Annotated in this window: 51 protein-coding genes and 3 pseudogenes (1 of these 54 cut by a window edge); 28 read left to right on the top strand and 26 right to left on the bottom strand. The window is 57.6% G+C overall.

All coding sequences use genetic code 11. The annotated features are described in order from the left end of the window. Positions 1-416, top strand: the 3' portion of a protein-coding gene (locus RGAI101_RS19920) for an O-antigen ligase family protein (protein ID WP_198133748.1). 1,039 nt of this gene lie to the left of the window's left edge; the window shows 416 of its 1,455 coding nt (coding positions 1,040-1,455); its start codon lies off the left edge, out of view; it ends in the stop codon at positions 414-416. On the opposite strand, the gene RGAI101_RS19915 is transcribed toward RGAI101_RS19920, so the two are convergent. Beyond that, on the bottom strand, positions 334-2,535 hold the full coding sequence (locus RGAI101_RS19915; protein WP_008229968.1) for a right-handed parallel beta-helix repeat-containing protein: 2,202 nt from the start codon (positions 2,533-2,535) through the stop codon (positions 334-336). The two genes, RGAI101_RS19920 and RGAI101_RS19915, sit on opposite strands and share 83 nt — an antisense overlap. A gap of 260 nt (positions 2,536-2,795) precedes the next feature. Here RGAI101_RS19915 and RGAI101_RS19910 point away from each other — a divergent pair, with 260 nt between their 5' ends. Beyond that, positions 2,796-4,631, top strand: coding sequence for a type I secretion system permease/ATPase (locus RGAI101_RS19910; RefSeq protein ID WP_157044763.1), 1,836 nt, complete (start codon positions 2,796-2,798; stop codon positions 4,629-4,631). A 121-nt stretch (positions 4,632-4,752) separates the two neighbouring features. Then, the gene (locus RGAI101_RS19905) at positions 4,753-5,670 is read left to right on the top strand and encodes a 3-hydroxyacyl-CoA dehydrogenase NAD-binding domain-containing protein (protein WP_008229907.1); all 918 of its coding nucleotides are present in this window, start codon (positions 4,753-4,755) and stop codon (positions 5,668-5,670) included. Between the two features lie 31 nt (positions 5,671-5,701). Here RGAI101_RS19905 and RGAI101_RS19900 read toward each other — a convergent pair whose 3' ends face one another. The 8 genes from RGAI101_RS19900 to RGAI101_RS19865 form a co-directional block, all read right to left on the bottom strand. Then, positions 5,702-6,154, bottom strand: a complete 453-nt coding sequence (locus RGAI101_RS19900) for a CoxG family protein (RefSeq protein WP_008229989.1) — start codon at positions 6,152-6,154, stop codon at positions 5,702-5,704. 119 nt (positions 6,155-6,273) lie between these two features. After that, on the bottom strand, positions 6,274-7,134 hold the full coding sequence (locus tag RGAI101_RS19895; protein ID WP_008229982.1) for an XdhC family protein: 861 nt from the start codon (positions 7,132-7,134) through the stop codon (positions 6,274-6,276). Continuing rightward, positions 7,131-8,318 carry a vWA domain-containing protein gene (locus RGAI101_RS19890; protein WP_008230011.1) on the bottom strand — a complete coding sequence of 396 codons (1,188 nt, stop codon included), beginning with the start codon at positions 8,316-8,318 and terminating at the stop codon, positions 7,131-7,133. The genes RGAI101_RS19895 and RGAI101_RS19890 overlap by 4 nt, the downstream gene beginning before the upstream one ends. After that, on the bottom strand, positions 8,315-9,193 hold the full coding sequence (locus tag RGAI101_RS19885; protein WP_008229894.1) for an AAA family ATPase: 879 nt from the start codon (positions 9,191-9,193) through the stop codon (positions 8,315-8,317). Before RGAI101_RS19885 ends, RGAI101_RS19890 begins: the two co-directional genes overlap by 4 nt. Positions 9,194-9,232: 39 nt before the next feature. Continuing rightward, positions 9,233-11,647 carry an aerobic carbon-monoxide dehydrogenase large subunit gene (locus tag RGAI101_RS19880; protein WP_008229887.1) on the bottom strand — a complete coding sequence of 805 codons (2,415 nt, stop codon included), beginning with the start codon at positions 11,645-11,647 and terminating at the stop codon, positions 9,233-9,235. Continuing rightward, positions 11,644-12,135: a (2Fe-2S)-binding protein gene (locus tag RGAI101_RS19875; RefSeq protein ID WP_037230354.1), complete on the bottom strand. Its 492-nt coding sequence runs from the start codon at positions 12,133-12,135 to the stop codon at positions 11,644-11,646. The genes RGAI101_RS19880 and RGAI101_RS19875 overlap by 4 nt, the downstream gene beginning before the upstream one ends. An 11-nt stretch (positions 12,136-12,146) precedes the next feature. After that, positions 12,147-13,001 (bottom strand): FAD binding domain-containing protein, encoded by an 855-nt coding sequence (locus RGAI101_RS19870; protein ID WP_008229976.1) that lies wholly within the window; start codon positions 12,999-13,001, stop codon positions 12,147-12,149. 166 nt (positions 13,002-13,167) lie between these two features. Continuing rightward, positions 13,168-14,295 (bottom strand): MHYT domain-containing protein, encoded by a 1,128-nt coding sequence (locus tag RGAI101_RS19865; protein WP_008230045.1) that lies wholly within the window; start codon positions 14,293-14,295, stop codon positions 13,168-13,170. A 198-nt stretch (positions 14,296-14,493) separates the two neighbouring features. Between RGAI101_RS19865 and RGAI101_RS19860 the strand changes: the two genes are divergently transcribed. The 3 genes from RGAI101_RS19860 (at position 14,494) to RGAI101_RS19850 (ending at position 20,448) form a co-directional block, all read left to right on the top strand. Beyond that, positions 14,494-15,078, top strand: coding sequence for a hypothetical protein (locus RGAI101_RS19860; protein WP_008229958.1), 585 nt, complete (start codon positions 14,494-14,496; stop codon positions 15,076-15,078). Between the two features lie 148 nt (positions 15,079-15,226). Beyond that, positions 15,227-15,787: an HdeD family acid-resistance protein gene (locus RGAI101_RS19855; RefSeq protein ID WP_008230148.1), complete on the top strand. Its 561-nt coding sequence runs from the start codon at positions 15,227-15,229 to the stop codon at positions 15,785-15,787. 194 nt (positions 15,788-15,981) lie between these two features. After that, on the top strand, positions 15,982-20,448 hold the full coding sequence (locus RGAI101_RS19850) for a chemotaxis protein CheB (protein ID WP_008230095.1): 4,467 nt from the start codon (positions 15,982-15,984) through the stop codon (positions 20,446-20,448). A gap of 65 nt (positions 20,449-20,513) precedes the next feature. Here the strand turns inward: RGAI101_RS19850 and RGAI101_RS19845 are convergent, their stop codons facing one another. Genes RGAI101_RS19845 through RGAI101_RS19835 form a run of 3 tightly spaced genes read right to left on the bottom strand, consistent with a single transcriptional unit; the run spans position 20,514 to position 25,052 of the window. Then, positions 20,514-21,770: an APC family permease gene (locus RGAI101_RS19845; protein ID WP_008230049.1), complete on the bottom strand. Its 1,257-nt coding sequence runs from the start codon at positions 21,768-21,770 to the stop codon at positions 20,514-20,516. After that, the gene (locus RGAI101_RS19840; RefSeq protein ID WP_008229898.1) at positions 21,760-22,557 is read right to left on the bottom strand and encodes a hypothetical protein; all 798 of its coding nucleotides are present in this window, start codon (positions 22,555-22,557) and stop codon (positions 21,760-21,762) included. The genes RGAI101_RS19845 and RGAI101_RS19840 overlap by 11 nt, the downstream gene beginning before the upstream one ends. Next, on the bottom strand, positions 22,554-25,052 hold the full coding sequence (locus RGAI101_RS19835; RefSeq protein WP_198133747.1) for a Lon protease family protein: 2,499 nt from the start codon (positions 25,050-25,052) through the stop codon (positions 22,554-22,556). The genes RGAI101_RS19840 and RGAI101_RS19835 overlap by 4 nt, the downstream gene beginning before the upstream one ends. A 281-nt stretch (positions 25,053-25,333) precedes the next feature. On the opposite strand from RGAI101_RS19835, the gene trxC reads away from it, so the two are divergent. The 5 genes from trxC to RGAI101_RS19810 all read left to right on the top strand — a co-directional run bounded on the left by trxC (position 25,334) and on the right by RGAI101_RS19810 (position 28,490). After that, positions 25,334-25,768: a thioredoxin TrxC gene (gene trxC / locus RGAI101_RS19830; protein WP_050763277.1), complete on the top strand. Its 435-nt coding sequence runs from the start codon at positions 25,334-25,336 to the stop codon at positions 25,766-25,768. 118 nt (positions 25,769-25,886) lie between these two features. Next, a complete protein-coding gene (locus tag RGAI101_RS19825) occupies positions 25,887-26,120 on the top strand; it encodes a hypothetical protein (RefSeq protein WP_037230351.1) in 234 nt (77 codons plus the stop codon). A 42-nt stretch (positions 26,121-26,162) separates the two neighbouring features. Further along, positions 26,163-26,993, top strand: a complete 831-nt coding sequence (locus RGAI101_RS19820; RefSeq protein ID WP_008230096.1) for a DUF6544 family protein — start codon at positions 26,163-26,165, stop codon at positions 26,991-26,993. A gap of 143 nt (positions 26,994-27,136) precedes the next feature. Continuing rightward, positions 27,137-28,021: an MBL fold metallo-hydrolase gene (locus RGAI101_RS19815; RefSeq protein ID WP_037230468.1), complete on the top strand. Its 885-nt coding sequence runs from the start codon at positions 27,137-27,139 to the stop codon at positions 28,019-28,021. Positions 28,022-28,058: 37 nt separating this feature from the next. Further along, complete coding sequence (locus RGAI101_RS19810) at positions 28,059-28,490, top strand: TIGR01244 family sulfur transferase (protein ID WP_008229889.1); 432 nt, start codon at positions 28,059-28,061, stop codon at positions 28,488-28,490. A gap of 95 nt (positions 28,491-28,585) precedes the next feature. On the opposite strand, the gene RGAI101_RS19805 is transcribed toward RGAI101_RS19810, so the two are convergent. Beyond that, on the bottom strand, positions 28,586-29,431 hold the full coding sequence (locus RGAI101_RS19805) for a universal stress protein (protein ID WP_037230349.1): 846 nt from the start codon (positions 29,429-29,431) through the stop codon (positions 28,586-28,588). Between the two features lie 257 nt (positions 29,432-29,688). Here RGAI101_RS19805 and RGAI101_RS19800 point away from each other — a divergent pair, with 257 nt between their 5' ends. Further along, positions 29,689-29,988 carry a chaperone modulator CbpM gene (locus RGAI101_RS19800; protein WP_008229935.1) on the top strand — a complete coding sequence of 100 codons (300 nt, stop codon included), beginning with the start codon at positions 29,689-29,691 and terminating at the stop codon, positions 29,986-29,988. 27 nt (positions 29,989-30,015) lie between these two features. Here the strand turns inward: RGAI101_RS19800 and RGAI101_RS19795 are convergent, their stop codons facing one another. The 3 genes from RGAI101_RS19795 to RGAI101_RS19785 all read right to left on the bottom strand — a co-directional run bounded on the left by RGAI101_RS19795 (position 30,016) and on the right by RGAI101_RS19785 (position 33,310). Beyond that, on the bottom strand, positions 30,016-30,921 hold the full coding sequence (locus RGAI101_RS19795) for a carbamate kinase (RefSeq protein ID WP_008229966.1): 906 nt from the start codon (positions 30,919-30,921) through the stop codon (positions 30,016-30,018). 115 nt (positions 30,922-31,036) lie between these two features. Further along, positions 31,037-32,260 (bottom strand): arginine deiminase, encoded by a 1,224-nt coding sequence (locus RGAI101_RS19790; protein WP_008229953.1) that lies wholly within the window; start codon positions 32,258-32,260, stop codon positions 31,037-31,039. Between the two features lie 210 nt (positions 32,261-32,470). Continuing rightward, positions 32,471-33,310 carry a universal stress protein gene (locus RGAI101_RS19785; RefSeq protein WP_037230347.1) on the bottom strand — a complete coding sequence of 280 codons (840 nt, stop codon included), beginning with the start codon at positions 33,308-33,310 and terminating at the stop codon, positions 32,471-32,473. A gap of 143 nt (positions 33,311-33,453) precedes the next feature. Here RGAI101_RS19785 and RGAI101_RS19780 point away from each other — a divergent pair, with 143 nt between their 5' ends. Both RGAI101_RS19780 and RGAI101_RS19775 read left to right on the top strand, forming a co-directional pair. Further along, on the top strand, positions 33,454-34,635 hold the full coding sequence (locus RGAI101_RS19780; RefSeq protein WP_008230043.1) for a hypothetical protein: 1,182 nt from the start codon (positions 33,454-33,456) through the stop codon (positions 34,633-34,635). A 20-nt stretch (positions 34,636-34,655) separates the two neighbouring features. After that, on the top strand, positions 34,656-35,087 hold the full coding sequence (locus RGAI101_RS19775) for a DUF2267 domain-containing protein (protein WP_037230344.1): 432 nt from the start codon (positions 34,656-34,658) through the stop codon (positions 35,085-35,087). Positions 35,088-35,176: 89 nt separating this feature from the next. On the opposite strand, the gene RGAI101_RS19770 is transcribed toward RGAI101_RS19775, so the two are convergent. Beyond that, positions 35,177-35,851 carry a helix-turn-helix domain-containing protein gene (locus tag RGAI101_RS19770; RefSeq protein ID WP_008229936.1) on the bottom strand — a complete coding sequence of 225 codons (675 nt, stop codon included), beginning with the start codon at positions 35,849-35,851 and terminating at the stop codon, positions 35,177-35,179. 173 nt (positions 35,852-36,024) lie between these two features. On the opposite strand from RGAI101_RS19770, the gene RGAI101_RS19765 reads away from it, so the two are divergent. Then, complete coding sequence (locus RGAI101_RS19765) at positions 36,025-36,831, top strand: response regulator (RefSeq protein ID WP_050763276.1); 807 nt, start codon at positions 36,025-36,027, stop codon at positions 36,829-36,831. Here the strand turns inward: RGAI101_RS19765 and RGAI101_RS19760 are convergent. Then, positions 36,774-38,324: a PAS domain S-box protein gene (locus RGAI101_RS19760; RefSeq protein WP_008230083.1), complete on the bottom strand. Its 1,551-nt coding sequence runs from the start codon at positions 38,322-38,324 to the stop codon at positions 36,774-36,776. The two genes, RGAI101_RS19765 and RGAI101_RS19760, sit on opposite strands and share 58 nt — an antisense overlap. A gap of 265 nt (positions 38,325-38,589) precedes the next feature. Next, positions 38,590-39,732: a site-2 protease family protein gene (locus tag RGAI101_RS19755; protein WP_008229964.1), complete on the bottom strand. Its 1,143-nt coding sequence runs from the start codon at positions 39,730-39,732 to the stop codon at positions 38,590-38,592. Positions 39,733-39,893: 161 nt separating this feature from the next. Between RGAI101_RS19755 and RGAI101_RS19750 the strand changes: the two genes are divergently transcribed. Together RGAI101_RS19750 and RGAI101_RS21370 are read left to right on the top strand one after the other, a co-directional pair. Beyond that, positions 39,894-40,931, top strand: a complete 1,038-nt coding sequence (locus RGAI101_RS19750) for a sodium:calcium antiporter (RefSeq protein WP_008230136.1) — start codon at positions 39,894-39,896, stop codon at positions 40,929-40,931. 157 nt (positions 40,932-41,088) lie between these two features. Further along, positions 41,089-41,442: a phasin family protein gene (locus RGAI101_RS21370; RefSeq protein WP_008229896.1), complete on the top strand. Its 354-nt coding sequence runs from the start codon at positions 41,089-41,091 to the stop codon at positions 41,440-41,442. Positions 41,443-41,507: 65 nt separating this feature from the next. Here RGAI101_RS21370 and RGAI101_RS19740 read toward each other — a convergent pair whose 3' ends face one another. Genes RGAI101_RS19740 through RGAI101_RS19730 form a run of 3 tightly spaced genes read right to left on the bottom strand, consistent with a single transcriptional unit; the run spans position 41,508 to position 45,800 of the window. Next, entirely contained in the window at positions 41,508-42,719 is a 1,212-nt protein-coding gene (locus RGAI101_RS19740) for an efflux RND transporter periplasmic adaptor subunit (protein ID WP_008230110.1), read from the bottom strand. Positions 42,720-42,723: 4 nt separating this feature from the next. After that, entirely contained in the window at positions 42,724-45,087 is a 2,364-nt protein-coding gene (locus RGAI101_RS19735; RefSeq protein ID WP_008229981.1) for an ABC transporter permease, read from the bottom strand. Positions 45,088-45,092: 5 nt separating this feature from the next. Further along, positions 45,093-45,800, bottom strand: a complete 708-nt coding sequence (locus RGAI101_RS19730; protein ID WP_008229974.1) for an ABC transporter ATP-binding protein — start codon at positions 45,798-45,800, stop codon at positions 45,093-45,095. A gap of 209 nt (positions 45,801-46,009) precedes the next feature. On the opposite strand from RGAI101_RS19730, the gene RGAI101_RS19725 reads away from it, so the two are divergent. From RGAI101_RS19725 to RGAI101_RS19700, 6 genes are all read left to right on the top strand, one after another. Beyond that, complete coding sequence (locus RGAI101_RS19725) at positions 46,010-46,678, top strand: Crp/Fnr family transcriptional regulator (protein ID WP_037230340.1); 669 nt, start codon at positions 46,010-46,012, stop codon at positions 46,676-46,678. A gap of 83 nt (positions 46,679-46,761) precedes the next feature. Continuing rightward, entirely contained in the window at positions 46,762-46,977 is a 216-nt protein-coding gene (locus tag RGAI101_RS19720; protein ID WP_008229991.1) for a YgaP family membrane protein, read from the top strand. Further along, positions 46,977-47,408 carry a YeeE/YedE family protein gene (locus RGAI101_RS19715; protein WP_037230337.1) on the top strand — a complete coding sequence of 144 codons (432 nt, stop codon included), beginning with the start codon at positions 46,977-46,979 and terminating at the stop codon, positions 47,406-47,408. Before RGAI101_RS19720 ends, RGAI101_RS19715 begins: the two co-directional genes overlap by 1 nt. 3 nt (positions 47,409-47,411) lie before the next feature. Further along, the gene (locus tag RGAI101_RS19710; RefSeq protein WP_008230005.1) at positions 47,412-47,858 is read left to right on the top strand and encodes a YeeE/YedE family protein; all 447 of its coding nucleotides are present in this window, start codon (positions 47,412-47,414) and stop codon (positions 47,856-47,858) included. A gap of 93 nt (positions 47,859-47,951) precedes the next feature. Continuing rightward, positions 47,952-48,275 (top strand): TraR/DksA family transcriptional regulator, encoded by a 324-nt coding sequence (locus tag RGAI101_RS19705; RefSeq protein ID WP_008229959.1) that lies wholly within the window; start codon positions 47,952-47,954, stop codon positions 48,273-48,275. Between the two features lie 128 nt (positions 48,276-48,403). Further along, the gene (locus tag RGAI101_RS19700) at positions 48,404-49,414 is read left to right on the top strand and encodes an IS30 family transposase (RefSeq protein ID WP_008228879.1); all 1,011 of its coding nucleotides are present in this window, start codon (positions 48,404-48,406) and stop codon (positions 49,412-49,414) included. A gap of 163 nt (positions 49,415-49,577) precedes the next feature. Here RGAI101_RS19700 and RGAI101_RS22655 read toward each other — a convergent pair whose 3' ends face one another. After that, positions 49,578-49,829, bottom strand: a complete 252-nt coding sequence (locus RGAI101_RS22655) for a helix-turn-helix domain-containing protein (protein ID WP_083792098.1) — start codon at positions 49,827-49,829, stop codon at positions 49,578-49,580. Positions 49,830-49,902: 73 nt separating this feature from the next. On the opposite strand from RGAI101_RS22655, the gene RGAI101_RS19695 reads away from it, so the two are divergent. From RGAI101_RS19695 to istB, 3 genes and pseudogenes are all read left to right on the top strand, one after another. Next, complete coding sequence (locus RGAI101_RS19695; RefSeq protein WP_037230335.1) at positions 49,903-50,172, top strand: hypothetical protein; 270 nt, start codon at positions 49,903-49,905, stop codon at positions 50,170-50,172. A 103-nt stretch (positions 50,173-50,275) separates the two neighbouring features. Further along, a complete protein-coding gene (istA, locus tag RGAI101_RS19690) occupies positions 50,276-51,775 on the top strand; it encodes an IS21 family transposase (protein ID WP_157044708.1) in 1,500 nt (499 codons plus the stop codon). Continuing rightward, positions 51,772-52,527 (top strand): annotated as a pseudogene (istB, locus tag RGAI101_RS19685) (IS21-like element helper ATPase IstB). The gene istA and the pseudogene istB overlap by 4 nt, the downstream one beginning before the upstream one ends. Before the next feature lie 455 nt (positions 52,528-52,982). Here the strand turns inward: istB and RGAI101_RS21715 are convergent. Next, a pseudogene (locus tag RGAI101_RS21715) lies at positions 52,983-53,771 on the bottom strand (IS256 family transposase); the annotation flags it as partial. Between the two features lie 87 nt (positions 53,772-53,858). Next, positions 53,859-54,047 carry an MbcA/ParS/Xre antitoxin family protein gene (locus tag RGAI101_RS21710; RefSeq protein ID WP_008229957.1) on the bottom strand — a complete coding sequence of 63 codons (189 nt, stop codon included), beginning with the start codon at positions 54,045-54,047 and terminating at the stop codon, positions 53,859-53,861. Positions 54,048-54,967: 920 nt separating this feature from the next. Between RGAI101_RS21710 and RGAI101_RS19665 the strand changes: the two genes are divergently transcribed. Then, positions 54,968-55,552 (top strand): DNA-binding protein, encoded by a 585-nt coding sequence (locus RGAI101_RS19665; protein WP_037230329.1) that lies wholly within the window; start codon positions 54,968-54,970, stop codon positions 55,550-55,552. Between the two features lie 202 nt (positions 55,553-55,754). After that, positions 55,755-55,874 (top strand): annotated as a pseudogene (locus tag RGAI101_RS22510) (IS481 family transposase); the annotation flags it as partial. Here RGAI101_RS22510 and RGAI101_RS19660 read toward each other — a convergent pair. Beyond that, positions 55,831-57,252, bottom strand: a complete 1,422-nt coding sequence (locus RGAI101_RS19660; RefSeq protein ID WP_008230067.1) for a site-specific integrase — start codon at positions 57,250-57,252, stop codon at positions 55,831-55,833. The pseudogene RGAI101_RS22510 and the gene RGAI101_RS19660 sit on opposite strands and share 44 nt — an antisense overlap. Between the last annotated feature and the right edge of the window lie 55 nt (positions 57,253-57,307).

Genomic DNA, 57,307 nt, shown 5'->3' with positions numbered 1-57,307 from the left:
TGCGTTACGGCATTCCAGGGTTTGCGTTTCTCGCTGTCGGCTATCTGTTGGCGCTTTGGCGGATCGGGCGGCGGTCGTTGGACGGGGATGCAGGTCTGTGGCACCTGCGCCGGGCATGGATGTTCTGCTTTCTAGGGCTGACCTTCACGCTCACGACGGTGCATATCTGGGGGGCTGTATATGCGCTGGTCTTCTTCTTTTTTGGGGCCGGCATGTGGCTGGTCACGGCAGAGGCCGCGCAAGAGATGACTGTCAGACGTAGCGCTGGTCCATGGACCCGCAGTGACGTGCCGCCTCCTGTTTTCTCAAGGTTTCTCGATTGCGACGCAACCCTCAAAACCCGAGGGTGTCAGGTGCCGGCATACGCGCGTCACCTTCAGCAGATCCATCCGGAACCTCGCCAGCCCCGTAGTTGAATTCAATGCCTTTGCCCCATTCCAGCCCCTCGGTTGCAGGGATTACAGAAGGTTGCAAATCGACCTGACGGGACAAAAACTCCAACTGAAGCGGATCAAGGGGGGGCAATTCCGGCCCTGCGGCCAAGTCAAACGCGACGATTGCACCGTCAAAATTTCCCCTCTGCCCCCACGGATTGCCAAAGATCAAATCCCATCCTTCGGACACAGGCAATGTGCCCGGAAACCGCGCAATTGCAGTTTGAACGCCGTCAATATTCAGGTCAAGAATACCATCCTTCAGCGTGACCGATACATCGTGGGGCAGATCGTCATTTACCCATACCCCGCGCGAGGTCACAACTGCACTATTCCCCGCCTGATCATATAGCTGAAACCGGATGGCCCCGCCGATGGTCACTACGGCCTGAAACACCATGTGCGCGCGAAACAGATCGCCCGCGCCTGTGCCTTGGACGCTGAAGTTCAACGCCATCGCATCACTGCCGCGCAACCCCTCAAGTGCGGCACGGTCTACCGTTGCGACCGCGTTGTGTCCTGTCAGGACCAAGCCATCGTCTTGCACCGCATCCATCACGTCCAAACCATGCGATCGCCCGAAGCCATGCGCAAAAAAATCGCCCTCGTCACCGCTGTCAAACGAAAGCAGCTTGCCACCCCGTATCTCAACGATGGTTTGCGCGACGTAGGTTAAACCACTGGGGTGCATGACGCTTAGGGTGACCTCATGCGAACCGGCCTGGGCAAAAGGACGAATGGCGCGCAGGCCTTGTGCCGTGGTGCCGTCTGAAAAATGCCACGTGTAAATCGCATCACCGACCCCGGCATCGTGCAACATCTGCGCGGTCAGACTGGCATCGAAAACCTTTGTATTCAGGCTCTCCCCTTGCCCGACCTGAAACAGCGGGCCGATTTCACCAAATGCAAACCCCGAATTCATTTCTGTCGTCCCCCTATCCACCAGTGTACCGGCGAGGGGAATAAAGTGATGCCCGTTCGACCCTCTGTCCATCGAGGAGCTTGCAAACAGATCGTCGTAATGACCGGGCATCGTGGGGACCAGGTTCTGGATCATCGTGTTGTCCTGCACCTGCCAATCGGTCTGCCCGTTTTCCCCGTTGATCTGGTTGGTCAAGTTACCCTTGATCGAAACGTTTCTGGACGCTGATGCGACAGTGATCGCAGGCACCCAAAGCGCGGTTTTATTCTGCCCCTCATTCTGCGGATCGGGAACGGCGATCAAACTGTTGCGCCCTACGGTCAGCCCATCGGTTTCACCCACCGTGATGCCATGCAAGTGTCCGTTATAAATGCTGTTCTCTTCTATCGTGACATTTCGATAATACATCGCATCGGTCGCATCTTGGGAATCCACGGCTTCGTTGCGCATGAATATCGACTGGGTAAAGGACCCTTGGCCCATGTCCAGCCGGTTGTGCCTGATCAAAATCTCGGCACTGGGACTGTCCGTGCCGTTGGTCCAGAACTGTATCATGTCCCGATGGTCCTGCGATCCATAAGCGGCGCTGAAATCATGCAGGTGATTTTCTTCGATCAGAACGCCGGTCACTTCGGCAAAGTTCAACCCGTCACTGCGGACATGATGAATGTCATTGGCCCGAACGATGACCCCGTGCGACTGGCTGAAAATCGCGCCGCGCCCCCAATGATGGAAATCATTTGCTTCGATGGTAACCTGCCGGCTGTCGCGCACAGAAAGCCCGTAGCCGTGGCCGAAACCGTCGTCCGATGCGACACCTTCCAGCACCCGATCGCCGGAAAAGACGGAATTTCTGATTTCGATACCGCGACTGTCGTTGATCTCGAACGGGCGGATGTGATCCGGTTGACCGGCCTGATATGCATAGTCGAACCTTACACTGTCCAAGGTGATATTTTGCCCGCCATGGATATCCATCCAGTCAAAAATCGCGGGATCGTCGGGGTTGGCCGAGGTGAGGGTCAAAGGCGGATCGAAGCGGTTGGGAAACCCGGTCTTACCGTTCATCGTCAAGGCACCGTAGTGTCCAGGCACCAGCAAGATAGTCTCGCCTCCACGCACCTGGTTTAGGGTGTCATAAAGGTCGTCGCGGCTTGTCACCGATATGGTTACGCCCATGGGTCATTCCCGTCTTCGCAGTATTGATATCGCTGCGGTCGGTCTGACCTGTGACTGTTCGGTTCTCTGGGCCGAAACCGGGCAGGTGTGTGGTTCTTACCTATAAATTGAAGGATTTTGACGCTTTCGGTCCCTGCCAAGCCAGTGCCGCACGCAAATGCCTTCCGGGAATATGCAAAACTTTAGGTACAAACCCTGTGATTATCCCGAGAGAGGTGACGATTGGAAAGAATTCGACGCTACCCTGATGCAAATTCAGTATGCAGTTTCGTACTGGTGATGCCCATAAACGGAGCCGCGTCAGCATGGCCGATCATGTCCTGTCTAATACATACCTTGATGCGCTGAAGGATCAGCGGACAGGCTTTGCCATGGTTTTCATCCTGAGCGGGCTGGTCAATGTCCTGATGTTGACCGGATCAGTTTACATGTTGCAGGTCTATGACCGCGTGCTTTCCAGTGGCTCGATGGTGACCTTGGCTGGCCTTTTTACAATCGTCGTTATTCTCTATCTCTTTTTGGGTCTGTTTGATTTTCTGCGGCAGCGGCTTTTGTCGCGTATCGCGATCCGCCTTGATGTAGCCCTTGGCAAGCCCAGCTATAAATCCTGGGTTCAGTCCGGCCTGCCCCCGCAGTCAGCCAGCCCGGAACCGCTACGGCAGCTCAGCATGTTACGACAGTTTTTATCCGGCCCGACAGCTGTCAGTCTGTTCGACCTGCCCTTTGTCCCGATATTTCTCGCGGCGCTTTTTCTGGTTCATCCGTGGCTTGGCATGATGGTGTTGGCGGGCGCGTGCGTGGCGGGGATCGCCGCAATTTTGGGGCGGGTTTTGACACGCAAATGGCAAGAACAGGCCGCCATCCAGAACAACACATTGCAGGAATTCTCCCGGCATAGCCGCCAAAGTGCCGAGGTGCTGACCGCGATGCACATGCATGACAACTTGGGGAACCATTGGAAAACCATGCACGAAACACGGCTGGCGTTGCATCAGAACGCGAGCAACCCATCCGAGGTGATATCCGCTTTCAGCAAGACATTCCGCCTTTTGCTCCAGTCGGCAATTCTGTCCGTTGGTGCGGTACTGGTCATGCAAAACCAGATTTCAGCGGGCATGATCATCGCGTCTTCTGTCCTGTCCAGCCGTGCGCTTGCGCCGATCGATCAGGTGATCGGTCAGTGGCGTGCCATCGGCACCGCTGTGGCTGCCAATAGAATTTTGCGCGATTTCTTCGCCCAGATCGGTGCCGATCCTCAGTTGGTGGAATTTCCCGAACCAACGGGTCGCATTGCGGTCAAATCCTTGTCCAAGTTTTCACCGCAACGCGGGACCCAGATGCGCAAAGCACTGCTGCAATCAATTTCATTCGACTTGGCCCCCGGCGATGGTCTGGGTGTCATCGGAAAATCTGCGGCGGGCAAGTCGATGTTGGCGCGGGTCTTGGTCGGGGCGTGGCAACCCGATCAAGGCGAGGTTCAGCTTGACGGGGCTTCCCTGACCAAATGGCAAGATGGTATTCTAGGCCGCGCCATCGGGTATCTGCCCCAACGCATTGATCTTTTGCCCGGCAGCATCAGTCAGAATATCGCGCGGTTCGACCCTGCTGCATCCGACGCGGACGTGATTGCAGCAGCACAGCTGGCGGGCGTCCATGACCTGATAAACGCTTTGCCAGATGGCTACGCCAGCCAGGTCGGTGGCGCGTCCGGTACGCCGTTGTCAGGGGGGCAGGTGCAACGCATTGGTTTGGCGCGTGCCGTGTTGTTTTGCCCCAAACTGTTGGTCCTCGACGAACCGAACGCCCATCTTGACGGTGACGGCGATGATGCACTGGATGCCGCCATTATGAAACTTCGCACGGCGGGGTCGACAGTTATCGTCATGGCCCATCGACCCAGTGCGATTTCGGCAATGAACAAGATCATGATCCTGGAAAACGGGCGCATGGTCCGGTTTGATACAAAAGAGGCCGTATTGGGTGGCGCGAACGTGGCCCCCATGGTCAGGACTACCGGACCGACCCCGATCAAGCCGAACGGCGCACGGCCGCCCCTCCATCCGCCACACGCGAGAGGAGGCGTCGGTACCCTTTGAGACATCTTTGCGCGGTCAAAAAAATCGCGCCAATTGATACATCCCCTCCAGGCGATACGGTCACAAGTTGCCAAGCTGCCCGGCCAATGCGACTGTCCGCCCACAAAACAGGGAGGACGTCATGACCCAAGGGCTTGAACAAAATCAAATCGCTATTCTGGGCGCGGGCCTGATCGGGGCGTGTTGGGCTGCGTTATTTGCACATCATGGCGCGGTTGTCCGCGTTTGGGATCCAACGCCAGAGGCATTGGTGAAGCTTCCCGATCGGATGGCAGGTCCTCTGGCACAACTCCTTGATATCGCGCCAGATGCCGGTCCATTGGGCAACGTGACAGTCTCGGATGATCTGGAAACTGTCGTCGCGGGGGCCGATCTGGTGCAGGAAAATGCACCCGAAAATCTGGCTCTCAAACATGATCTGTATCGACAAGTCGAACCACTGATGCGCGCCGACGCGATTCTTGCCTCCTCAACCTCTGCCCTTACCTGGTCCGAATTGGCACCGGGCCTGGCGAACCCCGCCTGCATGATCACAGCGCATCCGTTCAACCCGCCGCATCTGGTGCCGCTGGTTGAAACCTACGGGCAAGACATGGACCGGCTTGACCGGGCAGAGGCGATTTACCGCGCTGCGGGCCGTGTCCCGGTGCGGATGAACAAGGACGCGACGGGTCACATTGCCAACCGCCTGTCCTCTGCACTTTGGCGCGAGGCGGTGCACATGGTGGCCGAAGGCATCGCCGATGTGGCCGCGGTCGACGCAGCCCTTGTAAACGGTCCCGGCCTGCGCTGGTCAGCGATCGGTGCACACATGGCCTATCATCTGGGCGGCGGCGAAGGGGGGATGGCGGGTTATCTGGCGCATCTTGGGCCAAGCCAGGAACGCCGGTGGGCGTCATTGGGGTCACCCAGCCTTACTGCCGAGGTGCGCGAGGCCCTTGTGGAAGGCGTCGCAGCAGAGGCGGCCGGCCGTGATATCCCAACCCTCGAACGGGAACGTGACGCCGCCTTGATCGCTGCGATCAAGGCGCGCCGCTGAACTTCATTGACCGGCGAAGGCGACCTTGCCGTCAGCTGACTTCGTGTTCGCTGACAGTTTCTGCAAACTTCTTGAAGAATTTTGCCGCCAGTTTCTTGGCTGTGCTCTGGATCAATCTGCTGCCCAACTGGGCAAGTTTGCCGCCGATGTCTGCAGAAGCGTTGTAGCGCAACAAGGTCCCTTCCGGATGCTCCTCAAGCTCTACTTCGGCCCCGCCTTTCGCAAAGCCCGCAGCGCCGCCGTTGCCTGTGCCAGTCAGCGAAAACCGCTCCGGTGGGGCGTCCGGGCTTAACGTGACGTCGCCGCTGAATCTGGCTTTCACCGGGCCGATCTTGAGCACGACCTTGGCTTCCAGCTCCGTATCGGAATGTTTGATCAACTCTTCGCAGCCGGGAATGCATTCCCTCAGGATTTCAGGGTCATTCAGCGCTGCATAGACGACGGCGCGGGGTGCATTGATGATGATCTCGTCTTTAAGTTCCATTGGTCATTCCTATTCTCAACAGCAAGGGTATTTGATCGTGGCCAAAAGCTCGGCCTGCGCTTTGGTCATCGGGGGAAAGATGCGATTGCGGAGGGTCCGCATGAGTGTCGTGATGCGGGTCATTGGTGTGAACCTTGTGTCGCGGTTGTCCGGTTTTCACCCTCGTGTGCGGCCCTGTGCGTCAGGTTCGCGCGCCGAAGTTGGGTGATTTCAGCCAGGATCGACATTGCGATTTCATCGGGGGTAATCGCGTTGATATCCAGACCGGCGGGGGCCTTCACCTGTGCGAGGGGGCGTTCAAGCTCAGGGTTTTCCGCAATCAGCTTGGCCGCGATGGTGTCGAACTTTTTGATGCTCCCGACAAAGCTCAGATAGCGACAATCGCCACTGACGGCGGCGCGCAATGCGTCTTTGTCCCCTTGGCCCTGGGTCGCAACCACGACATAATCACGGGTCTCAAAATCAAATCCCCGCAGGGCATCCGCGTCGGTTTCAACGTCTTCTGCAGCGTGGACCGACACCTTGAAATCGAAGCGTGCACCCAGTTCCGCGAGGGCTAACGCCACCAGCCCCGTGCCACATATCACCAGTTCGGGCAGCGGCAGGACCGGTTCAACAAACACGTCCATCGTTCCTTGTGACGGGCAGCCGTTGCGCGAGAAACGCACACCGTCGCGGATGTCTCCTGCGACCACGCCTTCGGTCTCCAGCAATTCCTGAGGCCGCAGCGAGATGAATTGAGGTTCGCCTGTCCTGATCGCCTCACGCGCGGCCTTGCCAACCGCGCCGCGCGCACAGCCGCCGCCGACCCACCCCATCAGGATTTTACCCTCAAGATCCAACAGCGCCTTGCCCCCGGGCTTTGCCGAGGTCGCATTTACTGTCCGCACCACGGTGGCCATGGCAAAGGGCACACCCTTGGCCTTGAGCGCTTTCATTTCGGCCTCGAGCCGGGAGTGTTCAGAGTGCGACAGCGTCATAACCGCGCCAGCGTGTGTTCGAGGGCCGCCAGATCGTTCAGCGTTGTCGCGGCGGCAAAGGCATCAAGATGTGGCAAGGCAGCAGCCATGCCCCTGGCAACAGGTTCGTAGCCTTTCCAGCCTTTCAGCGGGTTGAGCCAGATGATCTTGCAGTCGCGCCGCTTCAGCTTGGCCAAGGCGGTTCCCAGCACCTCGGGGCTTTCGCTGTCATAGCCATCCGAAAGGATGATCACGACGCTGCGACCATCCACGAAATGACGCGCATAGCTGTCGGCAAATTGCTGAAGATTTGCGCCGATTTTGGACCCGCCGCCAAAGCCATCAGCCAACAGTGTAATCCGGTTCAACGCCCGCAGCGGATCATCGTCGCGCAGGGCATTTGTAATCCGCACCAACCGGGTATGAAACAAATACGCGTCGCTGGCACTATCTGCGCGCATCAGGCCCGCAAGGAAGGCAAGGAACGGTCGCGCATAGTCCATCATCGACCCGGAGACATCGCACAGAGTGACAATTTTCAAAGGCCGGTCGGGGCGCGTCCGTCTGGCAAGGCGCAAGGGTTCGCCCCCCGACGCGAGGCTTTGGCGCATGGTCCGGCGCAGGTCAATTGACGCGCCCCTTTTCGCGGCCTTGCGTCTGCGTGATCTGCGGTCTTTCAGCGCCTTTCCCAGCCGGATCGCGACCAGTTCCGCCGCGCGGATATCTTCTGCGGATACCAGTTCGCGCAGGTCTTTCTTCATCAGATTGGTGACTTTGGACGCGACCAGTTTGCCTGTCCCTTCTGAATGGCTTTCACTGCCTTCCGCCCCGTCCTCCGGCGCGTGGACAGCTCCTGTGTCCTGCGTGGCTTGAGTAGTATCCGTACGCGAACTTTTGGTGTTTTCGATCGGTTTGACGTGGTCCGTCGGCACGACCTTTTGACATACCCGCCCCTCGGCCATCCAGAAGGCATCAAACAGCAGATCAAATTGCGCAATGTCTTCAACAGACCCCGCGCAGACGGATTTGAGCGCCAGTCGCGCGTCGGATGGCACGATAGGGTTCACGCAGGACAGCGCCTGCAAGGCGGTTTCGGTTTCGGCCACACCAAGACGGAAGCCATGTTCACGCAGATGCGCCATGAAGCCCGATACCCGTGCTGCCGGACCGGGGTCGGCTGCTGCAAAACGCGTCACCTTGCTCATGCTGCTTTCCCTGCGATGCGCGCCGCGACTTCGATCGGGACGGCGGCCCGGTCTGACTGCGTTTTCAGCAGGGTCGCAAGGCACGCCAGAAGAACATCCGGATCAGCGGTAAGATCCTTGATCCCCAACCCGGCAAGGGCGGCTGCAAAATCAAGCATCTCGGCGACGCCCGGTACCTTCTCCAGCTCTTCTTCGCGCAGTTTCTGGACAAACCCGACAATTTGCCGGGCCAGATGCGCTTCTGTGGTCGGGGATCGGGACGCCAGAATTGCCAGCTCTGTCTGGCGATCAGGGTAATCGACATGCGCATAGATGCAGCGCCTGCGCAGCGCGTCTGACAGGTCGCGTGTGCCATTGGCCGTAAGGATTACCAAGGGGCGCGTCTTTGCGGTGATTGTGCCCAGTTCGGGAATGGTGATCTGGAATTCCGACAGAACCTCAAGCAGATAGGCCTCGAATTCCTCGTCCCCGCGATCGATTTCGTCGATCAGCAGAACGGGGGGCGTCTCTTGGCGGATGGCTTTCAGCAGCGGGCGCTCAAGCAGGTAGTCTTCGGAGAATATCCGGGCTTCGACAGCTGCACCCGTTTCACCTGCTTCGGAGGCCGCGCGGATCGACAGCAGTTGCCGCTGGTAATTCCATTCGTAAATGGCTTGCGACGCATCCAGACCTTCGTAGCATTGCAGCCGGATCAACTGCGTCTCTTTCACGGTCGCAAGGGCGCGCGCGATTTCGGTTTTTCCCACGCCGGCCGCGCCCTCCAAAAGAAGGGGCCGGCCAAGGGTGATCGCGATGTGCAATGCAGTCGCCAGATCATCGGATGCGATATATCCGGTGCCAGCCAGCGCTGCCTGAAGGGTTTTCCAAGATGTCATGGTAATGTGCGGGGCATGCAGGAATGCCCCGCCCTTTCTTCAGTCGTGCATGCCAAGATCGTTTGCCGTCTTCCAGATACGCCAATGATCATGGGGCATATTTGTGTGACGGTTGCCAAACGGACGGAACGCTTCCTGCACCGCGTTCGAGAAACACGGCACGCCCCCCACATGCGGGCTTTCACCGACGCCCTTGGCCCCGATCGGATGATGCGGTGACGGGGTGACGGTAAAATCGGTCTCGTAATTCGGCACCTCCCATGCGGTCGGCAGGAAAAAGTCCATCAGCGTGCCGGTCTTGCAATTCCCCATGTCGTCATAGGCAATCTCCTGGCCCAACGCGACAGCTAGGGCTTCGGTCAGTCCACCGTGAACCTGACCTTCGATCACCATCGGGTTGATCCGCGTGCCGCAATCGTCCAGTGCGCAAAAGCGGTTGATGGTCGGCACACCGGTGTCCACGTCGATATCCATGACGCAGACATAGGCCCCAAAGGGATAGGTCATGTTGGGCGGATCGTAATAGCTGACCGCTTCAAGCCCCGGCTCGAGGCCGGGAATGGCCTGATTATAGGCAGCATAGGCAATTTCGCTCATGGTCTTGAAACGCTCGGGCGCGCCTTTGACCACGAAACGGTCCACGTCGAATTCGACATCGTCATCGTGCACTTCCAGAAGATAGGCCGCGATCATTTGCGCCTTGGCACGGATCTTGCGCCCCACCATCGCCGCAGCGGCGCCCGCCACCGGCGTAGACCGCGACCCGTAGGTGCCCAGCCCGTAAGGGGCCGTATCTGTATCGCCTTCCTCGATGGTGATGCTGTCGGCTGAAATGCCGATCTCGGAGGCGAGGATTTGCGCGAATGTTGTCGCATGCCCCTGACCTTGGCTGATCGTCCCCAGCCGTGCCACCGCAGACCCCGTGGGGTGTATGCGGATTTCACAACTGTCGAACATGCCCATGCCAAGGATATCGCAGTTCTTGACCGGTCCGGCCCCCACGATCTCGGTGAAAAAGCTAAGGCCGATCCCCATGATGCTGCGGGTTTCGCCTGCCTTGAACGCGGCGACCCGTTCGGCTTGCTCCTTGCGCAACCCTTCGTAATCGACCGCCTTCAGCGCCTTGTCCCAAGCGGTGTGATAGTCGCCGCTGTCGTACTCCCAGCCAAGCGCCGAGTTGTAGGGAAATTGCTCTTTCTTGATAAAGTTGATCCGCCGCAGTTCTGCCGCATCCATGTTCATCTCGATCGCCAGAACCTCGATCATCCGTTCGATAAAGTACACCGCCTCGGTCACGCGGAACGAACAGCGATAGGACACGCCACCGGGCGCCTTGTTGGTATAGACCCCGTCAACGCCCAGATAGGCGATCGGGATGTCATAGGAACCGGTACAGATGTTCATGAAGCCCGCGGGAAATTTCGTCGGGTCCGCGCAGGCGTCAAAGGCACCGTGATCGGCGGTCACATGGCAATGCAGCCCGGTGATCTTGCCTTCTTTGGTGGCCGAGATTTTACCCTTCATCCAGTAGTCCCGCGCAAAGGCGGTGGACATCAGGTTTTCCATCCGGTCCTCGACCCATTTCACGGGCACGCCGGTGACGATGGACGCAACGATTGAACAGACATAGCCGGGGTAGACGCCAACCTTGTTGCCGAAACCGCCCCCGATATCGGGGGACACCACGCGGATGTTATGTTCTTCGATCCCTGACAGCAGCGACGCAACAGTCCGCACCACATGCGGTGCCTGGAATGTGCCCCAAAGCGTCAGCTTGCCGTTGACCTTGTCCATGCTTGCCACAGCCCCGCAAGGTTCAAGCGGGCAGGGGTGGGTGCGGTGATAATACATGGATTCTTCGGCCACGATATCAGCGTCATCTATGACGGCGTTCGTGCCGTCCTCGTCGCCCACTTCCCAGGTAAAGATATGGTTGTGATGCTTGCGAGGGCCGTGCGCACCGGGTGCCTTGGGGTCCAGATCCTCGCGCAATACAACGTCTGACTGCATCGATTTGAACGGGTCCACGATGACCGGCAGTTCTTCGTAATCCACCTCGACCAGTTCAACCGCATCAGAGGCGATATAGCGGTCCTTGGCGACGACAAAGGCGACTTCCTGACCTTGAAACAGAACCTTGCCGTCAGCCAGTACCATCTGCTTGTCGCCCGCCAGCGTCGGCATCCAGTGCAGCCCAAGCGGTTCAAGATCTTTGGCGGTCAGGACCGCGATAACGCCGTCCAAGGCCATCGCGGCATCGGTGTTGATCGACTTGATGCGGGCATGGGCGTAGGGCGAGCGGACGAAATCGCCGGTCAACATGCCGGGCAGGTTGATATCGTCGACGTAGTTGCCTTTGCCTTGGGTGAAACGTGCGTCTTCGACCCGTTTGCGTGAACAGCCCAGCCCCTTGAGGTTCGTTACGCGTTCCTCGCGTGTGACTTCGTCCTTCATTGTGCCGCCTCCTTGGCTGCATTCAGTTCAGCAGCAGCCGACAAAATGGATTTCACGATATTCTGGTAGCCGGTGCAGCGGCAGATGTTGCCCGCGATCCCAAACCGGACCTCTTCTTCGGTAGGGTTCGGATTTGCCTGCAGCAACCGGTGGGCGCGCGTGATCATGCCCGGCGTGCAATAGCCGCACTGCAAGCCATGATGTTCTTTGAAACTCTCCTGCAAGACATGCAGGCTATCCGGGCTGCCAAGCCCTTCGATCGTCGTGATCTCGGCACCTTGCGCTTGCGCTGCGAACATGGTGCAGGATTTCACGGACTTCCCGTCAATCTCGACGGTGCAGGCCCCGCAATGGGACGTCTCGCAGCCGACATGCGGGCCTGTCATGCCCATTTTTTCACGCAGGACATAGATCAGCAGTTCGCGCGGTTCGGCCAGGACTTCTTTCTTCTCGCCGTTCACCGTCATCGTAATCATTTGTTTTGTCATGATGTTCTCTCTTATGCCCCTGACCAAGCGCGCGTGATCGCGCGTGAAATGATGATCCCGGCGACATGCATCTTGAATGCCACGGGTCCACGATTGTCTTCGGTCGGGTCGATATCTTCGAGCGCGGCTGCAACGGCGGCTTTCACGGCGTCTGCGTCACAGGATGTGCCGACCAATGCGGCGGCGGCAGCTTCTGACAGGACCGGGATATCGCTCAGGTTCGTCATCGCGATGGCCGCGGTTGCAACCTTGTCGCCATCCTTGGTGATCAGCGCGGCACAGGCGGCGGTGGCATAGTCCCCGATCTTGCGCTTTTGCTTTTCGTAGGCATAGCCTGCGCCGGTGGCGGAAAACGTGATCTGCGTCAGAATTTCCTCGTCGTCCCGTTCGGTCATGTAGGCGGATTCATAGAAATCGCGCGCTGCGACAGACCGCGTTCCGTCCGCACCGACAAGGGTAAAGCGTGCATCAAGACATTGCATCAAACCGGGCATGTCATTTCCGGGGTCTCCATTCGCCACGTTGCCGCCGATTGTGCCCATGTAACGGACCTGCGGATCTGCGATCTGAAGCGCCGCTTCTCGGATGATCGGGCAGGCCGCAAACAGCGCCTCGTCGGCGATCAGTTCGTGCTGCGTTGTCATCGCGCCAAGGGTTACCGTGTCGCCGTCAATCGTGATCCCCTTGAGGTCTGCGATATCCTGCAAGTCGATCAGATGCGGGACATCGGCCATGCGCAACTTCATCATCGGGATCAGGCTGTGCCCCCCTGCAAGCACGCGCGCCTCGTCTCCATGTTCGGCCAACACGGATAACGCGCCTGCGATATCCGAGGGTCGATGGTATTCAAATGCTGCTGGTATCATACGTTGTCCTCCCTGACGCCGGTACTTGGCGGTATTGAAAAGGACAGGTCGCAAATGGTGCTATGACTAAGGTTTCAGGCGCGATGCCCGGTGCACGAAATGCGAATTATGCGCACGAGGTGCGTATGCATCCGCAGCAATCTGCTGGTCCTGTTTCGCGGGTTCGTCAGACGCCGAGGCGTTCACGCACCTGTTTCAGGTAGGACCGGCTGACGGTGACGTGATCAAGATGCGGTGCCTGCTCAAAGAAGCACACCCCGTTGTCTTTCTTGCGCTGAAAGCTGGTGACGTGGTTGGTGTTGACCAGATAACTGCGGTGGACTTTCACAAACCGGGTGTCGGCAAGCTTGGCTTCCATCGTGGAAATGGACCAGGGGCAGAACAACCGACCCGACGGGTGATAAAGATAGGTATACCGCCCCTCGGCCTGAACCGCGGCGACATCTTCACTTTGCACGAAATGGGCCTGCCCGTCGCTTTCATAGGGTATTCTGATGATCTGCGGCTGGGACAGGGCAGGGGCGCTGGCACCAGGGTCTTCTGCAACAGGTTGGCGCATCCGGGTATCATCCTGCGGTTTGCCCAACCCGGCTGCAAAGGTCACCCCGACAAGCAGAAAGGCCCCGGAAATCACGAAGGACGACAGGGTTACGCCGAAGGCCAGCACTTCGTTGCTCATCCACAAGCCGGTTGACTGGGCACCGTCGATCTTGACGAAATGCGTACTTGCCATCGCGATGAAGTGAACGGCGACGACGCTGATCCCGAACACCAACGTGCCGGTCAGGATATTGCGGCTTTCGCGGTGGCCGTAGCTGATCCAGAACGACACAACGCAAAGCAGGACAGACGCGACAATCGCTACACCGACGCCAAAGGCCGAATAATAGACGGGCTTTACCTCCTGAATGCCCGACATGCCGATATAGTGCATCGCCAGAATACCGGCCCCCACACAGATACCGGCCAAGGTGATCCGCACCCCGGTCCGTGCGCCGAAATGCACCAGAAGCAGCGCGATGCCGGTCAGCAGGATGGCCACCAATGCCGAGATCATCGTGACCAACGCGTCGTAGTGGAATGCGACAGGCAAGGTCATTCCAAGCATGGCGACGAAATGCATCGACCAGATGCCGCTTCCCAATGCGATGGCGGACATGGACACGACCAGCTTGCGGCGCGCCACCCCCATCGCCGATGCGCCTTGCGTCAGGGACAGGCCCGTGAATCCCGACATCACCGCGATCGCCAGCGCTGCGACAATGAGGTAGATATTGTGACCGTGTTCCAACATGCCCCTTTTTAGCGCGGCGGCAGACGTTTGCAATTATATCATACGTCAGATGACCAGACCTGCGCCACGCGACCAGATCATCCTATCATTGATGATCGGGCAAATTTGCGCCGCCCCTCTTGATACATCTCAATCCGGTGATCCCCATGGGACGCATAGTTAACGGCGACACCCATTGCGCACACGCCGGAGACCGGAATGGCCGACCTTGAGACAAAACCGAAAGAGCACAAGACGACCTACATCAACATTCCCGAAGCTGTCGGCGTGTTTGACACGTTCGAAGCCCAGCAGGCCGCATTCTATGATCTGCGCGCAGTCGGGTTTCACCATTCGGACATCAGTCTTTTGGGAAGCCAGGAAGCGTTGCAGGAAAAGCTTGGGCGGGCGTATTGGCGCGCCACCGAGCTTGAGGATGACCCGAAGGCCCCACGTGCGAATTTTGTCTCGGAGGAGGCCATCGGAGAGCTTGAAGGGGCCATTGCCGGCGGTTTCTTTTTCGTGGGGTCCGCGATTGCCATGACGGCGCTGCTGACGCCAGCAAGCACCCTGGCCGCGTCGATCGCCGCCATCGCCATCGGAGGAAGCCCCGCCGCCGTCATCGGGACCCTGCTTGCCAGACGGGCCGGGCAGCATCACAGGGAATATTACGAAAACCAGATCCGGCACGGCGGCATTCTGATGTGGGTCCGCACCCGTGACAAGGAACGGGAAGACCTTGCGGTCAAGATCATGAAAGCACACTCGGGACACGACGTACATGTCCACGCCTGGAGCGAATGATGCGTGGCACCGTCGAAGCTTGGGCCGAAAGGACTTCGCGAAAGGGAACGCAGGCACGGCGTTTTCAGGCCGCGATGACAGCCCAAATCTGACCATCATAGCACAGACTGGCAATCAACCACTTCAAGAGAGAGCAAGGGCACACCAAATGGACCGCCAATATCCCGCAACCCCGCACAGACCCGTCGTTGTCGCCATCCAGCACTGGCGACGGCGATTGTCGGGAACCGGCGTCTTGATGATCGTGCTTGGCATCCTTGCCATCATCATGCCGGTCGTCAGTTCCTATGCGGTGGATTTTCTGATCGGGGCTGTGCTGACGTTCGGCGGCCTTCTTGCCGTGCTCATGGCATTGTCCTTTCAGGGAACGCGGGTCTTTGTCTGGATGCTGGTGGCGGGGATGTTCCCGCTGTGCGCCGGACTGTATCTTTTGTTTTTTCCGTCAGCAGGGCTGGTGACGCTGACGTTCCTGATTGCGGCGATCCTGTTGCTGACCGGTCTTTCCCAAAGCGCGTTCGCTTTCGACATGCGCGGGACTAAGGGGGCGGGCTGGGTTTTGGTGTCGGGTCTGATCAGCGTCGGGTTGGCCGCTTTGATCTTTGCGATTCTACCCGAGGCATCGACTGTCTTGCTGGGTATTCTATTGGGAATTGACCTGTTATCTTCCGGCATAGCCCTTGTCCTGCTGGCCGCTGTCATGCCGCGCTGAAAGGCGATGTTTTCACCCTGGACGCAGCCCGGCGGACCCGTGGCCAAATTGATACCTATTGCTAGATATCCTTCGGTATTCCTTTACTTTTTTGCACCAAAGCAGTCTTCTTTAAAGATCGGGAGACCCAGATGACGTGGACGTCTTACATTAGAACTGCAATACGAGCCTTTTTGGCAGGAACCTGAGACGACATGGCGCGAAAAACAACAAAAGCAACGGCAAAGCGCAAGCCCAAGCCAACCCAGTCAGCGGGTGCCAAGGCCAAGGTAGCGGCAAAGGGTGCCATCCCTGTCGTCGGGCTGGGTGCCTCTGCCGGGGGCCTTCTGGCCTATAGTGATTTTCTGGACGCGACACCGTCTGACACAGGAACGGCCTTTGTCATGGTTCACCATGTGGACCCGGATCACAAAAGCCTGATGGCAGATATTCTGGCCACACATACGGATATGCCAGTGGTGCTGGCCGAGGATAATAGCGTCGTGCAGGCGGATCATGTGTATGTGATCCCCCCAAACTACTATCTGGAAATCAGGGACGGTGTCCTGCACCTTTCCAAGCCGACGGACCGGCGCGGGACGCGCCTGCCGATTGACATGTTTCTGCGGTCATTGGCCAAGGATCTGGGTCAGAACGCAATCGCTGTGATCATGTCGGGAACCGGCAGTGACGGGTCTGCCGCCATCCGCGAGATCAAGGAAAAAAACGGCATCGTCTTGGTACAAGACCCCATTGAAGCACAGCATGACGGTATGCCGCGCAGCGCGATTGCGACCGGGGCGGCGGATCATGTTGTCGAAGTTGCCAAGATGCCCGACATTATTGCGGATTACGTCCGCCATCCCTTCGTCAAGAATAGTAAAGTGAAAAAGGTTCTTGGCGAAAATGCGAAGGACTCTCTCGAACAGATCATCGAAGTCTTGAAAGCCCATTCGCCAATCGACTTCAACCTTTACAAAGATGGCACGTTGCTGCGCCGGATCGAACGGCGGATGGCGTTGCGCCACATGGAGAATTCGGGCGATTACCTCGCGCTCCTGAAGGACTCGGACGAAGAGGCGCAGAACCTCTGCACAGATCTTCTGATCAGCGTCACGTCGTTTTTCCGGGATGCGGAAGCTTTCGAATTTCTTGAAAAGAACGTGATCGACGGACTGGTCAAATCCCACGATGCGGGACATCCCGTCCGGATCTGGGTACCGGGATGTGCCACTGGCGAAGAAGCCTATTCGCTGGCGATGGTCATCATCGAAAAGATATCGACCCTGCGCAAGAACGTGAAATTGCAGGTCTTCGCCTCGGACGTCGATGAACGCGCCTTGGCGATCGCGCGCAATGGCGTCTACCCTGAATCGATCGCCGAAGATGTCTCTGAAAGCAGGCTGAAACGCTTTTTTCTTGCTGAAGATCACAGCTACCGCGTGACACCGGAACTGCGTGACGCGGTGGTCTTTGCCAATCAGAACGTCCTGTCGGATGCGCCTTTCTCGAAGATCGACATGATCTCGTGCCGCAATTTAATGATTTACCTGACGCCTGATGCGCAGGAACGGGTCATGCAGCTGTTCCACTTTGCGCTCAATGAAAGCGGCATTTTGTTTTTGGGAATGTCCGAGACGACAGGCAATTACGAAGCCCTGTTTGAGCCGGTGTCGAAAAAATACCGCCTTTACAAGCGTGTGCCGCACACGCGCAGCCGTGCGTTCGATTTTCCGATCGTGCAACGCCCCTTTGCAAACCCGGCGACCATCCCGACGCGGGGCCATTTTCCGGCCACCAGCAACAAACTGGCTGAGCTTAGCCAAAGCCTGCTTGTCGAACACTATGCCCCTGCCGCTGTTCTGATCAACACCCAGTCAGAGGCGCTTTACCTCGAAGGGCCCACCGATGATTACCTCAGGGTGCCTTCGGGCGAAACAAGCCGTGACCTTTTGGCCATGGCACGTCAGGGACTGCGCGCACGCCTGAGCAGCGCCATACGCAAGGCGCGGGCAGAAGATGCCGATGCCGTGGAACGCGCCACGATCACGCGTGGCAACAAAAGGGTAGGGGTCACGATCCATGTGCACCCTGTTGCGTATGGCGAAGCCAAGCTGTTTCTGGTCACTTTCGCGGACCAGCCCGCCAAGGAAGCTGTGCTGGCATCGGAAGAACCCAACGCAGAGGTCAACCGCCAGCTTGAACAGGAGCTTGAGACCACACGCGCCGATCTGCGCACGACGATACGTGACTATGAACGGTCAACCGAAGAGTTGAAGGCCGTCAACGAAGAAGCCATGTCGATGAACGAGGAGTTCCAATCGACGAACGAAGAGCTTGAGACATCCAAGGAAGAGCTTCAATCGCTCAACGAAGAGCTGACGACGCTTAACACGCAGCTGCAGCAGAAGATCGACGACGAACGCCGCATGTCCGACGACCTGAACAACCTGCTGTCAAGTTCGGGGATCGCTACGCTGTTTCTGGATACGGATTTCAAGATCATGCGGTTTACGCCGGCCGTGCGCGATCTGTTCAACCTGATCACCAAGGACATCGGGCGCCCGTTCAGCGACATCACCGGCAAGGTCAAGGATCCGGAACTTCTCAAGGATGCCGAAAAGGTCCTTGACACGCTGGTCACCTCCGAGTGCGAGGTCGAAAGCAACGACGGACGCTGGTTCGTCCGCCGCATCCTTCCCTACCGCACGCAAAGCGGCAAGATCGACGGGGTCGCGGTGACCTTCTCCGAAGTGTCCGACCTCAAGGTGCTGCAACGTGAAACCGCCGCCGCCCGCGAGTTTGCAGAAAGCATCATCAGCACCGTGCGTGAACCGATGCTTGTGCTTGACGGCAATTTCAAGATCCTATCGGCGAGCCTGTCCTTCAATCGCATGTTCGCAACCGAAGGGGCCGACATCATCGGAAAGGATCTGTTCGCGATCCAGAACAAGCAATGGCTTGTCCCGCGGCTGCGCGAATTGCTGGAAACCGTCCTGCCCGAGAAGGTCACGGTCGAGGCCTTTGATATAAGCCTGGATGCCGGCGAGTTGGGACATCGCGAAATGCTTTTGAATGCCCGCAGGATCGAAGGGCGGCCAAAAGACGAAGAATCCATCCTGCTGGCAGTCGAGGATGTGACCGAACAAAAGAAGGCGCAGCGTGCCATTCTGGACCGCGAAGCCCGGCTGAGCGCCATTCTCGAGGCGGCACCGGAAGCGATCGTGACGATAGACGAAGAGGGCATCATCGGCAGTTTCAGCCCCGGGGCTGAGACCATATTCGGGTTCAGCGCCGACGAGGTGATCGGCAAGAACGTCAACATATTGATGTCCGAACCGGACCGCAGCAAGCATGACAGCTATCTTGAGCACTACCTCAAGACGGGAGAGAAAAAGATCATCGGTGTCGGTCGCGAAATGTTCGGCGGACGCAAGGACGGGTCCCGTGTCCCGATCCGGCTGACGGTGTCAGAATTGAAGCTGGACGGTGTGCGGCACTTTCTGGGCATCATGCAGGACCTGACCACCGAGAAGGAGCGGCAGGCCGAATTGCACCGCGCCCAGAAGATGGAGGCCGTCGGCCAACTGACGGGCGGTTTGGCGCATGACTTCAACAATCTTCTGACGGTGGTTATCGGCAATCTTGAGCTTCTCGAGATGCGCACCGACGAAAAGAAGTTGCATGGGCTGATCAAGGAAGCGCTGGAGGCGTCCAACCTGGGTGCCGCACTGACCAGCCAGCTGTTGTCCTTCGCGAAAAGGCAGTCCCTTGCGCCGGAAAATGTCGCGTTGAATAAATTGGTCAAAACGATGCTTCCGATCCTGACACGGACGCTGAACGAACAGATTGCCATTGAAACGCGGCTTGCTGACGATCTGGCCGCGACAGTGGCAGATCCCGGACAGATCGAAAGCGTCATCCTGAACTTGGCGATAAATGCGCGCGACGCGATGCCCGATGGCGGGACGCTTATCATCGAAACCAGCAATGTGACGCTGGATGCTGCCTATGCCGCGACGCAGGTCGACGTCACGCCCGGCGATTACGTATGCCTGTCCGTGACGGATACGGGCGTCGGCATGACACCGGAAACCCAATCGCGGGTGTTCGAACCGTTTTTCACCACCAAGGGGCCCGGTGCCGGGTCCGGTCTGGGGCTAAGCATGGTGTACGGCTTTGCCAAGCAGTCAGGCGGGCACGTCGCGATCCACAGCAAGATCGGAGAGGGCGCGACCATAAAGCTGTTCCTGCCCGTCGCCGAGGGGCGCGCGGCCACTGTCGAGGCTCAACCTTTGGAGCAAGGTTCGGAAACCGGGACAGAAACGATTCTGGTGGTTGAGGATGATGAAAAGGTGCGGCGCCTGACAGTGACCCGCCTTGAGGAATTGCAGTACAAAGTTGTTGCCGCGCAAGACGGCCCTGCAGCGATGGAGATATTGAAGAAGCGCGACGATATAGACCTGGTCTTGTCTGACGTCCTGATGCCGGGCGGGATGACGGGTTTCGATGTCGCCAAGAAAGCACTGGCTTTGCGTCCAGGGGTCAAGATCCTGTTGGCGACGGGCTATGCAAAAGGGGTCGAGCCAAACAGGAACACCAACGACTCCGGCTACCGCGTTCTTCGGAAGCCCTACGGCTTGCGGGAATTGGCACGAAAGTTGCGCGAGATACTGGACTGACAGGCCTTTCCAAGATTTCGTCAGATGCACGCTGATTGTCGCCCGCGCGGCGCAATCCGCGTGTTTCAGCCGATAAGGACCGGCCCGACAAGCATGGCGATGCAGGTGACAAGGCCGATCACGGGTACAATAGCCGGCACGATGAATATCCCGTCAGGTGCCGGATCGCCGCGCCATTTGATCCGCAAGAGCGACAGGTTGATCAGGATAAAGACCACAAGCACGACCTGCGATGTGCGTTCAGCCAGAATGCCGATGGGGAAGAACACCGCAAAGACCAGGGTGCAGCCGGTCACCAGCGCGGTCGCCAGCAAGGGCGTGCGTGTGCGGGCATTCAGCTGGGCCAGCCCCTTGGGCAGACGGCCTACCTTGGCCATGCCATAGATGATGCGTGCCGATAAGATGGCCTGAATGATGACCCCGTTCAGCGTCGCCGCAATCGCGACAAGCGTAATCGCGATCGGCGACATCCCGGTAAGGCTTTCGAACAGCAGGCTGATAGGCGCGGCCGAACGGCCCAAGTCTTCGAGAGGCAGAAGCAACACGGCAATGGCCGCCACCGAAAAGTAAAGCAGCGTTGTGATCATCAAGGTGATGAAGATGCCCAACGGCATGTTGCGGGCGGGATTTTCGGTTTCTTCGACGATGTTGACCATACCATCGAACCCGATGAAGGCAAAGAAGGCGAGCAGGCTGGCCATGCCGATTGAAGCCAGCGCGGGCGTGTCCGACGGGTCGGGTAAAACGGACGGCAGGGCAAGGATGATCTCCGGTTGGTGCCATATGCCAGCGATCACGACGACGACCAGTCCCAGCACTTCGACGATGGTCAGGACTGCGGCAAATTTTACCGATTCAACGACACCCCACGCGGCGACCAGCCCGGAAAACAGAACAGTCAGCGTGATGATCAACCAAAGGGGCAGCGGCACAAGCAACGCGACATAGCCCGCACAGCCAACCGCAATCGCCGATGCGGAAATGGTCCCGGCGACAAGCAACAAGGCCCCTGTCAGCACTGTCAGGGACGGCAACCTGAAGGCCGCTTCGACATAGGCGGCTTCGCCTGCGCTTTGGGGGAAACGGCCTGAAAGTTCGCTAAAACTGCTGGCGCTGAACAGCATGACGAAAGCGGCGACAAGAAAGGACACCGGCGCATGGATCCCGGCCTGCACTGCCGTCGCGCCGACAAGCACATAGATGCCCGCCCCGATCGTGACCCCCAATCCGTAAAACACCAAAAGCGGCAGCGTAATGGCGCGCCGCAGTGTGGTGGGGGGCGTGGTCTGCGATGGCGGGCCTGGGTCGGGGTCAGCCGTCATCATCGCGCTCTGGTTTGGCAGGGGCGGGGGGAATATGCGTGTTGTGCTCAAGCAGAGAAGGGTTGTTTGACGCACTAAACACGACCACCGGACATCGCGCCGCTTCAAGAAGACGCAACAGATCGGTCTGATCCCGAATAGGACCCCGCGCAAAGTCCATCAGCACGGCCTGTGCATTCTGACGCCCAAGAGCGGCGAGGGCGTCATCTAGGGTCTTGAATTGAAAGGCTGTTGAAGGCGGCGCGTCGAGACCATCATCACCGTTCTCCCGAACTGAAAATACAAATCGCTGCGCCGACAGTTGGTGTGAAAGGCGACTGGATGCTTCTTCCATTTCGGCACTTGGGGTGCCGGAGTTTTGCAAGAGAATGATCTTGCCCGGAATCTTGTGAATTTGGCGATACCCCAGCACAAGAACATCCCATCCTGCTGCGGCGCGCAGCGCGGTCCTGACAAGTTCCCCCTTGTCTTGCATGAAGGCCCATTGCGCTCCGCTCGGACCGGCTGCCCGCGCCAGAATACGTCGGAACGCACGTGCATCGGCCCTCAAGAGAGTGTGCAGTTGCGCATGGCTTGGGGCCAATGCCGTCTTGCCGCTAAGCAGAACGATGCGTTGGTCTGGGATCTGACATGTCGCGAAAATGTCGACCTCTTCGACGAGGATGCCGCCAAGGCCAGCAAAGAAGGTGCTTGGCAAATGTTCGATGATCCGCAACCCTGCTGCGGCATCTGCATATGACCCTGCACCCACGAGAATCCGCAGGCCGGGACGGCGCACCGTGTTCATCGGCCCGCCCCCAAGTCTGTGCCGATGTCGGCATCCATATCCGGCCCCGCATCTGCGCCGCCATCGTCTTTGGCACCGAACTGGCGGCGGGTTTCCGCAAAGGCATGTAATTGTGCTTCGACTTTGCCGTTGATGCTGTCTTCCGGAAACTTCCCGCGACGGCCACGTTTGCCCGCAGGCGTCCCTGTCAAAATTTCTATCCCCTGATCAATCGTTTTGACGGGTATGACACGGAAATCCTCTGATTTGGCTGCCTCGACGACGTCGCGGCGCAGCATGAGATGATCGACATTCGACGCCGGGATAAGAACGCCCTGATCGCCGGTCAGGCCTTGCGCCATGCAGATGTCGAAAAACCCCTCGATCTTTTCATTGACGCCGCCGATGGCTTGCACATCACCGTTCTGGTTCACCGACCCCGTCACGGCAAAGCCCTGGCGGATCGACACGCCGGACAATGCCGAAAGCAGGGCATAAAGTTCGGCTGACGACGCGCTATCCCCGTCTATGCCGCCATAGCTTTGTTCGAACACCAGACTTGCATGCAACGACATCGGGACATCCAGCGCATAATGCGAGGCGAGATAGCTGCCCAGAATAAGCACGCCCTTGGAGTGCAGCGGACCGCCGAGTTCGACCTCGCGTTCGATATCGACCAGCCTGCCGCTGCCCATGCGCACGCGGGCCGTGATGCGCGATGGCCGCCCAAAGGGGTTCTTGCCGATCCCGACAACGGACAGGCCGTTTATCTGGCCGACCGACTGTCCTTTCACGTCGATCAGGATGGTTTTGCGCGTCACGGCCTCTTGCATCCGTTCCTTGATGCGCGATCCCCGCAGCACGGATTGCTTGATCGCATGGTCGATATCATCGTCGGAAATCAGATCTTGCTTGTGGCCCGTGGCGTAAAAATCAGCCTCTCGCATGACATCCGTCAACTTGGAAAGCTCAAGCGTCAGTTTCGTGCTGTCGCCGGCAAGCCGGACAGCGTGATCCAGCAAGGCGGCAACGGCGGCGGCTGTCAGCGGCTTGAGGTTTTCCCTGCTCGCATATCCGGCCACAATCCGTGCCAGTGCGCGGGTGTTTTTGGCCGTGCGCGGCAGATCATCTTCGAAATCAGCCTCAAGCTTGAACAACTTGCCGAATTCCGGATCGAGATGCAGCAGCAACATGTGAAGCCGCCTGCCACCGACCAGAATGATCCGGATATCCAGCGGGATGGGGTCGGGTTCAAGCGTCACCGTTGACGACAGGCTCAGGCGTTCGGCTAGCGAGGTGATGGAGATGGACTGGCTTTGCAGACATCGCTTGAGCGTATCCCACGCGTAGGGTTCGGACAGGATGCGGTTGGCATCCAGTACCAGATAGCCGCCATTCGCGCGGTGCAGCGCACCGGGTTTGATCAGCGTGAAATTGGTCGACAGGGTACCCATCTCGGAGACGTATTCGATCCGGCCTGTCAGATGACCAAGTGATGGCATTTCCTCGGTCACAATCGGTGCGGCGGGCGGGGCTTCGTCGTGCGAGACCATGATATTAACTGCGTATCGGTCAAAACGCGGGTCCTGATGGTACTTATGGATGACTTCGGGGAACGGCCCCCCATTGGGTCTGGTCACCGACATCAGGAACAGTTCGGCGTTGGAAATCATGTCCACACGCACATTTTCCAGATAGGCCAAGACGTTGTCGGCCTGCGCGAACTGGGTTTCGACCTCTTTCATCCGGATCGAAACGATCTGCTCGGCCATCGCGGCATGCAACTCTTCGATCCGGTGCCGGTGTTCCTTTTCCAGTTGCGGGCCATGCTTGAGGATATCTGCCAGTTGCTTTTGCAATTCCTCGATCTTAGTGTCGATTGCCTTGCGTTGCTCTGTGGGCAACGCCTCGTACACCTCCGGCTTGATGGGTTTACCGTCCACAATCGCCGACAACATGAACCCCATCGGGGTCCGCAACAATGCAACGTTCTGCGCGTGTGCGCGTTCAGAGAATTCTGCGATGGGTTCTTCGTGCTTTTGGCCGAACTCCTCCTCGATGGCGCGGCGCTGCGTTTGATAGTCCTCGGATTCAAACAGGGCGGGTATGTCATTGGCCAGATCATCAACCAGGCTCTGCATCGCCAGTTTCAACTCGGCTGCGGTGCCGGGTGTGAGTTTCATCGCGTGGGGTTTGTGTGGTGCATCAAAATTGTTGACGTAGACCCAGTCGCACGGAAGCGGGCGCGTTGCGGCGGCATCCGACAGCAGTCTGGCAACCGCAGTATGCCGCCCGGTGCCCTCGCGGCCCAAAACGTATAGATTGAAATCCTTGTGGTCGATATTGGCGGATAATTTGATCGCATCAATCGCACGATCCTGTCCGGTCAACCCGCGTGCCGGCTTCAGCGATGCGGTGGTGTCGAACCCAAGCGTTTCGGGGTCACATTCCGCGCGCAGACGCTTGAACGATAACCCAGCGGGGAGGGCTGACTTTTTGCGTGCTTTGCCGACCACATCAATTTCCATTCACGCCGATTGAAGCCGTGGAAAATCAGGCCGTGAAAGGACGAGGTGCATGAGAAAACTCCTGATATCTGCCACTTGTCTGTCATTACTCTCACAGATTTCCGGACCTGCCTGATTGACACGTATCAATTCGCATTGTTCCTGTTTCCGGGGGCGGATTGATCGTCGTCAAATGGACACGGCGATCCTGCCGTAACAAACGCGGGATGGACGAGGCTTTAGGCGGCCAGATCACAGACACAGCTCAATGGCGGAAAGGAATGCAGACGATGAAGGAGACTCTCAAACTAAGCTGTCTGTCCTGCGGGCAGGCGAACCGTTTTCCCGCTGCCAAGCTTGACGCCAGTCCGAAATGCGCGAAATGCGGTGCCCTGCTGGTCACTGGCGATGTCGCTGCAATCGGGGAACGTCAGCATGACAAAGCCACGGTGACGGACGACCTGCCGTTGATCATTGATTACTGGGCCCCCTGGTGCGGCCCGTGCCGGACGATGGCCCCCGAATTCGCGACGGCGGCCAAAGCGTTGCGGTCCAAGGCCCGTTTTGCCAAGATCGACACGCAGCAGTTTCAGGCTGTTTCCCAACGGTTGCAGATCAGGGGCATTCCGCTGTTGATCCTCTATGCCAAGGGCAAGGAAATCGCGCGGCTGTCCGGTGCCCGCCCTGCGGCGGATATCGAAGCATTCGTGCGCCAACATCTTTGAAAAGATTTCTTATCCTTCCGCCGTTTCTGCCTGCGAAAGGCAAGCGTCATTGATGCTGATCAATTCGGCAACCCGCGCCGTGCGGTAGTCATGTGGCGACCCACGGAAAGGACGCGACATGACCCAGTCAACGCCACGGCCCACATCTGACGACCCGCCCGAAGAAACGCCAAAAGATCCCCCCAAGGAAGCCCCCATGCCCGTCGATCCCGAAAAGGAACCGGGACTGCCAGAGGATCCACAGCCAATGGACCCCGCGACGGACCCCGCGTCGCCGGAAGTTCCAGAGCCCTCCAATCATCCGGAGGACCCGATGTATGACCCTTTTGAAAACGGCAATTTTCCAGTCTAGCAAGTTGATGAACGGCGGTTTGGTTCAGGCAGGGCCTGCCCCATGAAAATGGCGTTGTTTGGTGCGTCGCTTGCGGTTGTCTTTGCCATATTGGCGGGGTGGCGTTCGCGTGATCACGATGCGGACCGTACGGAGATGGTCCGCCTGTTGGCCTTGCAGCCACAGGCCCCCAGACGGTTTGACCCCGCGATGGTTGCAGATTTGCCGGAGCCCGCGCAGCGGTATTTCCGGTTCGCCATTGCAAAGGGAACGCCGCTTTTGACAGTTGCCGACCTGTCGATGACCGGTCTGTTCAGTCTGGGCGACAAGGATCGGCCGGACTATCTTGAAATGCGCGCGCGGCAGGTCTTGGCGTCGCCGCATGGCTTTGTGTGGAAAATGCGCACGCAGTCGGGTTTGTTGCCCATGTCGGGGTCTGACAGCACCGCGTGGACCCGGTTCTGGATGGGGGGCATCGTCCCCGTCGCCCGCGCCGGAGGGGACAAGGATCACGCCCGCGCCGCTTTCGGACGCATGGTGGCAGAAGCTGTTTTCTGGACCCCTGCTGCGGTATTGCCGGGGCGGGGTGTGACGTGGCAGCCAGTCGGGCCGGATGTGGCAAAGGTAACTGTCCGCCACGGTACCATGACGCAAAGCGTTGACGTCACGGTCGATACGGATGGTCAGCCCCTAAGTGTGACTTTCCCGCGTTGGAGCAACGCGAATCCAGAGAAACAGTATCAGGAACAGCCGTTTGGCGGGTTTCTGTCAAAATTTCAAAGCTTTCAGGGGTACCGGGTTCCGACCCATGTCGAAGCGGGAAACTTCTTTGGTACTGACAGGTATTTTCCGTTCTTCATCGCGGATGTGACCGACATTTCCTATCTGGAATAACCGCTGTCGCATCCTTCATCTCACTGCTGCGCCATTGATAAATCTCAACCCGAGGCGGGGCATTTCAACCCAGTGTGATCTGGTCACCCAAGTCCGCATTCGGCGGCTCTCGCTTTTGACCAAAGCCCGGAATGGAGAAAACGATGTCAGACCATCCGACGAACATGCATGTCCACCCCGAGATTGAATCCTTCTTCGATCCCCAGACCTTCACGATCAGTCATATCGTGATGGACCCTGGATCGACCTCATGTGCCGTGATTGATTCCGTGATGGACATCAATTATCCCGCCGGCCGGATTTCATATGAACACGCTGACGAAATCATCGCCTATATCGAGAAAAACAAGCTAAAGCTTGAGTGGTTGATCGAAACGCATGTGCATGCGGACCATCTGTCTGCGGCCCCCTATATTCAATCCAAACTGGGCGGCAAGATCGGGATCGGGGACCAGATTACCGTCGTGCAGGACACCTTTGGCAAGGTCTTCGACGAAGGCACCGATTTCCAGCGCGACGGCTCCCAGTTCGACCGCTTGTTCAAGGATGGTGATATCTATGAAATCGGCGGCTTGTCCGCGTTTGCGATCCACACACCGGGTCACACACCGGCCTGCATGGTGCATGTGATCGGTGATGCCGCCTTTGTCGGTGACACATTATTCATGCCCGATGGCGGGTCTGCGCGCGCCGATTTTCCCGGTGGTGACGCGGGGCAACTGTACGATTCCATTCAGAGGGTGCTGGCGCTGCCGGACGACATGCGCCTGTTCATGTGCCATGACTATGCCCCCGATGACCGCGATTTCATGTGGGAAACCACTGTGGCGGAAGAAAAGGCAAACAACATCCATGTCGGCAAGGGCAAGACCCGCGCGGACTACATAAAATTCCGCGAGGCACGGGACGCGACGCTGGACGTTCCCAAGCTGATCCTGCCGTCCCTTCAGGTGAACATGCGCGCCGGTGCCTTGCCCAAGACCAAAAGCAGTAGGCTGATGCTCAAGGTTCCGATCAACGCGATCTGACCGCTGGTATCAGTCGTCCTAAGAAAGTGAGATATTTATGGATATCAAAGAAATTTCAGACCAGTTCTATATCGCGCCGCAGATCACGGAGGCTGATTTTGCATTGCTGCGGGACAAGGGCATTCGATCCATCATCTGCAACCGTCCCGACGGCGAAGACGCAGGCCAGCCCAGATTTCAGGACCTGTCGAACAAAGCGCAGAAACAGGGGATCGAGATGCGCCACATTCCCGTTTCCGGCGGAATTTTCAATGACGAGTCAGTGGCGGAATTCAGCAATGCACTGAATATACTGCCAAAGCCCATTCTGGCTTATTGCCGAACGGGCATGCGGTCGGCTGCGTTGTGGTCTTTGGCCAAGGCGCAGGACATGCCGCTGTCCGAGATACTGAGTGCCACCAGGAACGCGGGATATGACGTCAAAGATGTCGTGCGACAGGCGACAGATCGCGGTAAGCCAACGGGTTGATCCCGCGGGTATCCCCCATACTGTCATGAGGATTGCAACAGGTACGCCAGGCATCAGTCTTTGCCCGGCGCACCTTTCCTGACTTCAAGCCTTTGTTAATGCGCCAGAAAGACGGGGAGTGCCTTTTGTTCGATCATTGATCGTGTGGTGCCCCCTAGAACGGTTTGGATCATCCTCGCATGACCGTAGGCCCCCATGACCACAAGGTCAGCCCCAACCTCCTTGGCGCGGTCCTGAATGCATTGCCCCACGTCCAGACCGCCGCTGGGAAATTGCGAGACCGTGACCTTGCAACCGTGGTGACTAAGCCATGCGGCAACATCCGTACCGGGGTCCTGGCCATCCCGTTCGGCGGTCATGACCGGATCAATGCAGCCGATCACGACCTCCTGGGCTTCCTTCAACAAGGGCAGGGCGGCATGTACGGACGCCGCGGCCGCATTGCTGCTGTCCCATGCCACGAAGATCTGTTTGGCGCTATGGGAGGGCGACCCGTTCAGTCGAAATCCGATGGGCGAATGGAACAGGATTCCGGCAGCGGATTCGCGCAGGATTTCGGGCGTATCAGACAGGTTGTCGGCAAAATACGCCTCGTCGGCTACCCGCGCCACCTGCGAGACGTGGTGTTTGAAATCAACGGACACGCACAAGGCTGACTGGACATCGCCCGAGGTGTTGCTTCGGGCCAGCAACGCTTCGACCTCCTGAACCCGGTCTTGTTGGGCCTGCTTTGCCTCGGCGACCATTTCGGGCCAGTTGTCGGGGATGTTCATGCCGCCGTAAGGGGCCACGCCGTAGGCATACACCGGCAAGACGGGCGCTGCCCCCAGTATCAGGCAAAGCAGGCGGTTGTCATCCGCCGCTGCTGCTTCGGCAGCATCGCTGATCTGGCTGTCCGGGGTGTCAGCAGTCATCACATACAGGATTGTCCGGCGTTTCATGTTGTTCTCCATTCCAAAGTGGCACCGGCCAATCAGCGCAGGCGGTATTGTGCAAACTGGCACAGCCCGCTCGCATTCCAAATGATCCAGATCAAATACGGGCCTGAATTTCGTGACACGGTGGGGCGAAACCGGATGAACGGACAGTTGGCAGATGGTGTTCACAGAGGACGTCAGCGCGCCTGCTGTTCTTCGCGGCGGAACGCAGCGCCCTGTGGGTTGTGTGATCCGCGCGCCCATTTTGGAGGAACCGAAAGATGAAAAAGACCACATTGCGAAGCGATACGGTTGAGGCGTTGTCATTGCAGGATCTGTGCCGTTTTTGCCATGCTGACGAAACCTGGGTCGTCGATCTGGTAGAGCATGGCGTGCTTGAACCCGTGGGCAGCACCAGCGGCAACTGGCGCTTTGTCGGCACGAACATCGTGCGGGCCAAGAAAGCCCGGCGCTTGAACCGTGATCTTGGGATCAACACGGCAGGCGTCGCGCTGGTGCTGGCCCTGCTTGAGGAACGCGATACCATCATGCGCCGTCTGGCCCAGCACGAGCCTGTTTGACAGGGTAGGGAACGAGGCACCTTCGTGCTAGGGCACCGTCGTAGCCAAGCTGATCCGCGTGCCCGTCGACCCCGCGACCAGCGTAGAACAATCCGAAAGCCGTCCGATTGCCGCAAAGCCGCCCGTGGCACGGACAAAGTCGCACGCGGCCTCGACCTTGGGGCCCATGGAACCGGCAGGGAACGACATATCGGCAAGCCCGTCCGGGGTGGCGCGGTTGATCACGGCCTGATCGGGCATGCCCCAATCGCTAAACACGCCCTCTACGTCGGTCAGCATCAAAAAGGCATCCGCATGCAGGGCACGGGCCAGAAGCCCGCTGGCGTGATCCTTGTCGATGACGGCTTCGATTCCAATCAGCGTGCCGTCAGGCTTCTGGACAACGGGAATGCCGCCCCCGCCTGCACAGATGACAACCACCTTTTGCCGCAGCAGCATGCGGATGACATCAAGTTCAAGGATCCGCTTGGGTCGTGGTGATGGCACCGTGCGGCGAAAATGCCCCTCGTCCTGCCCTATGGTCCAACCGCGTTGCGCGCTTAGTCTTGCTGCGTCCTTTTCGGTATAAATCGGGCCGATGAACTTGGTCGGGGCCTGAAACGCAGGGTCTTTCGGGTCAACCTCGATCTGGGTCAGAAGAGTCGCATAGTTGGCAGCCGGGGCATAGGCGTTGTCCAGTTCCTGTTGCAGCACATAGCCGATCATGCCGTCGGTTTCAGCCCCAAGCACGTCAAGCGGAAAGGACCCGCCCTGCAACGACAGATAACCGATCTGCGGTCCATTGCCGTGGGTGATGACGACCTCGTGGCCCGCATCCAGCAGGCCGGCAAGGGATTGGGCCGCGACGCGGATGCTGGCCCGCTGGATCGCGGCCGTCAGGGCCTCACCCCGCTTTGACAGGACATTTCCGCCCAGGGAAACGACAATACGCATTCAAGTCCCCCATGTTGTGACCAATCCGGTCTTGCCGATCGTATGATCGGGCGGCAGTGGTTTAGCGCCGTAAAGGCCAAAGCAAGACCAGGACCCGGCATCGCGTGCCATGGTGCTACGCCACAGGATCGCGTGAGACGGGACAGGTCATGCAATGACCACCCCCGTGTCCCCGGCTTAGTTCCGCACCGCGTGTGGTGATGACTTCGATCCCCGCCTTCCGTAGCTGCGTGTTGGTGTGAACGTTGCGGTCATAGGCCAGCACCACGCCCGGCTCTAGGGCGACAACATTGTTGCCGTTGTCCCATTGTTCGCGTTCCTGTTCAAAGTGATCACCGCCGGTACCGATGATGCGCAAGGCCGGGATGGACAGCGCCTGTTGCACCACGTCAAAGATATGGCCGGGGTCCTTGACCACCCGCAGGACGTGTTTGTCATCTGGGTAAAGCGAATAACACCTGATCTTGTCCGCAACCTGCGTAAAGCTGGTCACAAGATCGCGGTCGCAGAACGAAAACACGGTATCAAGATGCATCGCCGCACGAGACTCCGGAATCTGGCAGGCAATCACGCGTTCTGCGACCCCCTGTTCAAAAAGCGATACCGCCAATTGCCCGGCTGCTTGTGGCGTCGTCCTTTGGCCAACCCCGATGAGAACGCAACCTTTGCCGAGCGGCATCACGTCTCCGCCTTCAAGCGTGGCGGGGCCGAAATCAAGGTCTGGATCACCCCACAAGACCTTTGCCACGCCTGTAAAGCGCGGGTGAAACCGATAGATCGCGGCGGCGATCAACGTCTCTTGCTGGCGTGCGGGCCAGTGCATGGGGTTCAGCGTGACCCCGCCAAAGATCCAGCTGCTGCTGTCGCGGGCAAACAGCAGATTGGGCAGAGGCGGCAGGACAAAGCCGTCAGGGCCGAGAAACCTGCCGAACATGCCGTGCGGCTTGAATGGCAGATCGCTGACCGTGATCCCCCCCGTCAAAAACCGCGTCACGGGGGCGGGAGGCAATTCATTCAGCCAGCTGCGCAATTCGTCCATCATGCCGACGCCGATGTGGTCTTCGGTGATCTTGCGGTCCAACAGCCATTGGCGGGCGTCGGGCTGTCCCAGGATGTCCGTCAGAAGATCATGCTGTTCCAAGACCTCGACACCCCGGTCCCGCATCCTTTCGCAAAACTCGAAATGGTCCCTGCGGGCCTCATCAACCCAGAAGACGTTGTCAAACAGCAGTGCATCGCAATTACCAGGGGTCAGGCGTTCATGCGCCAGACCGGGGCGGGACACCATGACCGTCCGCAGTTTGCCGATCTCTGAATATACACCAAGCCCGCCGGTCATGGCATCATGACCGCGCAGAACAGCGCCATGCACACCCGCGACAGGAATGCCCTGTCAAAAATGGTCGCGCCAAAGGACGAAGGGCCGTGAAAACCAGTGACAGGGGCCATCGATCATTCCTTTCGAAAGGGTGGCGAAGTCTTCGGATCATAGCGTCGCACAGGGTGCACGGATTGAGATGGGTCATAACCGGACGTGCTGCGCCTGCTGTTATTTGCTGAAAAGGATCGGCACCTTCTGGTCCCGCAGCAGCGCATGTGTGGTAGCGCCAAGGACGAAATCATAGGTGCGCGAGTGGCCAAAGGCACCGGTTGCAATCAGGTCCGCCCCCAATTCGAAAGCCGCCTTGTTCAACACCTCCGCGATGCTGGTCCCCATCGGTTCGCGGTACTCCAGCGTCGGCTTCAGGCCATGCCGTGCAAACATCTCGACCATGTCAATCGCATCGCCGTCTTTCAACGCATCTTGCTGGGCCTTGACGACACGCAACACCGTGAGGGTTGCGCCTTCATCGGCAAGCCCCACCATATCATGGGCGGCGCGTGCCGCTTCTCTGGTGTCGCTCCAGCCCAGCAACAGGTTCGTGCCGATCTCGGGGCCGTCATAATTCAGCGGGACCACGACAACGGGGCGCCCGCTTTCACGGATCACCTGAACCTGCGCGTGCCGCTGGTCATACCGGTCATGCTCCTTGTCTTCGTGCGACATGATCACAAGGTCCGCCGCCCGCGCGCATTCGACCATCCGTTCCACGGCAGACACAGCCTCGGCGCGGATCAACCGGAATTCGCTGACGAAATCCTCGATCTTCGTATGTTTGGTAAAGACCTCCTTGATCGCCTCGGACTCCTGCTTCTGGCTGGCATTGAACGTGGCAAAGGCAGGTTCGGGGATGTGCATGGCAATGCCCGGATAGACCAGCAATGCCTCGACCGTGTGCAGCCCGATCAGATGGGCACCGTGTTTGCGTGCAAGGGGAACCGCGACTTTCAACAGCGTTTCGGTGTTTTCGGGGGTGGTCAGGCAGACCAGTATCGTCTTCGGTCCCATGCGGTCATTCCTTTTCTCCGACAGGTTCAGCATCCCATTATCTCTAGCAAGACGTGCAGATATCCGATTGATCCCAGTCAATCGGTCGTTCGCGTTTTCCGCTACTCCAAGAAAGAATCCCAAATTCGGTCGAGGAACTTTTTATGTTCACTTTCACACACGCATTGGCCGTCCTTGCCGCTTTGGGCATGTCAACGGCCTCCTTGGCCGACACAGTTTCTGCCCGTAACGGTGACGATACGTTTTTCGCCGGATCACAGCTTAGCCAATCGGTGGATACTGTCGGTGATACCTTTATGGCGGCCCGTTCGGTCAACGTAGACGGTGCCACGCAGGGCGATCTGCACATCGCCGGGCTGGACATATCGGTCAATACGGACGTGGTCGAAGACCTTTATGCGATGGGCGGCACATTGGTGGTCCGCAGTGCCGTCGCAGAGGACATGACGGCCGCGGGGCTGTCCCTGCGTACCGAAAGCAGCTCTCTGACCCAGGGCAATGCGCGCCTGCTGGGCAATACCGTGACGATCGAGGGCCCGGTTCAGGGGGCGCTGTCGGTGATCGGACGCGATGTGATCCTGAATGCTGCAATTGGCGGCGATGCCCGTATTCTTGCGCAAACGCTGACCTTCGGGCCCGATGCTGTCGTCAGTGGCACGCTGACCTATAGTACAGAGGGAAAAATTCCCGTTCCCGACCGCGTCGCCCCCGCCGACCGTGTGGTCTTTGAAAAGATTGCAGGCGGACGTGTCTGGGAGGAATGGCAAGACATGGGCAAGGATATGCCCGCTTTCCCGACCTTCATGTCCATCCTGTTCGGGTTTGCCATCGCGCTTTTGTTCTTTCTGGTGCTGGGGGCCCTGATGCTGGGGTTCATGCCCAAACGTCTGGCGAAAATGCGCCGCAGCATTGCTGAGGCCCCCGGCCAGAGCCTTCTGCTTGGTGTGATCGGCCTGTCGGTGTTGTTCGGCATGGTTCCGATCACCGCGATGACGATTGTCGGTCTTCCCTTCGTGCCGGTGGTTTTGTTGGCCATCGTGGTGCTCTGGACTCTTGGCTATGCGTTAGGTGCCTACAGTGTCTCGATGCGGCTGTGGTCGGCCCTGGGTGGTTCGGACGAGCCAAGCAATGTCGCGCGCCTGCTGGTGTTCGCGGCTGCGATCATCTTTGTCGCCCTGCTCAATTTCATCCCCTTCGTCGGCTGGGTCGCGAATTTCACGCTGGTCCTGCTTGGCATCGGCGCGATGACGCGCTCCGTCTTTCAATCATTGCTCGGCAATCCCGACGTCGCCTTGGATGTTGACCTCAAACCCCTCGAAGAATGACCTTACACAGGAGAATGCCCATGACAGCCCAAGGTTTGGAAGTGATCGACAACAGCGTCCATCTGACCCACGAGTGGATCAACGAACTGGCCGAGCGCCTTGACTGGTCGTCGAAACGCAGTGTGTTGCGCCTGTTGCGGGTTACCTTGCGCCACGTGCGGGATCATCTGGTGGTGAACGAAGTGGCCCAGATGTCCGCGCAACTGCCCCTGCTGATACGCGGGTTCTTCTTTGAAGGCTGGATGCCCAAGCACACGCCGATCAAGGAACGCCATGTCAACGATTTCAGCGCCTTCATCGCGGCCCAGATGGGCGATGCGGAAGAATACCGGGGCCGTGAAGACATCAAATGCGTGTTTGATCTGCTGAACAACCGCCTCAGCAGGGGAGAGGTCGAAGACCTTCGCGCCACGTTGTCCGAGCCGATCCGTGATCTTTGGGCCGCCCCCTAGTCTCCAGACCCCGCAGTACAAAGGCAGACGCCACGGGGAAGCCTTTTCCCGTGGCGTCCGGACCAAACAGCAGATGCTGCATTCAAGGGTCAGTCACAATCGCCCATCGACAATTCAAGCAAGGCAGTCGGGCGCTGGATGATAATGGTGTAGATGTTGTCGATCGCGATGATCTTGCTTTTGCGCAACTGGGTAAAGGTCCGGCTAACGGTTTCAGTCGTCAAACCCAGAAAGTCGGCGATGTCGGATCGGCTCATCGGGAGCGTTACACTTCGATATGCACCTAAGTCTATTCCTACCCTTTCGGCCAGTACACATAAAAAAGAGGCCAACTTTTCACTCGCCGACTTCCGGCCAAGCATCATGAAGTGATCCTGCATCCCGCTGATTTCGCGCAATGCAGCCTGCAAAAGGGCAGTATGCAACTGGGGGTCGCCCTCACCACTCTCGAGGGCGGAACGCCGGAAAGGTTGCAGGCGCACATCGGTCAATGCTTCGCAGTCGGTATGATGTATATTTGCAGAAGGAAACCCAACGATATCACCAGGATAGCCGAAAGCAATGACTTGACGACGACCATCGGAAAGCAGGCGCGTCAGCCGCAAAACACCGCTGTTCACTTGATAAAGCCACTCAACCTCGTCGCCTTCATAGTACAGATAAGCACCGGTTTTCAGGCGGGTTTCTGCGGTTTGGGGAAGGGTGGAAACAAGCGGAGTAAATGCACAAGGGGTACCGTGTTCATTGGGAATCGTGACATACATATGGTGAACCTCCTATTTGATTTGAGGTCACCTTGATTGGTGAATGTAATTCGGATTAATCTTACGGTATGGGTATTTGTATTAATTTGTAACAATGCTTCTCAATTTCCAAGACACAATTTATATTTAATCAACTTCTTCGACCAGCCCCTTCAGGGGTAGATGGAGGCCATATGACTAACCAGAAAATTCTTGTTGTCGATGACGATCCTAAAATCAGAAACCTGCTGCGCAACGTGCTGGAGGGTGACGGTTTTGGTGTACTGGAAGCGGAAAATGCAAGCGACGTCATGGCGGCGATTGCAAGCTCGGACATCATGCTAATCACCCTGGATTTGAATCTGGGGTCCGAAAGCGGCGTCGATCTGGCGCGGAAAATCAGGAAGACATCACATCTTCCCATCATCATGGTGACCGGAAAGGAGGATGTGATCGACCGTGTTGTCGGGCTTGAAGTCGGGGCGGATGATTACATCACCAAACCCTTTCATGTCCGAGAGGTTCTTGCCCGGATCAGAAGCGTCCTGCGCCGAAGCGCAGCGAAGTATGAGAGTACGAAGGAACCCGCCGGGACGGAGGCCGTCAGCCAGGATGATTCCTCTGACAGCGTCTATTTTTCCTTTGATGGCATGATCGCTATTCCGGACCAGATGAAATTGATAGACCGCAACGGTGCCGAGTGTAGCCTGACCAGTGGCGATTTCAAACTGCTTGATGTGTTTCTCAACAGACCCAAGCGCGTCCTGTCCCGCGATCAACTGATGGACCTGACGGGAGGTCTGGAGTGGAACCCTATGGACCGTGCCATCGACAACCAGATCGCCCGTCTGCGCAAGAAAATCGAGCGTGACCCGTCAGACCCGAAATTGATCAAGACGGTACGCGGCGTCGGCTATTCGTTTGCCTGCGAGGTCAAGGTGATTCAGGCGGCAGAGCAATCGCTAAAAAGCACTTTGAGCTTCTGCGCCAATTCGGACTGACGATAAGGCTTGTGCAAGACGTCATAGGGCCGTTCACGGGCCAGACTCGTTTTGATGACATCGCTGGCGTAACCAGAGGTCAACAGCACCTTGAGCTGTGGGAATTCCAGCGAGATCTTGGCAGCAAGGTCATAGCCGTTCAACGTGCCTGGCATGACCAGATCCGAGAACACAAGATCGACATGCGCACCGTCTTTGAGGATCTGATATGCCTGATCGCCGCTTTGCGCCTCGAGAGCCAGAAACCCGAGGTCGCGGACGCGTTCAATCGACAGTTTGCGCACCTTGGGGTTGTCTTCGACCACCAGAATTGTTTCCCCGTTTCCGCGGGCTGGCGGTACTACGGCATTGCTACGGGCATCCCCCGCCTGATATCCACCCGCTTGCGCCAGTGCCGGGAAATAAAGGCCGAAACTGGTGCCAAGACCCAGTTCACTGTACAGTCTGACATGCCCCCCCGACTGACGCACGAAGCCGTACACCATCGCCAGTCCCAGCCCCGTTCCACCGCTGTCCGACTTCGTCGTGAAGAATGGTTCGAATGCGCGGCGCTGCGCCTCAAGGCTCATTCCGGCACCGTTGTCGCTGACGGACAGGCGCACGTAATCGCCCGCCTCCATGTCAGTTTCCTCGGCCATAAAGGTATCGTCGATGGTCACATTCTGAAGCGAAACCAGCAATTCGCCACTGGTCCCCATCGCATCACGCGCATTCAGCGCAAGATTCATCACAGCGGACTTCAACTGAACGGGGTCAATCATCACCGTGTCCAGATTTTCGGCAAAGTCGATTTTGATATCAAAGGTCGCCCCCACCGTCCGCTCCAGCAGCGCCAGCGTGTCCGAGCAGACCTGCCGCAGATCGGATCGTTCGGGTTTAAGATGGCTTTTCCGCGCAAAGATCATCAAGCGGGACGTTAAATCCGCCCCCAGTTCGGCCGATTCAAGCGCGTCCCTGATCAAGGCGAGTTGCTGCGGATTGGCCCCGCGCATTTCAAGCAATTCCAGATTGCCGACGATCACCGTCAGCAGATTATTGAAATCATGTGCAATCCCGCCGGTCATCTGACCGATCGCATCCAACCGCCGCGACCGGGCAAGCGCGTCTTCGGTCGCTTTGCGGTGGGTGAGATCATGCAGAATCCCGATGAATATGCGCTTTCCGGCAATCTTTGAGTGGCCGACGGAAAGATGGAGCGGAAACACAGAGCAATCCTTGCGCTTGCCCTCGACATCGCGGCCGATCCCTATGATCCGCTTTTCACCTGTCTCAAGATGATGCGACATGAAGCCGTCATGAATGTCGGCCATCGCGCGGGGCATCAGCATGTTCACGCTTTTCCCGACCATTTCGGCAACGTCATACCTGAACAACCTCGCCGCTGCCGGATTGGCACGCAGGATTGTTCCGTCCTGATCCGACACGATGATGGCATCCACAGCAGCTTCAAGGATCGCTTGTAAAACCGCGCTGTCTTCCTTGGCATTACCCATGCGTTAAATCCCTTTTGCCAACCCTGCCAAATGCTGCGCGACAGGTGCAAGTCTGAAATGACCCTTTTGTAGAAGGCGGGGCTGGTTTAAGCCGACACGTTATAGTTGAATATTAGGTCGGTTTGCAGAGAAGGCAAGTCATAAGAGCGTTACTTCATCAAGAACTGGCGCGCGCCCACCAGCCGCTTGCAAAATGGCGCGCTTGATCAAGCACTTGACCAAATCGACGTCCCGTTTCCGTAATGTGCCCGGCCTTTCCATCCCCCTAAACATGCCGTTGCCGAGGCTCGGCAACAGCGCTGTAGTCCAGAAACCGCGTCAGATCCGCCAGCGTGATCACGCCAAGCAGATGGTGGTCCAGCACGACCATGAACTTGCGGTGCCCCGTCGCCGCGATCAGCTTGAGAAGGTCCGGGATCGGCAATTCCGGCGCAATCATCACGCTTTCGTCAAGGCCGAAAAAGACATCGCCAACCCGCGTATTACCCCAGTTCTGATGCTCGATCCCTTCAAGGACGGATTGATCCACATGCCCCAGCAGAACGTTGCCCTCGACCACGGGCACGAAGCTGACACCGTGGCGCAGCATGACCTGATTGGCCAGTTCCAACAGGGTCATATTGGGGCCCACGGTGATCGGATGACGCGACATCAGCGCGCTTACCGGCTTGTCCTCAAAGACGGTGCGGGCCAGTTGCGAGACATAGCTGGCCCGCGCCGCCATCAGGACGAACCCGCCGATCATCAGCTGCCACAGGCCCGCGACGAACGCCCCCTGAAAAAGCGCCAACACCCCGAGCCCCATCAGAAGATACCCGAAGAACGTACCGGATCGCGCGGCGGTCTGGGTCGCCGCCAGCACATCCCCGCTGCGGTGCCACAGATACGCCCGCAACACCCGCCCGCCATCCAGCGGAAACGCGGGCACCAGATTGAAAAGAGCAAGCAGCAGATTGATCAGCGCCAGATAAAACAGCACTTCGACAAGCGCGAAAGGTCCGGCGGCCAGCCAGACCCCTTGGGCGAATGTCCAAAATCCGGTTGCCAGACAAAAAGACATGACGGGTCCCGCCAGCGCAATCCAGAATTCATCCCGCGCCGATGTCGGTTCCTTCCCGAGTTCGGCCATGCCGCCGAAGATGAACAACGTGATGCTTTTGATCGGTACCCCCAGACGTATTGCCACGACGGAATGCGCCAATTCATGCAATAATAGCGATGAGAACAGGCCCAACATCCCCAGCAATCCCATTGCCAGATATGTTCGGTTTGACGCCTCGGGCAGGACTTCGGGGAAATACTGGCGCGACAGGCTCCACGTTATCAACGAGGCAATGATCACCCAGCTGGGGTCGACCTTGATTTCGATACCACCGAGAGAAAAGAGTTTTACGGCATTTGAGAACATAATCGGCTCCGCTTTCTGCGCTCAACCTACTGCGATTGCCGCGCCCCTGATTGATATCGCTCAAGCCGCTTGGCCAAGACTGTAATCGCCAATCGGTCCCGTGCCCGCCGGGATTGAGCCATGTCAAGAAAGACCAAGGCGCGGTTTGCTAAAGCGCATCGATGCATATCCCCGCCACATCCCTGCTTCAAAGTCTGGCCTTCTTCACCTTTAGCGCCGCGTGCGTCTGGGTTGCAGGGGCGCGGCTGGCCTATCTGGCAGATGCCCTGGCGGACCGGTTCAAGCTGGGCAAATCGCTTGTAGGTCTGCTGCTTTTGTCATTGGCGACGTCACTGCCAGAGGTTGCGACGACCCTTAGCGCGGCAGCCCAGCAATCGCGCAATCTGGTGCTGAACAACCTGTTCGGCGGCATCGCCTTGCAGACGGCCATTCTGGCGATGGCAGATTTCTGGGCCCACGGGCCGATCACCAACTATCCCCGCAAGGCCAACCACGCGCTTGAGGCGACATTGCTGGTCCTGCTGTTGTCCGTGACCCTGATCATCACCAATCTGGGAGAGACCTTCGTGTTTGCCGGCGTGGGCCTTGGCAGCCTTTGCATCGCGGTGATCTATGGCGGTGCGATCTGGCTGTTGCGCCGCTATGATGCCAGCAGTGACTGGGTGCCCGTCGATCTGCCGGACCCCGAACCGCTGGTCTTTCCTGCGCCGACCGGGCTGGGGCAGGCGGGGAATGTAAATCTGATCTGGCAGGCCGTGTTCGCCTGCATCGCCATTCTGGTCTTTGGTCTGCTGCTTGTCGTGTTTGCCGACCGCATTGCGGATCAATCAGGGCTTGGTACCGGGTTCATCGGTGTGACATTGCTGGCAGGTGCCACGTCATTGCCAGAGCTGAGCACCAGCATCGCCGCCGTGCGCATCGGGGCCTATACCATGGCGATCTCGAATATATTCGGCAGCAACCTGATCATGCTGGTGCTGGTATTTCCAGCCGATATCCTGTTCCGCTCGGGGCCGATCCTGCAAAACACCTCGCCGATGGTCAGCCTTTCGCTGGCCTTTGGGCTGACCGTGACGTCGATCTATCTGGTCGGGTTGATCGTACGGCGCAAGCCGTGGATCGGGTCAATCGGGCTTGATTCAATCCTTGTGATGTTGACGTTTCTGGCCAGCATCGCCGCGTATTATTATGTGCGGTGAATGGCCGCCGCGATGGTCTTGTGCGTCGCAGGACAACCGTCGCCGCCAATATCTTCTTTTCGACCCTCGGGGCTTGGCAACGATTGAGCAATATCAAGGCCTCCGCGGCATTCCAGCCTAGCGTGCACCCGTAACTTCATCAACCGGAGGACCCGAGATGGTCGACAAACCTCAGACCCAAACCCCCAAGACCTCTTCAGCAACCGATCCTTTCAGCGCGATGACGCAGATTCAGAAGGCCGGATTTGGCAGTATGATGGGCATGGGCACCGCATGGGTGGAAGCGCTCAGCGACATGAGCGCGGAAATGGCCGATTTCGTGGCTGAACGCATCAAGGAAGACGTCAAGGTTCAGCACGAGCTTCTGCACTGCAAGAACGTGGCGAACCTTCAGCATATCCGTGGCCAGTACTTGCAAAGAGCGATTGACCAATACCAAGCCGAGACCAGCAAGCTGGTCGAGATGGGCACAAAAGCCCTGAAGTTACCGGACGGCGAAGACCGCAGCTGACCGCAGCCATGGGGGCCGTGCCGGGGCGGGGCGGGGCGGGGCACCCCCTGCGCCGAAACCAGCGCCTACAACTCCGATCTTTCTACCAGCGCGACACCGGCGGCAATCGCATCGCTGGGGTGGGTGACGACATGCTCTCCCTGCTCCAGCCCTTCTATGACCTCGACCCTCCGGTCGTTGCGGCGGCCCAACGTCACGGGACGCTTTTCCGCGACCCCATCCAGCGCCACAAAAACGGCCCAACCCATGTCATCCCTGAAGGCGGCGCTAAGCGGGATCTGCAACACATCATCTGCACGCCATTCCACGATCCGCAGAAAGACCGAAAACCCGTCCCCCAGTTCGGGGCGGGAACCGGATGGGCTGACCAGATCGAAATAGGCGTCAACGCGCTGCTCTTCGATCCCGAGGGCCGAGACTTTCGTCCGCGCCTTGGGGTCGATCCGTTCAAGCCTTGCCTGCAGCACCTCGTCGCCGCCCCAGCGTTCCACATAGGCCAGCGCACCGGGCTTGAGCCGCACCGCGTCATTCGACAGTATGTCCGCCACCAGTTCCAGCCGAGCCGGATCGCCGATGCCGACCAACGGGGTGCCAATGGACACGGGCCGTTCACTGATGGCGGCCACCGACAGGACAACCCCGTCCGTGGGCGAAGTTATCATGACGCAGCAGCTTTCCGGGGGCGTATCCTGGGGGTTGGGGGGCAGCAGGCTGGCCCGCGCGCGTTCAATCGCGCCATCCGCCATATCAATCCGCGCCTGGGCCGCTTCGACCGTGGCATTAGCGACCGCCAGCGCCTGTGTATCATTCTCCAGCCGGGTGATGGATGCGAAACCGCGTGTGACCAGCGCCTGTGTCCGTTCATACTGCGCCTGGGCAAAGCGTTGTGTCTCTTGGGCCTGTTTAAGATCCGCCTGCGCCACATGGCGTGCGGCTGTCGCCTCTTGCAGGGCAGCTTCGGCCTGAAGCTGGGCGCGTGCGTCCAGCAAACCTGCGGAAGACGGGCGGACGATCGCGACGACCGTCTCGCCCTTGCGGACCACATCCCCCTCGTCGACAGGGGACCGCAACGCAGTCCCGGCGATTGGTGATGCGACCTCGAACAGGTCACGGACCTGCGTCTGCCCGTCGGCATTGATTGTAACCTCGAGAGGGCCTCGGCTGACCGTGGCCAGATCGACCGCAACCGGATCGGTGCGAAAGCTGACATAGGACAGACCGGCCACCAGCGCAGTGCCAATGCCGATCAGGACAAGCGTGCGGGTCGAATAGGGCATGTGTTCACTCCCTCGTTTTCATGACCGCAACCAGATCAAGCCGGTCCAGGCGACGCCGGACGATCATCACGGATGCAAGTGCCGCGCTTAACACGACAAGACTGGCAAATGTGAATCTCGGCGGTTTCAGAACAAGCGGGATCGCATAGAGATCACTGGTGAAGGCGTTCGTCATCATACGGGCGATCCCTGCACCGATCAGCCAACCGAAGGGCTGCGCCACGAGCGCGATCAGCATCATTTCACCAACCAGAATATAGGATATTTCACCCCGCCCATAACCGAGGATACGCAGGCTCGCCAATTCGCGCGCGCGTTCGGACAACTGGATACGTGCGGCGTTATAGGCGACACCGATGGTGATCAGCACCGCCACGACGATGTAGATCGCGTTCATTACTAGGATATTCTTTTCGATCGTATCCTGAAACGATCGGCGGTTTTCGTTCATTTCTATGATGCCGGTGATGCGCGGTGTGTTCTTGATCGCGGCATGCAGGGCGTCTGTCTGCGCCGTGTCCAGCGTGATGTTGACCGTTGAAACCCGCGGTGCCTGGCGAAACAGCGCGTTCAGATATGCGAAATCAACATAGGCCCCCAGCCCGAAATGCAGCTCCACCAGCGCCGTGACATTGACGCTGAATGTCTCGCGCCGGCCACTCAGGAATTCGACATCAATGCTTTGACCGGGTTGCACCTCAAGATACTCGGCAAGCCGCTCTGACAGCACGATACCGCCGGGGGGGACCTCCAGTGGCTTGCCTTTAGCATCCAGAACGCGGCTCAGGTCGTTACCGGGGCGATGCGCTTCGACTGCCACGCGTTTGGCAAGATGACCGTGGCGCAGAATGGCCGCATGAAACTGCTGGCTCTCGGCCTGCAACACGCCCGGCAGATGGCGGACGTCTTCCAGGGCGGCTTCGGGAATCTCGTCGGCAAACAGCAACATCGCGTCCTGGCGGTTGGTTTGGTAGAATGCCAGATCGACAATCTCGTCCAGCGCATCATTGATGAACGTGGCCGCAATCACCGATGCAACAGCCAGCGCGAGACCCAGCGAGGTCAGAAAACTGCGCAGCGGCCAGCGCAAGAGCGACCGCAGGATCATGACGGTAGACTGCGCCAGACGCAGGTGCGTCATGACATCGTCGACGAAGGACCGCTTGAAGCGGGGTGGGGCAGGGGGCTGCATCGCAATCGCGGGGGCCAGCCTTGCCGCCCTGAGGGCAGCTTGCATGGCCCCCAGACTGGTGGTCAGCAACGCCGCCAGCCCCGACGCGGCATAAACCCAATAGGACACGCGGAAGATCACGAAAGGAAAATCGAAGAACTGTGCGTATTGCCACGCGGTTGTCCGCGCCAACGCCGTTCCAGCCGCCCAGCCCACCAGCACGCCGACCACCGCGATCAGGGCGGCCAGCATGAGATAATGCAAGCAGATCTCGATGTTCGAATATCCGATGGCCTTGAGCAACCCGATCTCGCTGCGTTCCAGCGTGATGATCCGGCTCATCACCATGCTGACCAGAAACCCAGATATCACGAAAAAGATCGGCGGCAGGATGGCCGCCATACCTTTCAGCTGGTTGATTTCCGCATCCAGAAACGCATCGGATTGCTGGGTCGTGCGGTCATAGGCCCCCAAGCCCCCGAACGGTTCCAGCAGCGTATCGACCGCGTCAATCACGGGCGCTGTCGTCGTGCCCGCTGCCAAGGCGATCGACACATCATTGAACGCACCCGTCATGTCAAACGCCGCTGCCGCCGCGCGTTCCGGCATCCAGATGATGCCAAAGGCCGTGTTGTCGGGCATCAGCGCACCGGGGCCGATGGTATAAACAAACTCGGGCGACAGGGCGGTGCCGACAATCGTCAGGTCACGCTTTTGCCCGCGCAGGTTGGCGCTGAAGCTGTCTCCAAGCTCGAAACCGTTGGCGCGGGCAAAGGGGGCGTTCACGGTGACTTCGGTGGTGCTTAATGCGTTGGGGAAACGGCCCGTCACCAGAAAGGGCAGGTTCAACACAGGATCAGCGTCTTCGGGGTATGACAGAATTTGCCCCACCGCGGTTCTGACCCGACCGGGAATGTCCAGGGTTGCGCCGCCCGTGATCCGCGCCTCGACGTTCATCACCCCGTCGATGTTGGCAATTTCCGCCAGCAGAGACAAAGGTGCGCGCGTGGCATGGGCAAAGACATCGGCAAAGCGGTTGCGTTCGTAATAGGCGATGCGGGTCTCGGACAACGCCTTGTACATCCCGACAGATGTCAAAAGGATCGCCACCCCACACGCCAGCACCATCGCAATCGCGAGGGCCTGTATCCAAAGCCGCTTGAAGTCGCGCAGCAGTTTGATGTCCAGAGCGTGCATGGTGGCTACCACACGATCTCGGACGGGGCGAGCCGCGTTTCATTGACCCGCGTTTCGCTGATTTTACCGTCTTGGAAGAAGATCACCCGATGGGCCATGCGCTGAATTTCGGCATTATGGGTGATGACCACGGTCGTGGTGCCAAAGCGGTCGTTGATGTCGCGCAGAACCTCAAGGACCTGCACCCCCGTGGCGCTGTCCAAGGCCCCCGTGGGTTCATCGCATAACAGGATCTGCGGGCGTTTCGCGATGGCCCGCGCGATGGCAACCCGCTGCTGTTCCCCGCCCGACATTTCGGACGGAAAGTGATCCATCCGCTTGCCCAGCCCGACCAGCCCCAATGCTTCGTCAGCCGGCATCGGGTCAGGGGCCACGTCGGTGACAAGTTGCACGTTTTCACGCGCCGTCAGGCTGGGCACGAGATTGTAGAACTGGAACACGAACCCGACGTGATCGCGCCGGTATCTGGTAAGCTCGCGATCGGACATGTTCGTCAGTTCGGTCTGATCAAACCAGACGCGGCCGCCCGTGGCATGATCCAGCCCGCCAAGGATGTTCAAAAGCGTCGATTTCCCGCTGCCCGAGGGGCCCAGCAGCACGGTCAATTCGCTTTTGTAAAGCTCCAGATCAACGCCGTCCAATGCGTATACCTTTACCCCGCCCGTGTCATAGATCTTGGTCACGCCTTGCGTTCTGAAGATGATATCTGCCACGGCTCTCTCCTGCTGCGAACCATCCTAGAAGGGGCCGCGAAGGGCACCATTGATCAATCTCAATTCTTTTCGCACGGGGGTTGCAGCGACCGGCGCGCTGTCCCGCACCACGCGGTCAGATCCTTCAGGAAACCGGTTCCCGAGCTTTGACAAATATCAAGAGGCACCCCCGTCATTGGATTAATGTCAATAAAAACAGGACAGGTAACATGCTGATTAAACCAATGTGGCGCGACAAATTTGCGGGGCTTGCAGGGCTGCCCGGAACGGCGACGGCGTTGCTGGACCGACACGCGCGATTTGTACCCCTGAAACAGGGAACCGTGATTTTCGGCCCCGGAAATCCGGCGAAAGATCTTCTGTTGCTCGTGTCGGGGACCGTGCGCGTGCAACAGCGGTCCGCAGATGGCCGAGAGATTGTGCTCTACCGCGTCCACGCAGGCGAAAGCTGCGTGTTGACGACGGCGTGCTTGCTGGCGTTTGAAAATTACACCGCTGAAGGCATTGCGGAAACCTTTGTCGAAGCGATCCTGATACCGCGCGAAGTTTTTGACAAGCTGATGTCAGTCTCGAAGGAGTTTCGCGCCTTCGTGTTCGAGGCATATTCAAAGCGGATCACGGACCTGTTTCAGGTGATCGAAGAAATTGCCTTCAAACGGATGGACATTCGCGTGGCCCAAAAACTTCTCGAACTTCAGGGCACCAAATCCGTTCTGCACCTCACACACCAACAGCTTGCCACCGAATTGGGGACGGCACGCGAAGTGGTAGCGCGACAGCTCAAGGAGTTCGAACGGCGGGGCTGGGTAAGCATGAGCCGTGGCGAAATCGACTTGCGCAATGGTCCGGCGATCCGGCGATTGGCGCAATCACCCTGAGTAGCGGACGACGTCACATTGCCCCCGACAGGCTGGCGTGCCCGGCGCAATCAACCTGAACTCTACCCGAAAAGGAGACTATCATGAGTGCCAACGTTGGAACTGCGGACCGCATCATACGGGCCATTCTGGGCATCGTTCTGATCATCGCGCCGCTTTTGAACATGCCCGCCATCTGGTCCAATGCCTACTATGCCTATGGCAGCATGACGCTGGGCGTGATCCTTATCGCCACCGCGCTTTTCCGGTTTTGCCCCCTGTACAGGCTCGTCGGTCTGTCCACGTGCAGGATCACCTGATGGAAACCGCATTTACACCAATTGAATCGCTGGCAGGAGGCGTGTTGATCGGCCTTGCGGCGGTATGCCTGATGCTGTTGCGCGGGCGTATTCTGGGGGCAACCGGCATCCTGGCCGGCGTGCTTTTGCCAGCCAGCAGGTATGATTGGACATGGCGGGTGATGATGCTCGCAGGAATGTTCGCCGGTCCTTGGGTCTATTTCGTCATCGCAGGCCAGCTGCCTGCGATCAACGTAACGGCCTCGACGCCGGTTTTGGCGGTAGGTGGGGTTCTGGTAGGCATAGGCGTCACCTTGGGCAGCGGGTGTACATCCGGCCACGGGGTCTGCGGGCTTGCGCGCCTGTCGCCCAGATCATTTGCCGCAACGGGGACATTCATGCTGACAACCGGCCTGACCGTCTACGTCATCCGTCATATTCTGGGAGCCTGAAACATGCGCAGCCTTTTGACATTCCTTGTCGGCGTTCTGTTCGGGACGGGTATTTCCCTGTCCGGCATGGCGAACCCCGCAAAGGTGATAAACTTTTTCGATGTCGCGGGAACATGGGACCCCAGCTTGGCCTTTGTGATGGGGGGTGCCGTGCTCGTCACCTTCATCGGCTACCGTCTTGTCTTGCGCCGGACCGCGCCCGTGTTCGAGCCGACCTTCGATATCCCGAAGAACCGCAGGCTAGATGCCCGGTTGATCACCGGGGCCGGTATCTTTGGCGTGGGTTGGGGCATTGCCGGCTTCTGTCCTGGCGGGGCATTACCGGCACTAGGAACTTTGAATTCGGACGTCATCGCTTTTGTGATCGCGCTGATCGCGGGAATGCTGGCGACACGGGCCCTGTCGGATTGGAAAGCATCGCGTTCAGGCAGCGCGCGCGCTGCGGAATAACCGACCGACCTGAAGCCGCCTTGTAGCCTTTGATCAGTTTCCATGACTGGGCGGCCTCTACCAAAAATGTCACACCCTGATCGAGGACAAGATATGCCTGACCTGACCCACTTCGGAAATTTGATCACCGCACGTTTGCAAGAGTTGGATGAACGTGTTCACGAACTTGACCATGAACTGGGCGAACCCAAGACCGCAGATCTGGATGATCAGTCAATCGACCTTGAGGATGATGAGGTCCTGGAAAGTCTCGGGCTTGCTGCGCAAAAGGAGATCATGCTGCTCAATCGTGCAATAACAAGGATCGAAAACGGCAGCTACGGTATCTGCAAGAAATGCGGGGACCAAATTTCGAAAGAACGGCTTGAGGCGGTCCTGTACACACAATTATGCAAACGCTGCGCAGCCGGCGATTGAGTAATGTGAGACAAGCCGTGCTATATTTTACATAATTTAGTTTATGGGTTTTTTCGTGTGTACGCGGTGGATTCACAAACGAAGTGCAAATTCTTTACTAAAACAGAGAGTTGCACGGAGGATGAAGAATGGGAACCCACTACTGTCACCTGAAGCTGGACGAACGTCGCAAGCTTGCAAAGTGGCTTGAAGCCAAAATGCCGATTTCAGAGATCGCGGATCGACTGGGTCGCGACCCGTCCACGATCTACCGAGACATTAAGCGTAATCGGTACACGGACGACGAACTCCCTGAGCTAAATGGGTATCACGCGCTCGTCGCTCAGGACAAATATGAGCAGCGCCGCGCGATCCATCGCAAGATGATCATTCACCCTGATTTGAAAGCCGCGATCGAAGACCGCCTGAAGGCTGGCTGGTCCCCCGAACAGATCGCCGGCCGGATGCGGCTCGAACGGCACCCGATCCGCGTGAGCCACGAGACGATCTATCGCTTTGCCTATTCCAAAGACGGTCGCGAGGAACAGTTCTACCGCCATCTCCCTGAGCATCGCCGTCGCCGCCGACCGCGTGGTTACCGCAGGCACAACAGAACCCACATATTCGACGTTCAAAGCCTGTCACACAGGCCTGAGCGCGTCTCAGAACGCTTGGAATTCGGCCATTGGGAGTGCGACTTGATGATGTTCCGCAAGGAGCATGGGAAGGTAAACGTGACGTCATTGGTCGAGCGCGTCAGCCGCTATGCCGTCGTGATGCGTAATGAAGATCGCCAATCCAAACCGATCATGGAGTCCCTGATCAACGGGTTGGCTCCCCTGCCCGCCGACGCGCGCCAGTCTATCACCTTTGATCGCGGCACCGAGTTTTCGGCATGGAAGCATCTCAAGGCCGGGATCGGTGCGGATGCCTGGTTCTGTGACCCGCAAGCGCCCTATCAGAAAGGCAGTGTTGAGAATACGAACAACAGGCTGCGCCGATACCTGCCAAGATCAACCGCACCGACGGCGCTGACAAATCGATATTTGAGGTCGATTTGCCACCGCCTCAACGCAACGCCGCGCAAGTGCCTTGGCTACCGGACGCCCGCTGAGGTCTTTGAAAGCAACCTGATGGAAATACAGAACCGGTTGGAGTAAAACGAGATATCAAGAACTGCACTTCACCATGAGTTCACACGCTAAGGCCCATTCTAAACTGGGTTGCGACAAATCCTCTATCTTGCTGGAAAGCAAGGAGTGATGAGCCTAATTCAGCTAGTGACTGTAGAAGCTGAAATTGAAAGCATTGCGTCGCGCAATATCAAAGCTTACCGGGCGAAAGACTAAAAAGCTTTCCGAAAAATACTTCCGGTTCAGTGCTTAGAGCTTTTAGGATGATGCAAAGCTCGACAGCATCGAGCCGCCGCTCGCCAAGTTCGTATTTGGCGACATAGGACGGGGGTTTGCCAAGCTCTTTAGCAAGCGCGGCCTGCGAGAACCCAGCTGAACGTCTCAGTCGTACCAGTTCCCTCCGGAGAAATCGGTATGCTTCAGTATGAACTGCACCTGCCAATTAGTTTACTCCGAATCTACTCGACAGGCACCCTTAACTGAGTCATGAGTCACTCCCAAAAAAGGAGTGATTCATGACTGATCTGATACTTTCGCTGACTCGACAGAACACTCGCCCGAGGGTTCTTCTTCCCTTCCACTTAATTTGGTTCGGTTATCTGTCGAAACGACAGGGAGCGATCGCGTTGCGCAAGCGCCTGATCGTATTGCATCGCTCTTCAGATCCGGCGAACCTCGGGCGGGCTACGCAACTTACTAGACGTGGGCGACGCGAGGTGGAGGTGATATTGAATTTGGAGGAAGCTAATGCACCTCGCGTTTTTGCATACATGTTAGAACTGTGATCGGCGGAGCAATACTCGACCACGGTAGCGGCGGCGTAGTGCGGTCGCGGGCGGCTTAAAAGTCGGCCACTTTGGCCCTTTCATTTGATGGGAGGGTTTGGGGATATTCACTGTGGAATTATATTTGAAGGTGCGTCGCGCCCATTTTCAGGATGGGTTGAGCGGGCGGCAGATAGCTCGGGATTTTGGGATCAGCCGGGACAGTGTTGCGAAGATGTTGGCGCATTCTGAGCCGCCTGGATACCGGCGGACGGCGGCGATTAAACGCCCGAAGTTGGATGCATATATCGATCAGATTGATCGGTGGTTGGCGGAAGACAAGATGCGCCCTCGTAAGCAGCGACACACATCCAAGCGCATTTTTGAACGGCTCCGTGATGAATGCGGCTTCAACGGCGGGTACACCATCGTCAAAGATTATGTGCGCAACAAGAAGCGCGGTTCGCGTGAGATGTTCGTGCCGTTGAGCCATCCGCCCGGACATGCGCAGGCCGACTTTGGCGAAGCGTTGGTTGTGATTGGTGGCATTGAGCAGAAAGCCTATTTCTTCGCGCTGGATCTGCCGCATAGTGATGCCTGTTATGTCCGTGCCTATCCTGCCGCGAACACCGAGGCTTGGTTGGATGGGCATGTTCACGCGTTTGCGTTCTTTGGAGCGGTGCCACAGTCGGTGCTCTACGACAATGACCGTTGCTTGGTTGCAAAGATCATGCCGAATGGCGAACGTCAGAGAACACAGCGGTTCAGCGCGATGCTGTCGCATTACGTGGTCCGAGACCGATACGGTCGCCCCGGAAAGGGGAACGATAAAGGTAAAGTCGAAGGTCTCGTCGGCTATTCTCGTCGTAACTTCATGGTACCAATGCCCCGCTTTGCGAGTTGGGCAGCGTTCAACGATTACCTCGAAGAACAGTGCTGCAAACGGCAAGCAGACATCTTGCGCGGCTATAAGATCAGCATCGGTGAACGATTGCAGGCTGATCTGGCTGCGATGCAGGGCTTGCCAGATGCGCCGTTTGAAGCTTGCGACCTGCGCAGTGGCCAGGTCACATCGACATCCGTGGTGCGCTATCGCGGCAATGATTACTCAGTGCCGGTGGCCTTTGGTCACCGTGAGGTCTGGATAAAGGGATTTGTGGATCGGGTCGTTATTGGCTGCGCTGCTGAGGTGATTGCGCAGCATGTCAGGTCATACGACAAAGACGATATCACCTTTGACCCTGTGCATTATCTACGACTGATTGAGCGTAAGATCATGGCCTTTGATCAGGCAGCTCCGTTGCAAAACTGGAACCTACCTGATGCATTTTCAACGTTGCAACGGTTGTTGGAAGCGCGGCAGGGCAAGGCTGGGAAGCGCGAGTACGTGCAGGTCCTCCGTCTGCTGGAACGCTTTGAGATGGAGGTGCTGCACAATGCAGTCAAAGATGCGCTTCAAATGGGAGCCATCAGCTTTGATGCCATCAAACACCTTGTGCTATGCCGCGTTGAACGCAGGCAGCCTCGGTTGGATTTGGATCTCTATCCGTTTCTGCCCAGAACGCATGTCGCGACGACATCAGCCGCATCCTACATGAGCCTGCTGGATGGAGGTGGCGCATGACCGATGCACCAGAACTGCTCTTGGCCAACCATCTCAAAACCCTGCGCTTACCGACCTTCCAGCGTGAACACGACAAGCTCGCGCGCATCTGTGCCGCGCAGGGCGTGGATCATGTCCGTTATTTGGCCCGGCTGACCGAGCTTGAACTGATCGACCGCGAACGCCGCATGGTCGAGCGCAGATCAAATCGGCCAAGTTCCCAGCCGTCAAAAGCCTGGACAGTTTCGACTTCAAGGCAATCCCGTCGTTGACAGATGATGGTCTTGGATCTGGCGCGGTGTGATTGGGTCGAACGGCGGGAGAATGTCATCGCACTTGGCCCATCTGGCACTGGAAAGACCCACATCGCCCTCGGGTTGGGCCTGGCCGCCTGCCAAAAGGGCATGCCTGTCGCTTTTGTCACGGCGGCCTCACTGGTGAACGAGTTGATGGAAGCGCGAGACGAGAAACGGCTGCTGCGATTGCAACGCCAGCTCGCTAAGGTCAGCCTGTTGATCATCGATGAACTGGGTTTTGTGCCGCTCAGTAAAACAGGCGCTGAACTGCTGTTCGAACTGATCTCGCAACGCTACGAGCGTGGATCAACACTCATCACCAGCAACCTGCCGTTCGAAGAGTGGACAGAAACCTTCGGCACAGAACGACTGACCGGCGCATTACTGGATCGGCTGACACACCACGTGAACATTCTGGAAATGAATGGTGAAAGCTACAGGCTCAATCAGAGCAAATCAAAGCGTACCAAAACTTAACACATCATCAGGTTGGCCTGACGGCCAACGCGCCATGGAACGTGCTTGCTACTTAATGGCATCACGCCCCAAGGCGCGTAACCAAGTGGCCGACTTTTGCTCCGCCCCAATGGCAGGTTGTTACGCCGCCGTTGACAAGAACAGTTGGGCCATGTCACAGAAGAGCGAGCGTATGTCTATTACAAGGCTCCACTAAAAGAGACTTGGGAATACACTACGGATGGAAAATGACATTAGCTTGATGGGGAAGCCGGCGGGGTATGTATTAACTACATGACATATTGCCAAATTATCTTAAGATCGCTCGGGTTGCGAGCCAAATTATGCGATTGTTTCTATTTTGAGTTGCCCGTGTAAACTTTGAGAGTGGCCCTAGGAATGCTGGCTTGGCACTGGCCCCCGCGGGAGCATCTGAAACTCTGTGTATGGGGCTCAGCCCATGCGGTTGAGACGGATCATCTGTTGAACCGTTCTGGGTATATGATAGCGAACTGATTTCGGGCAGCACTCCATTCCCTGACAGAGCGCCGCCTTCTCGAAGCTGCCGATCGCCAAGTAGATCTGCCTTGTTGCTGCGTCATCGTTGAAACGCTGCCGCGTGTTTTTGTGTTTTTCCTGATGACCCTGTTCAGGCTCTCGATCGAATTCGTGGTGTAGATGATTTTGCATACGGCTGGCGGGAAGGCAACGAACGGGTTGACCTCTTGCCATGCGCGCCGCCATCAGGCTGCGATTGAGGGGTATTTCTGCCCCCATTCGGCCTCGAAATCAGCGAGGGCTTTGTCTGCGGCAACATCATCGATTGCCTGGTAAACGCGCTTGAGATCTCTGGCGACGTTCTTGCGATTCTTCCATCCACAGAAGTTCAGGGAATGGCGCACGAAATGCACGATGTATATTTGGAGGGTCGCCTCAGGGAAGGCCGCATTGATGGCGTCAGGGAAGTCATTGAGGCCGTCCACGAGGGCAATGAGGATGTCTTCGACGCCACGGTTAAGCTGGTTGTTGATCACTGACAGTCAGAATTTGGCCCCTTCGTTGTTGGCAATCCAAAGGCACAGAACCTCTCGTTCGCCTTTTGGAGTGACGCCCAAGGCCACATGAAAAGCCTTATTTTTGACCTGACGGCTTTCCACGTCGCGGATTTTGACCCGAAGCGCATCAAGGAAAACGATTTGATACATCCGCTCCAAGGCACGGTTCTGCCAGTCTGACACCTCTTCCAGAACGGCCTCAGTGACACGCCAAACCGATCGTCTGAAAACTCCCACCGAGGACACAGCCGTGGCAGTGCCCTAAGTACCGCTCTCTGCTTGCCAGAGGTAGTCTTACTATACCGCAAACCCCGCTTCAGCACTCAGCAATAGCTGCTCGACCCGATCTCTGCCGGTCTGGGTATCGAGCATCTGGATGGGAGGCTGCATATTCAGGAACGGCGACGGCTGAAAAAGCCAATACTCCGCCCGCGCCTTGTTCTTCAAAACCTGCTCTGCGAGGGCGAGCACCTCATGTCGTTCCATAAATGGATCCTCCTATCGAAGTATCTAGACCTGCCATTCAAGCTCTTGAAGAAGAGCTACCAGTTGATAGAGATTTCATACCGTGAATTTAACAATTGGATTGAGTTTGGCTATGGCAAATTTCAGCAAACTTACGTTTCCACTATCGAGATTACGCGGCATTTGGCAAATCGCTGAGCACTCATTTAGTGTGTCAGCGCCCGTCAGGAACCGCACTACAATCTCGTAGTGCGGTTCCTGACTTGGTCCAAGGGCAGTCTGAAAAATGTTCGATTTCGTAGCACTCAGGTCATGCAGCCAACTTACATCGCTCCGCCAGGAACAGTAAAATTATTTCACTATTGAATGGCCCATGCCCACAAAAGAAAGCTTTGACCCGGATTCGGGTGTTATGGCTGAAGAATATCCGCCCTTAGAAATACGATGGCAGCGATCGAAGACAGCAAGAGTTAAATCCTACTCTGGCAGTTTGACGCCGGTGGTTAAGCTTGACCGTTGACTTAACTTTGCGAATGGCCCCATCATTGCTGCATGATCACCCGACTACATCACACCTGCCGAATATCTTGAGCCCAAGATAACCCCTAGATTTCATGGGGAGGCAGCATCGGTATGCGGGAGGGTCTTATATCCCCTTAGGCACCAGATAAGTGTTCACGACCGGGTTCGACTCCCGGGCCTCCTACCATATTTGATGTATTTCAGCGAAGTTTTGCCTCTGAGCTAAGGTGCCAGCTAAGTCTGTTAAAAATCTAATGTTGAACACCCCCCTTCTCATATTGCTTGCAAGCAATATGAGAGCTTTTTGAGCCCCTTGAAGTTGAACGATATGGTTCCTGTGCAATATTTTCCGGGCCTCAATCCGCATGGCTTTGTAGCAATCCGTAAGGACGTAAATGTCTTTGTGAAGGGAGCTAACCGTGAAGCTAACGGCTGAAGACATCGCCTCAGTGGTTGATGATTTGCTCAAGGAGACCGGTACGGTCCCAACGGTCAGGAAAGTTCGCAGTCGCCTAGCACGTGGTTCCATGTCGACGATTACGGCAGTGATGTCAGCTTGGCGAGCGGAGCGTGAGGAACTCGCTATGGTACCGTCGCCTGTTATCGCAGCAAGCATGCGTGCCGCGGGGCAAATCTGGAGGCAGGCCCAATCACTTGGAATCGGAGCTGCTAATGCCGTCGATAGAACTCTCCTGGCTGCTCTCGAGACACTGTTGACCCAGGCGTATGCACGGATCGCGGAACTCGAGGTTGAGAGCGAAAAGCGCAGGGTGGCGATCCATAGCCTACATCGCAGCATCGAAATAGCAAATCGGAGTGCAGATGATGCCAAGCAGGCGTTGGTTGCTGCAACGTTGCGTGCTGAGACCCTTGAAGAAATGTTTGAGACGAAAAAAGCTTGGCCCTCCCAAAATTCATCAAGGTTTAGGCATCGCGGTGCCCGCAGGAGTCGAGGGGGATCGTCTCTATTGAAAATTGAACTCAACGCTAGCAACTTTACTTAAAGCGTGCCGTCTTGCAGGCGCAAATGAACACACTAGATGGTGCAACCGCGCATATCGAAACCCAAACGGATGGTACTTATCCAACCGACGAAAATGATCTGTTCATGTGGTTGTTGGACTTCCTCAAGGGCCAGGGCTGATATGTCAATCAACACTCTGCCGTCAAAAAGTGGTCTTTCCCATAGCAAGCACAAGGTACGCGCGATGGCTCAAGACACTCAGCGGCCTCACACCCTAGGAATACATCTCCAAAATCTGGGCATCCGAGCCAGATCGATTCATCCTAAATCCGATCCACCAAATGGCGGGACTGAACACCTAGCATCATAAATGCAGTCTCGTTGGCGACCACGAATAGGACTGCTTGCGTCAACCTGAATAATTTGTTCGCTTCTGACCGAGACCGTTCTGCGGCCTCGGTTTGATCCTCCATATCGTCGCGCTGTGCGGGTGCTCTGGTGACCGAGCGTGGCAGTAATAGCTTCATCGGAAAAGCTCTCATCTGCTTGCATATCGGCAGCGAGCGCGTGGCGGAATAGATAGGGTGTTACGCTATTCGTTTGCTTGGGGAAGGCGCGCTTCCCTACCCTTTTGATGTATTTGTCAATACTGACGGTCAAACGGCGCTCTTGTTCCGCGCGGGAAAGCCACATCCCGGAAGGGGACCGTGGATTTGTCGCTTCCTTGATTTCTAAGCGGGGGGTACCAGACCGCGAAATATAGTCATGCAGCCAGCAGGCTTCTTCTGTTTTGCAGACCAGCCTTATCGTTCGGGTGCCTTGCCCCTTGCCAGAGACTTCGGGAGCGCGCTCCAAAGCTGTTTTTGCACCCTTTACTGTAAATGTCAGGACAAGAATCCCCTCCTCTGTCGCTATGTCCACGGTGACTCCCAGCCTCGCAGAAAATTCGACAGGCCGGCATCCAATCAACATCAGGGTTGCGATGATTATGCGATGCCGCGTGCTTAAACACGCATCTGTCTGCCCCGTCTTCCAGAATTGATTTCGCCACTCGTAATCTGGGCTCTTTTTCTGCTTTCCGCGCTCATGTCTTCCGAGGGCCCGCAGGGCTATGATTGCGGAAGATACCTGCTTTTTCGGCTTACCCTCATCTTTAGGCAGGCTCTTGCGCACAGCGCAATGCATCGGATCCGGGGGCACAGCGACCAGAAAGGCTATTGCCCTCGTCAGACATTCCCATTCCTCCCTATTAAGAGGCTGGCGCGCAGAACGCATCCGCTCCATGGCTTCCGCATCGACGGCTCCATTAAGCGCTTTGATGATTTTGGTTCGCTCTGCGGCCGGCAACGTTATCGAAAACAGTTCTCGCCAATAGGCAGGCACGCTTTCCCTGACTTTTTGGCTGGCTATGCGCACGAGCGCTGATCTCGCCGACTGCCTTGTGTTAGCGTTCGACCAGGTGTTGAAGCGATCATGCGACAGAAAGGCCGCGAACGGATCGTTCCTTTGGTGGGAGCGAGCGAGGGCAGCGGCCCGCTGTTCATATTTTTGCCAGGTGCCTGAAGCGATTAACTCTTCCGCGGAATAAAGCAAGTTCGCTTCTTTCGCGTGATTGTAGGCAATCAAGCTGTCGGAGAACAGGGCGTCAAACCGATGGCTCTCCGAGGGTATCTTATCCATTGAAGGCGATGGGTTTTGAAAGCCGTCAGGCTTGCGTTCAGAGGGCAACGTTATGCTCATGACGGCACCCCCAGGGGAGATCTAGCGTCCTTCCACAACCCAAAGTGAGTAACAT

Origin of the sequence: Roseobacter sp. GAI101 (genome assembly GCF_000156335.1) — a bacterium.
Taxonomy (GTDB): domain Bacteria; phylum Pseudomonadota; class Alphaproteobacteria; order Rhodobacterales; family Rhodobacteraceae; genus Sulfitobacter.
Note: the sequence above shows the minus strand (reverse complement) of the source record. Positions and strands in the feature narration are given on the sequence as shown.

Bases quoted from the DNA above. Each gene is read 5' to 3' on its own strand.
- RGAI101_RS19915 (WP_008229968.1), bottom strand. From the start codon at position 2,535: ATGGGCGTAACCATATCGGTGACAAGCCGCGACGACCTTTATGACACC.
- RGAI101_RS19910 (WP_157044763.1), top strand. From the start codon at position 2,796: ATGCAGTTTCGTACTGGTGATGCCCATAAACGGAGCCGCGTCAGCATG.
- RGAI101_RS19905 (WP_008229907.1), top strand. From the start codon at position 4,753: ATGACCCAAGGGCTTGAACAAAATCAAATCGCTATTCTGGGCGCGGGC.
- RGAI101_RS19900 (WP_008229989.1), bottom strand. From the start codon at position 6,154: ATGGAACTTAAAGACGAGATCATCATCAATGCACCCCGCGCCGTCGTC.
- RGAI101_RS19895 (WP_008229982.1), bottom strand. From the start codon at position 7,134: ATGACGCTGTCGCACTCTGAACACTCCCGGCTCGAGGCCGAAATGAAA.
- RGAI101_RS19890 (WP_008230011.1), bottom strand. From the start codon at position 8,318: ATGAGCAAGGTGACGCGTTTTGCAGCAGCCGACCCCGGTCCGGCAGCA.
- RGAI101_RS19885 (WP_008229894.1), bottom strand. From the start codon at position 9,193: ATGACATCTTGGAAAACCCTTCAGGCAGCGCTGGCTGGCACCGGATAT.
- RGAI101_RS19880 (WP_008229887.1), bottom strand. From the start codon at position 11,647: ATGAAGGACGAAGTCACACGCGAGGAACGCGTAACGAACCTCAAGGGG.
- RGAI101_RS19875 (WP_037230354.1), bottom strand. From the start codon at position 12,135: ATGACAAAACAAATGATTACGATGACGGTGAACGGCGAGAAGAAAGAA.
- RGAI101_RS19870 (WP_008229976.1), bottom strand. From the start codon at position 13,001: ATGATACCAGCAGCATTTGAATACCATCGACCCTCGGATATCGCAGGC.
- RGAI101_RS19865 (WP_008230045.1), bottom strand. From the start codon at position 14,295: ATGTTGGAACACGGTCACAATATCTACCTCATTGTCGCAGCGCTGGCG.
- RGAI101_RS19860 (WP_008229958.1), top strand. From the start codon at position 14,494: ATGGCCGACCTTGAGACAAAACCGAAAGAGCACAAGACGACCTACATC.
- RGAI101_RS19855 (WP_008230148.1), top strand. From the start codon at position 15,227: ATGGACCGCCAATATCCCGCAACCCCGCACAGACCCGTCGTTGTCGCC.
- RGAI101_RS19850 (WP_008230095.1), top strand. From the start codon at position 15,982: ATGGCGCGAAAAACAACAAAAGCAACGGCAAAGCGCAAGCCCAAGCCA.
- RGAI101_RS19845 (WP_008230049.1), bottom strand. From the start codon at position 21,770: ATGACGGCTGACCCCGACCCAGGCCCGCCATCGCAGACCACGCCCCCC.
- RGAI101_RS19840 (WP_008229898.1), bottom strand. From the start codon at position 22,557: ATGAACACGGTGCGCCGTCCCGGCCTGCGGATTCTCGTGGGTGCAGGG.
- trxC (WP_050763277.1), top strand. From the start codon at position 25,334: ATGAAGGAGACTCTCAAACTAAGCTGTCTGTCCTGCGGGCAGGCGAAC.
- RGAI101_RS19825 (WP_037230351.1), top strand. From the start codon at position 25,887: ATGACCCAGTCAACGCCACGGCCCACATCTGACGACCCGCCCGAAGAA.
- RGAI101_RS19820 (WP_008230096.1), top strand. From the start codon at position 26,163: ATGAAAATGGCGTTGTTTGGTGCGTCGCTTGCGGTTGTCTTTGCCATA.
- RGAI101_RS19815 (WP_037230468.1), top strand. From the start codon at position 27,137: ATGTCAGACCATCCGACGAACATGCATGTCCACCCCGAGATTGAATCC.
- RGAI101_RS19810 (WP_008229889.1), top strand. From the start codon at position 28,059: ATGGATATCAAAGAAATTTCAGACCAGTTCTATATCGCGCCGCAGATC.
- RGAI101_RS19805 (WP_037230349.1), bottom strand. From the start codon at position 29,431: ATGAAACGCCGGACAATCCTGTATGTGATGACTGCTGACACCCCGGAC.
- RGAI101_RS19800 (WP_008229935.1), top strand. From the start codon at position 29,689: ATGAAAAAGACCACATTGCGAAGCGATACGGTTGAGGCGTTGTCATTG.
- RGAI101_RS19795 (WP_008229966.1), bottom strand. From the start codon at position 30,921: ATGCGTATTGTCGTTTCCCTGGGCGGAAATGTCCTGTCAAAGCGGGGT.
- RGAI101_RS19790 (WP_008229953.1), bottom strand. From the start codon at position 32,260: ATGACCGGCGGGCTTGGTGTATATTCAGAGATCGGCAAACTGCGGACG.
- RGAI101_RS19785 (WP_037230347.1), bottom strand. From the start codon at position 33,310: ATGGGACCGAAGACGATACTGGTCTGCCTGACCACCCCCGAAAACACC.
- RGAI101_RS19780 (WP_008230043.1), top strand. From the start codon at position 33,454: ATGTTCACTTTCACACACGCATTGGCCGTCCTTGCCGCTTTGGGCATG.
- RGAI101_RS19775 (WP_037230344.1), top strand. From the start codon at position 34,656: ATGACAGCCCAAGGTTTGGAAGTGATCGACAACAGCGTCCATCTGACC.
- RGAI101_RS19770 (WP_008229936.1), bottom strand. From the start codon at position 35,851: ATGTATGTCACGATTCCCAATGAACACGGTACCCCTTGTGCATTTACT.
- RGAI101_RS19765 (WP_050763276.1), top strand. From the start codon at position 36,025: ATGACTAACCAGAAAATTCTTGTTGTCGATGACGATCCTAAAATCAGA.
- RGAI101_RS19760 (WP_008230083.1), bottom strand. From the start codon at position 38,324: ATGGGTAATGCCAAGGAAGACAGCGCGGTTTTACAAGCGATCCTTGAA.
- RGAI101_RS19755 (WP_008229964.1), bottom strand. From the start codon at position 39,732: ATGTTCTCAAATGCCGTAAAACTCTTTTCTCTCGGTGGTATCGAAATC.
- RGAI101_RS19750 (WP_008230136.1), top strand. From the start codon at position 39,894: ATGCATATCCCCGCCACATCCCTGCTTCAAAGTCTGGCCTTCTTCACC.
- RGAI101_RS21370 (WP_008229896.1), top strand. From the start codon at position 41,089: ATGGTCGACAAACCTCAGACCCAAACCCCCAAGACCTCTTCAGCAACC.
- RGAI101_RS19740 (WP_008230110.1), bottom strand. From the start codon at position 42,719: ATGCCCTATTCGACCCGCACGCTTGTCCTGATCGGCATTGGCACTGCG.
- RGAI101_RS19735 (WP_008229981.1), bottom strand. From the start codon at position 45,087: ATGCACGCTCTGGACATCAAACTGCTGCGCGACTTCAAGCGGCTTTGG.
- RGAI101_RS19725 (WP_037230340.1), top strand. From the start codon at position 46,010: ATGCTGATTAAACCAATGTGGCGCGACAAATTTGCGGGGCTTGCAGGG.
- RGAI101_RS19720 (WP_008229991.1), top strand. From the start codon at position 46,762: ATGAGTGCCAACGTTGGAACTGCGGACCGCATCATACGGGCCATTCTG.
- RGAI101_RS19715 (WP_037230337.1), top strand. From the start codon at position 46,977: ATGGAAACCGCATTTACACCAATTGAATCGCTGGCAGGAGGCGTGTTG.
- RGAI101_RS19710 (WP_008230005.1), top strand. From the start codon at position 47,412: ATGCGCAGCCTTTTGACATTCCTTGTCGGCGTTCTGTTCGGGACGGGT.
- RGAI101_RS19705 (WP_008229959.1), top strand. From the start codon at position 47,952: ATGCCTGACCTGACCCACTTCGGAAATTTGATCACCGCACGTTTGCAA.
- RGAI101_RS19700 (WP_008228879.1), top strand. From the start codon at position 48,404: ATGGGAACCCACTACTGTCACCTGAAGCTGGACGAACGTCGCAAGCTT.
- RGAI101_RS19695 (WP_037230335.1), top strand. From the start codon at position 49,903: ATGACTGATCTGATACTTTCGCTGACTCGACAGAACACTCGCCCGAGG.
- RGAI101_RS21710 (WP_008229957.1), bottom strand. From the start codon at position 54,047: ATGGAACGACATGAGGTGCTCGCCCTCGCAGAGCAGGTTTTGAAGAAC.
- RGAI101_RS19660 (WP_008230067.1), bottom strand. From the start codon at position 57,252: ATGAGCATAACGTTGCCCTCTGAACGCAAGCCTGACGGCTTTCAAAAC.